At 47.7% G+C, this 57,671-nt stretch carries 51 protein-coding genes and 10 tRNA genes (1 of these 61 running past the window's edge); 30 read left to right on the top strand and 31 right to left on the bottom strand.

Features of this window, described 5'->3' with window-relative positions; genetic code table 11:
• The 3 genes from QQ055_RS00650 to QQ055_RS00640 form a co-directional block, all read right to left on the bottom strand.
• A protein-coding gene (locus tag QQ055_RS00650) for a DEAD/DEAH box helicase (protein WP_284476823.1) crosses the window boundary here: on the bottom strand, positions 1-1,555 show its 5' portion. 938 nt of this gene lie to the left of the window's left edge; only the first 1,555 of its 2,493 coding nucleotides appear in the window; the start codon lies at positions 1,553-1,555; the stop codon falls past the left edge of the window.
• Positions 1,555-1,767 carry an HNH endonuclease gene (locus QQ055_RS00645; RefSeq protein ID WP_286004055.1) on the bottom strand — a complete coding sequence of 71 codons (213 nt, stop codon included), beginning with the start codon at positions 1,765-1,767 and terminating at the stop codon, positions 1,555-1,557. The genes QQ055_RS00650 and QQ055_RS00645 overlap by 1 nt, the downstream gene beginning before the upstream one ends.
• Before the next feature lie 859 nt (positions 1,768-2,626).
• Positions 2,627-3,448, bottom strand: a complete 822-nt coding sequence (locus tag QQ055_RS00640; RefSeq protein WP_284476824.1) for an SDR family oxidoreductase — start codon at positions 3,446-3,448, stop codon at positions 2,627-2,629.
• 198 nt (positions 3,449-3,646) lie between these two features.
• Between QQ055_RS00640 and QQ055_RS00635 the strand changes: the two genes are divergently transcribed.
• The 9 genes from QQ055_RS00635 to QQ055_RS00595 all read left to right on the top strand — a co-directional run bounded on the left by QQ055_RS00635 (position 3,647) and on the right by QQ055_RS00595 (position 10,849).
• A complete protein-coding gene (locus tag QQ055_RS00635; protein WP_284476825.1) occupies positions 3,647-5,284 on the top strand; it encodes an ABC transporter substrate-binding protein in 1,638 nt (545 codons plus the stop codon).
• A gap of 295 nt (positions 5,285-5,579) precedes the next feature.
• Positions 5,580-6,605, top strand: coding sequence for an ABC transporter permease (locus QQ055_RS00630; protein ID WP_069968907.1), 1,026 nt, complete (start codon positions 5,580-5,582; stop codon positions 6,603-6,605).
• A 20-nt stretch (positions 6,606-6,625) separates the two neighbouring features.
• Positions 6,626-6,793, top strand: coding sequence for a PCP reductase family protein (locus tag QQ055_RS00625; protein ID WP_069968906.1), 168 nt, complete (start codon positions 6,626-6,628; stop codon positions 6,791-6,793).
• 33 nt (positions 6,794-6,826) lie between these two features.
• Positions 6,827-8,002: an NAD(P)/FAD-dependent oxidoreductase gene (locus QQ055_RS00620; RefSeq protein ID WP_349775297.1), complete on the top strand. Its 1,176-nt coding sequence runs from the start codon at positions 6,827-6,829 to the stop codon at positions 8,000-8,002.
• 141 nt (positions 8,003-8,143) lie between these two features.
• On the top strand, positions 8,144-9,088 hold the full coding sequence (locus tag QQ055_RS00615; RefSeq protein WP_283359048.1) for a phosphoribulokinase: 945 nt from the start codon (positions 8,144-8,146) through the stop codon (positions 9,086-9,088).
• A 186-nt stretch (positions 9,089-9,274) separates the two neighbouring features.
• Positions 9,275-10,006: a RadC family protein gene (gene radC, locus QQ055_RS00610; RefSeq protein WP_283359049.1), complete on the top strand. Its 732-nt coding sequence runs from the start codon at positions 9,275-9,277 to the stop codon at positions 10,004-10,006.
• Between the two features lie 24 nt (positions 10,007-10,030).
• A tRNA-Val gene (locus tag QQ055_RS00605) sits at positions 10,031-10,102 on the top strand.
• A 62-nt stretch (positions 10,103-10,164) separates the two neighbouring features.
• Positions 10,165-10,440: a hypothetical protein gene (locus tag QQ055_RS00600; protein ID WP_284476826.1), complete on the top strand. Its 276-nt coding sequence runs from the start codon at positions 10,165-10,167 to the stop codon at positions 10,438-10,440.
• On the top strand, positions 10,433-10,849 hold the full coding sequence (locus QQ055_RS00595) for a type II toxin-antitoxin system VapC family toxin (protein ID WP_284476827.1): 417 nt from the start codon (positions 10,433-10,435) through the stop codon (positions 10,847-10,849). The genes QQ055_RS00600 and QQ055_RS00595 overlap by 8 nt, the downstream gene beginning before the upstream one ends.
• A 186-nt stretch (positions 10,850-11,035) precedes the next feature.
• On the opposite strand, the gene QQ055_RS00590 is transcribed toward QQ055_RS00595, so the two are convergent.
• Positions 11,036-11,884 (bottom strand): PRC-barrel domain-containing protein, encoded by an 849-nt coding sequence (locus tag QQ055_RS00590; protein ID WP_284476828.1) that lies wholly within the window; start codon positions 11,882-11,884, stop codon positions 11,036-11,038.
• Between the two features lie 119 nt (positions 11,885-12,003).
• Between QQ055_RS00590 and QQ055_RS00585 the strand changes: the two genes are divergently transcribed.
• From QQ055_RS00585 to QQ055_RS00570, 4 genes are all read left to right on the top strand, one after another.
• Entirely contained in the window at positions 12,004-12,774 is a 771-nt protein-coding gene (locus QQ055_RS00585) for a cysteine hydrolase family protein (protein ID WP_284476829.1), read from the top strand.
• Between the two features lie 31 nt (positions 12,775-12,805).
• A complete protein-coding gene (locus tag QQ055_RS00580) occupies positions 12,806-13,261 on the top strand; it encodes a cupin domain-containing protein (RefSeq protein WP_284476830.1) in 456 nt (151 codons plus the stop codon).
• Between the two features lie 23 nt (positions 13,262-13,284).
• Positions 13,285-14,901, top strand: a complete 1,617-nt coding sequence (locus QQ055_RS00575; protein ID WP_286004054.1) for a CocE/NonD family hydrolase — start codon at positions 13,285-13,287, stop codon at positions 14,899-14,901.
• A 316-nt stretch (positions 14,902-15,217) separates the two neighbouring features.
• Positions 15,218-16,678: a sodium/glutamate symporter gene (locus QQ055_RS00570; protein ID WP_349775298.1), complete on the top strand. Its 1,461-nt coding sequence runs from the start codon at positions 15,218-15,220 to the stop codon at positions 16,676-16,678.
• A 53-nt stretch (positions 16,679-16,731) separates the two neighbouring features.
• Here QQ055_RS00570 and QQ055_RS00565 read toward each other — a convergent pair whose 3' ends face one another.
• Both QQ055_RS00565 and QQ055_RS00560 read right to left on the bottom strand, forming a co-directional pair.
• Entirely contained in the window at positions 16,732-17,220 is a 489-nt protein-coding gene (locus QQ055_RS00565) for a YcxB family protein (protein ID WP_284476833.1), read from the bottom strand.
• Positions 17,221-17,280: 60 nt separating this feature from the next.
• Complete coding sequence (locus tag QQ055_RS00560) at positions 17,281-17,742, bottom strand: GNAT family N-acetyltransferase (protein WP_284476834.1); 462 nt, start codon at positions 17,740-17,742, stop codon at positions 17,281-17,283.
• Positions 17,743-18,118: 376 nt separating this feature from the next.
• On the opposite strand from QQ055_RS00560, the gene QQ055_RS00555 reads away from it, so the two are divergent.
• The gene (locus QQ055_RS00555) at positions 18,119-18,646 is read left to right on the top strand and encodes a Pycsar system effector family protein (RefSeq protein WP_283359058.1); all 528 of its coding nucleotides are present in this window, start codon (positions 18,119-18,121) and stop codon (positions 18,644-18,646) included.
• A 167-nt stretch (positions 18,647-18,813) separates the two neighbouring features.
• Here the strand turns inward: QQ055_RS00555 and QQ055_RS00550 are convergent.
• The 11 genes from QQ055_RS00550 to QQ055_RS00500 form a co-directional block, all read right to left on the bottom strand.
• Positions 18,814-18,900, bottom strand: a tRNA-OTHER gene (locus QQ055_RS00550).
• A gap of 4 nt (positions 18,901-18,904) precedes the next feature.
• Positions 18,905-18,979, bottom strand: a tRNA-His gene (locus tag QQ055_RS00545).
• Between the two features lie 5 nt (positions 18,980-18,984).
• A tRNA-Ala gene (locus QQ055_RS00540) sits at positions 18,985-19,058 on the bottom strand.
• Positions 19,059-19,066: 8 nt separating this feature from the next.
• The gene (ybiA, locus tag QQ055_RS00535; protein ID WP_284476835.1) at positions 19,067-19,519 is read right to left on the bottom strand and encodes a riboflavin biosynthesis intermediates N-glycosidase; all 453 of its coding nucleotides are present in this window, start codon (positions 19,517-19,519) and stop codon (positions 19,067-19,069) included.
• A 328-nt stretch (positions 19,520-19,847) separates the two neighbouring features.
• Positions 19,848-20,684: a TIGR02452 family protein gene (locus QQ055_RS00530; RefSeq protein WP_284476836.1), complete on the bottom strand. Its 837-nt coding sequence runs from the start codon at positions 20,682-20,684 to the stop codon at positions 19,848-19,850.
• Positions 20,685-20,885: 201 nt separating this feature from the next.
• Positions 20,886-20,960, bottom strand: a tRNA-Gly gene (locus QQ055_RS00525).
• Positions 20,961-21,003: 43 nt separating this feature from the next.
• On the bottom strand, positions 21,004-21,633 hold the full coding sequence (locus QQ055_RS00520) for a hypothetical protein (protein WP_283359061.1): 630 nt from the start codon (positions 21,631-21,633) through the stop codon (positions 21,004-21,006).
• 141 nt (positions 21,634-21,774) lie between these two features.
• Positions 21,775-21,848: transfer RNA gene (locus QQ055_RS00515), tRNA-Gln, on the bottom strand.
• 4 nt (positions 21,849-21,852) lie between these two features.
• A tRNA-Asn gene (locus tag QQ055_RS00510) sits at positions 21,853-21,924 on the bottom strand.
• 6 nt (positions 21,925-21,930) lie between these two features.
• Positions 21,931-22,004 (bottom strand) — tRNA-Phe (locus tag QQ055_RS00505).
• Between the two features lie 15 nt (positions 22,005-22,019).
• Positions 22,020-22,094, bottom strand: a tRNA-Arg gene (locus QQ055_RS00500).
• A 499-nt stretch (positions 22,095-22,593) separates the two neighbouring features.
• On the opposite strand from QQ055_RS00500, the gene QQ055_RS00495 reads away from it, so the two are divergent.
• From QQ055_RS00495 to QQ055_RS00485, 3 genes are all read left to right on the top strand, one after another.
• A complete protein-coding gene (locus tag QQ055_RS00495) occupies positions 22,594-24,024 on the top strand; it encodes a form I ribulose bisphosphate carboxylase large subunit (RefSeq protein WP_069968890.1) in 1,431 nt (476 codons plus the stop codon).
• Between the two features lie 83 nt (positions 24,025-24,107).
• Positions 24,108-24,503: a RuBisCO chaperone RbcX gene (rcbX, locus tag QQ055_RS00490; protein ID WP_284476837.1), complete on the top strand. Its 396-nt coding sequence runs from the start codon at positions 24,108-24,110 to the stop codon at positions 24,501-24,503.
• Positions 24,504-24,562: 59 nt separating this feature from the next.
• Positions 24,563-24,898 carry a ribulose bisphosphate carboxylase small subunit gene (locus QQ055_RS00485; protein ID WP_071958184.1) on the top strand — a complete coding sequence of 112 codons (336 nt, stop codon included), beginning with the start codon at positions 24,563-24,565 and terminating at the stop codon, positions 24,896-24,898.
• A 105-nt stretch (positions 24,899-25,003) separates the two neighbouring features.
• Here QQ055_RS00485 and QQ055_RS00480 read toward each other — a convergent pair whose 3' ends face one another.
• Together QQ055_RS00480 and QQ055_RS00475 are read right to left on the bottom strand one after the other, a co-directional pair.
• On the bottom strand, positions 25,004-25,528 hold the full coding sequence (locus QQ055_RS00480; protein WP_286004053.1) for a C39 family peptidase: 525 nt from the start codon (positions 25,526-25,528) through the stop codon (positions 25,004-25,006).
• A gap of 324 nt (positions 25,529-25,852) precedes the next feature.
• Positions 25,853-28,390, bottom strand: a complete 2,538-nt coding sequence (locus tag QQ055_RS00475) for a hypothetical protein (protein ID WP_284476839.1) — start codon at positions 28,388-28,390, stop codon at positions 25,853-25,855.
• 557 nt (positions 28,391-28,947) lie between these two features.
• Between QQ055_RS00475 and QQ055_RS00470 the strand changes: the two genes are divergently transcribed.
• The 3 genes from QQ055_RS00470 to QQ055_RS00460 all read left to right on the top strand — a co-directional run bounded on the left by QQ055_RS00470 (position 28,948) and on the right by QQ055_RS00460 (position 31,048).
• The gene (locus tag QQ055_RS00470) at positions 28,948-29,916 is read left to right on the top strand and encodes a sodium-dependent bicarbonate transport family permease (protein ID WP_284476840.1); all 969 of its coding nucleotides are present in this window, start codon (positions 28,948-28,950) and stop codon (positions 29,914-29,916) included.
• A gap of 4 nt (positions 29,917-29,920) precedes the next feature.
• Entirely contained in the window at positions 29,921-30,232 is a 312-nt protein-coding gene (locus QQ055_RS00465) for a P-II family nitrogen regulator (protein WP_283359069.1), read from the top strand.
• A gap of 105 nt (positions 30,233-30,337) precedes the next feature.
• A complete protein-coding gene (locus QQ055_RS00460; protein WP_284476841.1) occupies positions 30,338-31,048 on the top strand; it encodes a carbonic anhydrase in 711 nt (236 codons plus the stop codon).
• 19 nt (positions 31,049-31,067) lie between these two features.
• On the opposite strand, the gene QQ055_RS00455 is transcribed toward QQ055_RS00460, so the two are convergent.
• Together QQ055_RS00455 and QQ055_RS00450 are read right to left on the bottom strand one after the other, a co-directional pair.
• Entirely contained in the window at positions 31,068-31,607 is a 540-nt protein-coding gene (locus QQ055_RS00455; protein WP_284476842.1) for a cold shock domain-containing protein, read from the bottom strand.
• A gap of 30 nt (positions 31,608-31,637) precedes the next feature.
• Positions 31,638-32,291 carry a peptidase M15 gene (locus QQ055_RS00450; protein ID WP_284476843.1) on the bottom strand — a complete coding sequence of 218 codons (654 nt, stop codon included), beginning with the start codon at positions 32,289-32,291 and terminating at the stop codon, positions 31,638-31,640.
• A gap of 600 nt (positions 32,292-32,891) precedes the next feature.
• Here QQ055_RS00450 and QQ055_RS00445 point away from each other — a divergent pair.
• A complete protein-coding gene (locus QQ055_RS00445; RefSeq protein WP_284476844.1) occupies positions 32,892-33,644 on the top strand; it encodes a hypothetical protein in 753 nt (250 codons plus the stop codon).
• A 40-nt stretch (positions 33,645-33,684) separates the two neighbouring features.
• Here QQ055_RS00445 and QQ055_RS00440 read toward each other — a convergent pair whose 3' ends face one another.
• The 3 genes from QQ055_RS00440 to pds all read right to left on the bottom strand — a co-directional run bounded on the left by QQ055_RS00440 (position 33,685) and on the right by pds (position 36,549).
• Complete coding sequence (locus QQ055_RS00440; protein ID WP_069968880.1) at positions 33,685-34,077, bottom strand: hypothetical protein; 393 nt, start codon at positions 34,075-34,077, stop codon at positions 33,685-33,687.
• A 42-nt stretch (positions 34,078-34,119) separates the two neighbouring features.
• The gene (gene crtB, locus QQ055_RS00435) at positions 34,120-35,049 is read right to left on the bottom strand and encodes a 15-cis-phytoene synthase CrtB (RefSeq protein ID WP_283359074.1); all 930 of its coding nucleotides are present in this window, start codon (positions 35,047-35,049) and stop codon (positions 34,120-34,122) included.
• 84 nt (positions 35,050-35,133) lie between these two features.
• Complete coding sequence (gene pds, locus QQ055_RS00430) at positions 35,134-36,549, bottom strand: 15-cis-phytoene desaturase (protein WP_283359075.1); 1,416 nt, start codon at positions 36,547-36,549, stop codon at positions 35,134-35,136.
• Between the two features lie 606 nt (positions 36,550-37,155).
• Here pds and QQ055_RS00425 point away from each other — a divergent pair.
• From QQ055_RS00425 to QQ055_RS00415, 3 genes are all read left to right on the top strand, one after another.
• Positions 37,156-37,908 carry a PEP-CTERM sorting domain-containing protein gene (locus QQ055_RS00425; RefSeq protein WP_284476845.1) on the top strand — a complete coding sequence of 251 codons (753 nt, stop codon included), beginning with the start codon at positions 37,156-37,158 and terminating at the stop codon, positions 37,906-37,908.
• A gap of 388 nt (positions 37,909-38,296) precedes the next feature.
• Entirely contained in the window at positions 38,297-38,998 is a 702-nt protein-coding gene (locus tag QQ055_RS00420) for a PEP-CTERM sorting domain-containing protein (protein WP_284476846.1), read from the top strand.
• Between the two features lie 157 nt (positions 38,999-39,155).
• Positions 39,156-40,628, top strand: coding sequence for a CIA30 family protein (locus tag QQ055_RS00415; RefSeq protein WP_286004051.1), 1,473 nt, complete (start codon positions 39,156-39,158; stop codon positions 40,626-40,628).
• Positions 40,629-40,765: 137 nt separating this feature from the next.
• Here the strand turns inward: QQ055_RS00415 and QQ055_RS00410 are convergent, their stop codons facing one another.
• On the bottom strand, positions 40,766-41,266 hold the full coding sequence (locus QQ055_RS00410; protein ID WP_286004050.1) for a hypothetical protein: 501 nt from the start codon (positions 41,264-41,266) through the stop codon (positions 40,766-40,768).
• A complete protein-coding gene (locus QQ055_RS00405) occupies positions 41,259-42,497 on the bottom strand; it encodes a hypothetical protein (protein WP_286004049.1) in 1,239 nt (412 codons plus the stop codon). Before QQ055_RS00405 ends, QQ055_RS00410 begins: the two co-directional genes overlap by 8 nt.
• A gap of 579 nt (positions 42,498-43,076) precedes the next feature.
• On the opposite strand from QQ055_RS00405, the gene psaA reads away from it, so the two are divergent.
• The 3 genes from psaA (at position 43,077) to QQ055_RS00390 (ending at position 50,870) form a co-directional block, all read left to right on the top strand.
• Positions 43,077-45,344, top strand: a complete 2,268-nt coding sequence (psaA, locus tag QQ055_RS00400; RefSeq protein WP_069968873.1) for a photosystem I core protein PsaA — start codon at positions 43,077-43,079, stop codon at positions 45,342-45,344.
• A 19-nt stretch (positions 45,345-45,363) separates the two neighbouring features.
• The gene (psaB, locus tag QQ055_RS00395; protein ID WP_069968872.1) at positions 45,364-47,592 is read left to right on the top strand and encodes a photosystem I core protein PsaB; all 2,229 of its coding nucleotides are present in this window, start codon (positions 45,364-45,366) and stop codon (positions 47,590-47,592) included.
• Between the two features lie 398 nt (positions 47,593-47,990).
• The gene (locus QQ055_RS00390) at positions 47,991-50,870 is read left to right on the top strand and encodes an ATP-binding protein (protein WP_286004048.1); all 2,880 of its coding nucleotides are present in this window, start codon (positions 47,991-47,993) and stop codon (positions 50,868-50,870) included.
• A 94-nt stretch (positions 50,871-50,964) separates the two neighbouring features.
• Here the strand turns inward: QQ055_RS00390 and QQ055_RS00385 are convergent, their stop codons facing one another.
• Positions 50,965-51,081 carry a photosystem I reaction center subunit VIII gene (locus QQ055_RS00385; RefSeq protein WP_071958183.1) on the bottom strand — a complete coding sequence of 39 codons (117 nt, stop codon included), beginning with the start codon at positions 51,079-51,081 and terminating at the stop codon, positions 50,965-50,967.
• 194 nt (positions 51,082-51,275) lie between these two features.
• Positions 51,276-51,782 carry a photosystem I reaction center protein subunit XI gene (locus QQ055_RS00380; protein WP_069968870.1) on the bottom strand — a complete coding sequence of 169 codons (507 nt, stop codon included), beginning with the start codon at positions 51,780-51,782 and terminating at the stop codon, positions 51,276-51,278.
• A gap of 283 nt (positions 51,783-52,065) precedes the next feature.
• On the opposite strand from QQ055_RS00380, the gene QQ055_RS00375 reads away from it, so the two are divergent.
• Positions 52,066-53,313: a HEAT repeat domain-containing protein gene (locus QQ055_RS00375; protein WP_284476851.1), complete on the top strand. Its 1,248-nt coding sequence runs from the start codon at positions 52,066-52,068 to the stop codon at positions 53,311-53,313.
• On the opposite strand, the gene QQ055_RS00370 is transcribed toward QQ055_RS00375, so the two are convergent.
• On the bottom strand, positions 53,310-54,005 hold the full coding sequence (locus QQ055_RS00370; RefSeq protein WP_284476852.1) for a C40 family peptidase: 696 nt from the start codon (positions 54,003-54,005) through the stop codon (positions 53,310-53,312). The two genes, QQ055_RS00375 and QQ055_RS00370, sit on opposite strands and share 4 nt — an antisense overlap.
• 23 nt (positions 54,006-54,028) lie before the next feature.
• Between QQ055_RS00370 and QQ055_RS00365 the strand changes: the two genes are divergently transcribed.
• Both QQ055_RS00365 and QQ055_RS00360 read left to right on the top strand, forming a co-directional pair.
• Positions 54,029-54,970 carry a serine hydrolase gene (locus tag QQ055_RS00365; RefSeq protein ID WP_284476853.1) on the top strand — a complete coding sequence of 314 codons (942 nt, stop codon included), beginning with the start codon at positions 54,029-54,031 and terminating at the stop codon, positions 54,968-54,970.
• Between the two features lie 59 nt (positions 54,971-55,029).
• On the top strand, positions 55,030-55,731 hold the full coding sequence (locus tag QQ055_RS00360) for a hypothetical protein (protein ID WP_284476854.1): 702 nt from the start codon (positions 55,030-55,032) through the stop codon (positions 55,729-55,731).
• 237 nt (positions 55,732-55,968) lie between these two features.
• On the opposite strand, the gene QQ055_RS00355 is transcribed toward QQ055_RS00360, so the two are convergent.
• Together QQ055_RS00355 and QQ055_RS00350 are read right to left on the bottom strand one after the other, a co-directional pair.
• A tRNA-Ser gene (locus QQ055_RS00355) sits at positions 55,969-56,057 on the bottom strand.
• Positions 56,058-56,124: 67 nt separating this feature from the next.
• The gene (locus QQ055_RS00350) at positions 56,125-57,291 is read right to left on the bottom strand and encodes a patatin-like phospholipase family protein (protein ID WP_286004047.1); all 1,167 of its coding nucleotides are present in this window, start codon (positions 57,289-57,291) and stop codon (positions 56,125-56,127) included.
• Positions 57,292-57,671: the final 380 nt, after the last annotated feature.

Below are 57,671 nucleotides of genomic sequence, written 5' to 3'. Positions count from 1 at the left end.
TTGGGTTAACCGGAACTGTAACTTGCAGAACATCGCCCGGTTTTAAGTTAGCCGTATCGGATAAATGAATAACAGTTTCTCCGGCTTCGTATTCTGTCGTTAAAACGGGGGTGAGGTGAGGATTTTTATCCCTTTCTCGAATCGTATCGCTTTCCACCCCTCGAATAAATTGTTCAAACAGGGGACGAATTTCTAAACTTTCATGGGTGACGACAACTCCCCAGTTAGGATGGTCAAATTTTGGGAAATATCCGGGTAACTCTCCGGGAACTCGGCGAATAATTCGCCCCCATTCCTGTTCGGCGGGTGACAAGCTTTTAAGGATACCCAAACAACAGGAAACGCTGGCCCAAGCATGATCGAAACCGACACCCACCATGCCACAATGGACGAGAACCCACAATTCGCCATTATAGAATTTTTGGATAACATCGCTGGGTCTTCCTGCCAAGTCATAACTTTCAGTTTCGGAGTGGATTAAGCCAACTTTGGCTTGTAAAATAGGGAAATTCTCTTGCAGCAACTTGGCGACGCGATGAACGTGAGCAATATTTAAAGCTCGAACAATCATCGCATGAGGTTGACCTGTTTTTTGGCGCTTGGCGAGTAGGATATCTACTGCCATTTGTAGCACGGGTAAGGTAAAGCGATCGCCAAATAGGATTTGTCTGAACCAGGCGCGATCGCTCTGTGCTTTAATAAAGAATTGTTCGGGTGTATAAGTCACCTCTACCCCGTTCTCTTCAATTAAAAAAGCTGCCGATGTCGCTTCAGAAAGGGTTAGCTTTTTAATCGGCGGCGGATTGAGTTTCCAAGCCTGCTGTAAGGTAAACTCATAATCGGCAATGGGGGCATACTGAAGGGTAGGATTTCCCCATTCATCGAGTTCTACAACTTCGGTATATTCAACCTGGGGTAACGGCTGGCTATCGGAGCGAAACTTCGATCCGGTAAAGTAAGTCAGTAAGGCATCTTGGCAATAATTGACGATAGTTCGATAGCTGGCTGCTGCGGAAAAATGCGCCTCATCCACCACTAATGCGCCTATCGCCTCCGGTTCAATATCGCCACGGTTAACTAAATTTAAAACAAACTGACGATTCCCCACTAGCATATCAGCCTGTTGCAGAGCATAGGCATAACTATTAAAATTGCTGGCATCCAACTCCACAATGCGCGGTGGGGGAACGCCTGGGGGTAATACTTCTAGGGAATATAGCAACCACTGGTGGTAGCGGGGATAGCCGCGAGAGTCGGTGGGGAAGTCTCGCAGAAAGCGCGATCGCAAGGTACAGTTATCAGAAAGAAATAGCGCCTTTTCCCCCGTCATATACGGCGCAAGCACAAACGGCGTTAGCGCTTGAATTAAGGTTTTTCCAGTTCCCACCCCCGCTAAAATTAAAGCTGCTTGGCGGGGGATAGTCGTCATTTCCCCATTCGCCGCCTTATGATAGATTGCCAGTAAAGCCTCTCGCTGATGGGGATAAAGTTTCGTCACCCCACCCACCAGGCGAGATAAGACTAATTCGTGATACGCGAGGAAGTAGTTCGCCATTACTCTTCCTCAAATGCGTCAGACTTGAGTAAGTTACACTCCCTACACAACGCCTGACCGTTCCAAACCTGGGTTGCGCCACCTTTAGAATAGGGAATGCGATGATCTGCTGCAAAGTTATCGGGAGTTAGGATAACCCCGCAATGCTGACAGCGATATCCCGCCTTTCGCAACAACAGCAACCTCTGACTCGCAGTAAAGCATCTTCCCATCGGTTCGCCCCAATGATGATGTTTTTTTCAACATTCTAGCTTGTCTAAGGGCTGAGTGCCGATTTCTCTTTTGTTACTTTGGGGAAAAAGTAATGCTGATATCCAGCAGTGTCATTAAAAGTGCGATCGCATTGACTCTCTTCTATTAAGATTATTTTCTAGGTATTGACAGACATCTTGGTGTCTATAATAGCGAGCTAAAGGTAAGGCAGCATATTTAGTTCGCTGAAAACATGATGTAGAAAGATCGCAACATATTAAAGGCAGAGTAAAGGAAAAATATCCAGAAGATGCTAATCGTAACGAGATTGAAATTCCGCATCCGCTGAAACCGTTTAGAAATTGGTATCCCAACGATGTAAGTAACTAGAAAAAAAACGCATCCAACGACATAGTGAAAAAGCGTGTATAGTCCTAGTTCCCAACCCCGTGCATACTCATTTCGAGTTCCGGGAAGACCAAAAACCCAGATAACAAGGAGACCTAAAGAACAGGCTGCGGATATACAGATAAATATGAATGTTATTCTTTTAATGATAGTCCGAAGATCGAGGCGATCGCGTTTACCCATCTTTGCTACTCACTCCTGGAAAATATTCTAGATTTATGTAGCTTAAAACCCTACCACAGCATTTTGGGATTGGAGGAAACCCGCCGAGATTCCCCTAAATCATCTTTAGTAAAGGGGACTTTGAAGCAAGTGTACTGCACGGATCTAAAAAAGGCTATATACAGGTCTAATCGGGTACCGTTCCCACCGATAGAACTGAATTAGGAAAACCTGGCAGGGTTTCTATCTGCGAAAAGGTCTAAGAAAAATAGAACCCAACCGTTTCTCAACCCTTGAGCCAATTCTTTATTAAAACTGCATTTGGGGATAACGTAACCGATACCCAGCATCCTTAATTTTCTGGTTGGAGACTTTGGCGTTGTAGGGACGAGAACTTTTTTGGGACGCATCCCATTGGACGGGGGGGAGGTTATGGGTTTGGTAGACTTGCGAAAGCAGTTCAGCTTGGGGGAGATGCGCGTCATCAACTAGATTGTAGATCCCATTAAGGCGATTAGCTCTAGCGAATTCAATTGCGCCGACAATATCGTCTAGATGCACCCAGTTGGTAATATCAGAACCATCACCCGGTCTAGTCGTGCCTGCCACTCTACCCCAAATTTTAACCAGTTCTCGTCCGGGGCCATAAATTCCACCGAGTCTGAGAATACAGATATTTAAAGTATCGGTCGCAGCGTTGAGTAAAGTCTGTTCGGTTTGAACCAGTATTTCGCCATTGGAGTTGACTGGCGCAACGGGGGTGGTTTCGGTGACTTCTGCGCCTTGGCGATCGCCATAAACGGCATAACTTCCGGTATAAATAACTTGGCGGACTGTCGGCACTTGCGGCAGCACATCAGCGAGGGTTTGCGCCGTCTGCAAGTAGGTTTCAGCATAACTGTTGGCGTTTTTTGCCCCCACAGAGAGTAACACCACTTCCTGACCCTGTAAGGTCGCTTTCAACGATTCTGCATCATCACCCCGAACTAATTTTACCGTTTGAGCCATACTGGTTAGGGACTCTAACTTATCGGGGGTTGTCGTCGTTGCAGTCAGATTAAATCCTTGGGTTTGCCAGAAACGCGCCATCGCCGAACCCACGTAACCGCAACCGATAATCGCAATATTCATAAAAAGCAAAGCAAAAGCAGAACAATTTCTGATTTTCCCACTAGCCGTTATTCAATTCTCACCCTAAAATTGCAACTTGTCGGATTATCCCGCGTCAACCCCGAATAAACCCAAGGAATTCTGCTCGACTCCGTTGCTTGCACGCTAACCTTTGTACAATATCTCGGTTATTAGGCCTGATTTCTCCTCATGCAGCGAATGAACTACCCCAAGCTTCTCTCAAAACGGTGGCAACGCCTTAGCCAATTTTTCGGTTTATTTTCCCTGTGTTTCTTGCTAGTGGTTAGTTGTGCTAGCCAAACCACCACCCAAAACTCCACCTTGGGAGGTGCAAGTAACCCCCGCGTTAATATTGGCACGACCTTAAAAGTCCGCACCCTCGACCCGGCGGACTCCTACGAGATTGCTTCGGGTAACTTGCTCTATAATTTAGGCGATCGCCTTTACACCTATCGTTCGGGTACAACAGAACTTACCCCGCAACTCGCCACAGCACTCCCAACTATCAGCGACGATAAATTAACCTACACCATCCCCCTCCGCCAAGGCGTCCTCTTCCACGATGGCACCTCTTTTAACGCCGAAGCGATGGCTTTTTCCCTCAACCGCTTTATGGAAAATGAGGGGACTCCTGCCTTTTTGCTGAAAGATATTGTCGAGTCTGTCAACGCAACGGGGGAATACGAGTTAACGATTAAACTGCAACAACCCTTCGCCGCCTTTCCCGAACTTCTCACCTTTCCGGGAACTGCTGCCATTTCTCCCCAAGCTTACCAAATCGGTACCGGACAGTTTAAACCCGATACGTTTGTAGGAACTGGCCCCTATAAACTGGCACAATTTGGGACAGATGTGATTCGCCTCGATGTCTTTGAAGATTACTGGGGAGACAAGCCGAAAAACCAAGGGGTAGATATTCAACTGTTTACCTCCTCGTCTAACCTATTCAACGCCTTTCGCACTAGAGCCATCGATGTCGCCTCTGGTACGCTAGACTCCGAGCAGATTAAAAGCTTAGAAAAAGAAACCCAAAGACAAGGCTGGCAAGAAATTACCGCCGATGGGAATAGCGTCAACTACATGGTGCTGAACGTCAACTCCGAACCCCTCAACCGAGTTGAAGTGCGTCAAGCCTTAGCCGCCATTGTAGACCGCAATATCTTGAACCAACGGGTTTTACAAGATTTAGCCGAACCCCTGTATAGCCTCATTCCCGATACCTTCCCCTCTCATAAACCCGTGTTTGAACAATACGGCGACGGGAACGCCGAGAAAGCCAAGCAACTGCTGACACAAGCGGGTTTTTCTCAAGCTAACCCCGCTGTTGTAGAAATTTGGTATTCCTCCAACTCCACCAAACGCAGTTTAGTCGCCAGTACCCTGAAAGCGATCGCCGATCAAAAAATGGACGGTATCCTACAACTAGAACTCAAAAGTGTAGAATCGACCACCGCCTTCCAAAACCTCGACAAAGGTATCTACCCCACCTTTCTCCTCGACTGGTACGCCGACTACTTCGACCCCGACAACTACATCCAACCCTTCCTCGACTGTAACGAAGGTTCCGCCACCGAAGGCTGCAAAGTTGGGGCCAGCCAAAACCACGGCTCTTTCTACTACAATACCGAAGTGGTGAACCTCATTCGCCAACAACGCCAGGAAACCGACCGCGACAAACGCTACGCAATCTTAGGTCAAATTCAAGATATCCTTGCCAGAGATGTCCCCTTTATTCCCATGTGGCTAGACAGAGATTACGCCTTCGCCCAAAAAGGCATCAACGGCGTCCGTCTAGAACCCACCCAGAAGTTGCTGTTCTCTAGCATCTCTAAGTAAGAAGAGGGGAGTTGGGAATTGGGAGTTAGGGGTTGGGGAAGAAGGGAGTTGGGAGTTAGGGGTTAGGGAAGAAGAGATAGAAAAACTTGCTAACTATCAACTCAGCACTCCTTCCCCACTCAGCACACCGCTACGCGGAAGCTAACACAACAGCACACCCAAGCGAAGCACTAACTTCCCCCACCCTCTTCCCCACTCAGCACACTGCTACGCAGAAGCTAAAGCAACAGCACTTTCCACTCAGCACTCACAAACCCACTCAGCACTCAGCACTTTCCACTCAGCACTTAGAAAGATGTCTCGTTCTAAAGCCCTTCAATACTACATTCTCTCTCGGCTACTGCTAGCGCCGATTATGTTGTGGTTTATTACCACATTAGTCTTTCTATTACTGAGGGCAACTCCTGGCGACCCGGTAGACGCAATTTATGGGGCCCGCGCCTCAGCCGCCGCTAAAGAGGAGTTAAGGCGACAATTGGGGTTAGATTTGCCCCTGGGGTTGCAATATCTCAACTATATGGGAGACTTGCTGAGATTAGATTTAGGCACGTCTTTAACCAGTCGCGGACAAACGGTTTGGCAGATTATTGGGCAATATTTCCCGGCTACGGTGGAGTTAACCGTTTTTAGTATGCTGGTGGCCCTAGGAATTGGAATTACAATAGGAACCCTGGCGGCTTCGCGTCCTAATAGTCCTTTGGATGCGGGGGGGCGCTTATTTGGTATTCTGACTTATTCAATTCCGGCATTTTGGGCGGGGATGCTGATGCAGTTAGTTTTCGCAGTACAACTGGGATGGTTTCCCTTGGGGACGCGCTTTTCAATTTCTGCTATTCCTCCTAACGGACCGACGGGGTTATATATCCTTGATAGTTTGCTGAATGGGAATATCAATCAATTTCTGATTTCGCTGCATCACCTGGCGTTACCCTGTTTTACGCTAGGAATTCTCCTCAGCGGGATTTTTGAACGCATTGTGCGGGTGAACCTCAAACAAACCCTTAAAGCTGATTATGTGGAAGCGGCGAGGGCTAGGGGAATTCCCGAAAGACGGATTTTAATTGCCCATGCGTTGAAAAATGCTTTAATTCCGGTGATTACGATTTTGGGCTTAACCTTTGCGGCGTTGTTGGGTGGCGCGGTGTTAACAGAGGTGACGTTTTCTTGGCCGGGTTTGGGAAACCGCTTGTATGAAGCGATTACGCTCCGAGACTATCCCACAGTGCAGGGGGTTGTGGTATTCTTTGCGGCAATTGTGGCGATCGCCAGTATAGCAATTGATATCCTCAATGCTTATGTCGATCCGCGCATTCGCTACTAAAATTTGAGCAGAGGTATAGCATGGCTAATGTAGAGTGGACGCCTGAAGCAGAAGCAAAGTTAAAGGAAATTCCCTTTTTTGTTCGTCCCGCCGCCCGCAAGAAGATTGAAAAGTTCGCCCAGGATGAGGGAATTGCTCAAATTACGGTGGATGTTTACGAACGGGCCAAGCAACGGTTTAATCAGTAGTGGCAAGCCGTTCAGAACGCTTATTTCAAAATTATGACTTACGACTGGATTGTCATCGGTGCTGGAATTACGGGTGCAGCCGCCGCCTATGAGTTAGCAAAAGTTGGATTTTCGGTGCTTCTCCTCGAACAAGATGCGATCGCGAATAATGCGACGCGCTACAGTTATGGGGGATTAGCCTATTGGGCGGGTGTTTCAGATGTCACCACTCAATTATGTACTGAAGGGAAACAGCGCTATCTGCAACTGGCTGAAGAGTTAGGAACCGATATTGAGTTTCGCGAACTCAACCTGGTTTTAACCATTGATAGGAATACGGACCCGCAAACCCTGCTGGCAAATTATGCTCAATTTGCTGTCACGCCGCAACTCCTGACGCCGCAAGAGGCGGGCGGACTCGAACCGCTACTGAATCAAAACGCAATTTCTGGGGCGCTGACGGTTAAACACGGTCACATGAACCCGATTTTGACGACTCAGGCTTATATTCAGGCGATGCAACGCTATAACGGGGTATGGGCGATCGCTAAAGTAGTAGACTTTATCAAAGAGCGCGATCGCATTCTTGGTGTCAAAACCCCAGATACTGCTTACGCTGCGGAAAATACGCTAGTCTGCACCGGAGGTTGGACGCGCCAATTTTTGCGGGAAGCGGGAATGCCCGTGCGGGTTTATCATACCCATGCCGAACTGATTGAGATTACAGGCACAACCCCTCAGTTACAAACGCTGGTGATGCCTGCCAACCAAATGCGGTTTGCTCTTGAGGCGGCTGCAAGTACCGACGAACTCGACCCGCTTTGGAATGAGGGCGATCGCGAAATCCTCAGCCCCATCTTCGATCCAGGTGGCGTACAATTCTTAGATGGGCGAATCTTGCTCGGACAGATTAGCCGTACCCTCAGCACCACTTCCCTTCAAAGTAACGCCCAAGCTAGCGAATCTCAAATCCGCGCAGGTCTTCGCCAAATCTTACCAAGTCTTGCAGACTTACCCGGAACCTGGCATAGTTGCCTAGTCGCCTTCAGCGGTACGCGCCTACCCATTGTCGGGTCAGTTCCCAATCTTAGCGGCGTTCATGTCTTTTCGGGATTTACCAACCCCCTCGTTTATGCGCCTCCCCTCGCCCAACGGTTCGCCCAAGCCGCAGCCGGAAATAACGACCCAATCTTAAGTCAACTCGCGCCTCAATCTCCTATTCCCAACTAGCCACCAGAGCGATCCCCAAGTGCGAGGGCTTTGATGGTAAGATTGTAAAACCTTACTAGGGGCTGATTTCAGGTCGGGTTGTTGGCATCGGTCATTAACTGAGTGAAGCCTCCGGTTATTGCACAAAAACCATTCAAAACTATGCCTAATCGCCCTATTCTCCTCGGTATTGTTGGTGACAGCGCTGCGGGAAAAACCACGCTATCGCGAGGGATTGCTCAAATTTTAGGTGAAGATAACGTTACCATTATCTGTACAGACGATTACCATCGCTACGATCGCACTCAACGTGCAGAACTTGGTATCTCTGCCCTTCATCCGGACTGCAACTATCTCGACATCATCCAACAACATCTCAACTTACTGCGAACGGGTCAACCCATTCTCAAACCCATTTATAACCACTCCACCGGGAAATTTGACCCCCCCGAATATATCAAACCCCGGCAATTTGTCATTATTGAAGGCTTACTCGGTTATTCCACGCGAGGCGCTAGAGATACTTACGATATTAAAGTCTACCTCGCCCCTCCAGAAACCTTACGCGCCCAATGGAAAATTAAACGCGATACCCGCAAGCGCGGCTACACCGAAGAACAAGTCATTAAACAACTTCAAGGCCGCGAACCCGACTCAGAACAATTCATCCGACCGCAGCGCCAATGGTCTGATATTGTTGTCAGCTTCTACCCTCCCCAAGACCATCCCGAACAAAGCGACCTTTTACTCAACGTCAGCTTAGTCTTGCGGCCCACCATTCCCCACCCCGACTTTACCCGCATTATTAATAGCGAAAATACTCACCTCAGCAGCGCCATCCGCCTAGAACTCGACCGCGACATGGGTAAACCCGTCGATGTTCTAGAAGTCGATGGACACGCGACTAAAGAGCAAGTCCGCGAACTCGAACGTCTCCTCTGTAATGAAGTCCCTTATCTCGGTCAATTTTGTAGCCTAGAAGCCGAACACGATGTTATTGGAAAAGTGGTCGGAACAACTGGCGAAACCTTGCAAAGCTATCCTCTTGCAATGACCCAGTTGCTGATTACCTACCACATGCTCAAAGAGGCTCGCATTCAGCAGTAAGTAATTCTAACGAACGATTAGTATTAAAAAGATCGGCAAAATTTTCCCTTAACCATTCCCGAACCTCAGTCAAAACTGTTAGAATCTGGGGAATTTAGATCGCAGGTTGAGGGTAGAGGCTAGTGCAAACTCCTCAATCTTCTATCGGTTGCGGTAGCTTTATCTGCGCGTCAGTGGGTAGCATCAATGACTTATAGCCTCAGAATTGCCGACCTTCCTTTTAGCGAGCGACCCCGCGAACGTCTATTAGAACAAGGAGCAAAAAACCTATCTACTGCCGAATTAATTGCGATTCTCCTAGGGACAGGTCAAGGCCCCGGTAAACTTTCCGCTGTAGGTTTAGGGCAATTCATTCTCCAAGAATTAGGTCAACATCAGCGCGACCCTCTAGAAGTCTTGCGCGAAGTCAGTCCCCAGGAATTAATTACTATTCACGGCGTTGGCCCTGCCAAAGCAACCACTATCCTTGCAGCAATAGAGTTAGGCAAGCGGGTCTTTCAAGTTCGTCCGACTGAACGGACTCTTATTGATAGTCCCGGTGCAGCAGCAGCCGCCTTGAGTCACGAGTTAATGTGGCAAGTTCAAGAACGATTTGCCGTAGTGCTACTCGATGTTAAAAATCGGTTGCTGGGGACAAAAGTGATTACTATTGGTACGGCGACAGAAACCTTAGCGCATCCCCGCGATATCTTCCGGGAGGTCATTCGCCAAGGGGCAACCCGCGCTATCATTGCTCACAATCACCCTTCAGGAAGTGTGGAACCTAGCTCAGAAGATATTAGCCTGACTCAACAGTTGCTCTGTGGGGCACAAATTCTAAGTATTCCCCTCCTCGACCATTTGATTTTAGGCAACGGCGACTATCGCAGCCTGCGACAAACCACGCAATTGTGGGAAGAGTATCCTCAAGGCGATTGATCTATGCTATAATGGTATATCTACGGGCGATTGGCACAGGGGTAGCGCATTCCCTTCACACGGGAGAGGTCACTGGTTCAAATCCAGTATCGCCCATATTTTTTCTCTCAAGTTTGTCAGCGGGGCAAAGCTCGGTAACGCTTACAAAAGAACACAATATGACTAGAACATTTACAATTGATATCCCAGACGATTTAGAGCAGGTACTCACTGCCCAAGCAGAACGCTTGAATAAAACTTTAGAGGAAGTTGTGCTACAAGTTTTGTCGCAGCAGTTTGCGATTTTAACGGAAGAACACTCAGAACAAATTGTAGAATCAGATCCTCTTATACGACTATTTGGATCTCTGAATACTGATGTTCCTGACTTGGCAGAAAACCATGATTCCTATATTGGAGAAGCGCTTTATCGAGAGCTAAAGGGGGATGAGTAGTCTGTTTGTGGATACGTCAGGTTGGGCAAGTCTCTTCATTGCCAATGAACCTTTCTACTTACAAGCAGAGCAAAATTTTCGTTTAGCCATTCAACAGCGAAAAAGAATTTATACAACCAATTATGTTATTACTGAGTTAGTTGCATTATTAAATAGTCCGCTTCGAGTCCCCCGCTTCCGCATCTTTGAAATTATTGATGCTATTAAAACTGTAGATTATATTGAGATTATTCACATCGATCGTCAGATTGACACATTAGCGTGGGAATTGTGTAAAAGTCGATTAGACAAAGCGTGGTCATTGGTCGATTGCACATCTTTTGTAGTCATGCAACAACTTAGAATTCAGGAAGCGCTAACCACTGACCAACATTTTGAGCAAGCGGGATTTGTCCGCTTACTCAAGTAGCTGCAATGCCTTTAAAATTGAGTTGCCTTCACCAGGCTAAGACTGGAAAACAGAGGGGAATAATTACACCAGTCAGAATTAATGGGGTTAGCATAGCTAACTTATTCTGCATAATCTTAATCGCCTACAAACCGGGTTTCTAACGAGCGATCGCAGTCTGTGTTATGAGAAACCCGGCTGCTTTGTTTATTCAGCTTTTTCTGGGAAAGGTGTCGTTTGAGTTTCGATAATTTCGACCTCTGGGGGAGTGAGGGGGAGGACTTCTACTGAGTCTTCATCAATATCGATAATGACTGGGGGATGGGTGGGGGTTTCGGTTTGTTCGGCGGCTTCTAATTCCGCCCGAAGTTGGATGTATTGTTCTTTAGCCTTTTCGGTGACACCTTCGGCGGTTTCCTTGGCGCGTTTGGCGACTTGATCGGCGATCGCTTTTCCTCGATCGAAAAATGATTGTACATCCCCTTCTAGAGCAGCGATCTCTTCTTGTTCGCGCTGTTCGTCGGGGAGTAGCTTCACTTGAATCAGATTTTGCTGAATTGCATCCCGATGGGAAATACTATTTTGAATCGCTGCATTCTGAGCAATCAGGCGCTTGCTACCCAAACTAGTAATTTCGGTTGGGGCTAAGATATACTTGCTGCCCATAACCCCCGCCCAGCCGCTAGAAGTATACATATAATAAAGAATTTCGCCAGTTTGGGGATTAAACAGGTAGTCTACCACCCCACCGGCTTTATTTCCGGTATCTGTCCAGATTTCATGGCCGATGAGGCTTTCTTGGGGAAGGGGTTGATTGGGATCGAGTTCGCGATCGCGATCCACAATGACGCTATCGCCAATTGCACTAATCTGCGTCCAGCCAAATGTATATTTTTTACCGCCAAATAAACCGGACTTGCAGACAACCCCGACAATTTGATGCAGAGTGGGATCGATCCACAGCCGTTCTACCTGTCCTAACTCTTCAGCCGTTTTGAGATCCAAGACGAGACGATTTAATAACTGCGTTTGGCGAAGTACGGTTGCTGTAGTCACGCTAACTTTTCCTCTCTAGATTCTCAACGAAAATTTAAGCTTTATCCACCCTTTCATGATGGCGATAAATTTAGGATTAATCCTGGCCCTCTAGGTGAGAACCCAACTAACCGAACTCTATGATCGACCGAACTTTACACCCCCTCGGAACCCCTCCTAATGCTTGGGGAGTTGATGAAAAAATCGCAGATATCACCCGTCCCCCGCTGACGCCTAAAACCGTAGAGTTGCAGGCCGAAACCAAAACCCTGCGCCTCGACTTAGCTAAAGCCGCCTTAATTATTATTGATATGCAAAACGACTTCTGTCATCCTGATGGCTGGCTGGCGCATATTGGCGTAGATGTTACTCCAGCAAGGAAACCCATTGCCCCTTTACAAAAAGCCTTACCCCTGTTTCGGGCGGCGGGCGTTCCCATTATTTGGATTAACTGGGGCAACCGTCCTGACTTGCTCAATATTAGCGCGGGTTTGCGCCATGTTTATAACCCCACGGGTACAGGCATTGGTTTGGGCGATCCGTTACCCAAGAATAACGCCCCTGTGCTGATGGCGGGAAGTTGGGCGGCGGCGGTAGTCGATGAACTCGAACAACTCCCGGAGGATATTCGCGTTGATAAGTACAGAATGAGCGGTTTTTGGGATACGGCGCTTGATAGTATTTTGCGGAATCTAGGCAAAACGACGCTATTTTTTGGGGGCGTTAATGCGGATCAATGCGTGATGGCGACTTTGCAAGATGCGAACTTTCTGGGGTATGACTGCATTTTGGTTAGAGAGTTTACCGCAACTACCTCACCGGAGTTTTGCTGGCAGGCTACTTTATATAACGTCAACCAGTGTTTTGGTTTTGTCTGCGATTTCCAGGCTATTGTGGAAGCGATCGCCTAAATTCCCTAATCCCTCGCTAACGGATGAACCTATGGAAGAAACTCGCTGCGTGATTCCGGTGATCAAGTCGCCTACAGACTATCAAGCCTATCGTATTAGCCCCAACGATACCAACCGCTTGGCGATTGTCTTCGATCCGAGTACCACAGATTTTTCTTTAACCTACTGCGTGGAAATCTTTGATATTGGTGGAAAAACACCCCCCAACCGCCACCAGCTAGCGGTGGAAATGTTTTTTGTCCTCAAAGGTGAGGGGTTAGCCACCTGCGATGGTAAAAGCGTTCGCATCCAAGCCGGAGATAGCCTGTTGGTTCCGCCGACGGGAACCCATGTGATTGAAAATACAGGTCAAGACCGCCTTTATGCCTTGTGTATTATGATTCCCAATGAAGATTTTGCAGAATTGATCCGCAGCGGAACGCCTGTGGAATTGGATGAAGAAGATCTGCGCGTGTTAAGGCGGTCGGACGTTCTGGTACCGTATTAGATGTTCGAGTTGACCGCAATTCCATGCTGAATGTTCTCCCGCCCGAAACTGCATCGATGACGACTCGCGATGGTATTCGTCTAGATGCGGATATCTATCGCCCAGAGGCGGAAGGCGAGTTTCCGGTTCTGTTGATGCGCCAACCCTACGGGCGCAAAATTGCCTCGACGGTGGTTTATGCCCATCCAAGCTGGTATGCAGCCCACGGTTATATTGTGGTGATTCAGGATGTGCGGGGGCGGGGAACCTCTCAGGGGGAGTTTAGGCTATTCGCCCATGAGGTAGAAGATGGCGTCGATACGGTGAATTGGGCGGCGAAGTTGCCAGGAAGTACGGGTGAAGTGGGAATGTATGGGTTTTCCTATCAGGGAATGACGCAACTCTACGCGGCGTCGGGGAAACCTGCGGCTTTGAAAACGGTCTGTCCGGCGATGGTCGGTTACGATTTATATGCAGATTGGGCCTATGAAGGGGGGGCTTTCTGTTTATACGCTAATTATGGCTGGGCGATCCAATTGGCGGCGGAAACGGCGCGGTTGCGACAAGATGCGATCGCCTTTCGCCTCCTCTACAATGCCTCGCGCAATCTTCCATTCTACGAGAACGATCCGCGCCTAGATGAAACTCTGCGAAAATATGCGCCCCATTATTATGAATGGATAGAACATCACCAACCGGATGAGTATTGGCAAAAGCTGTCTCCCAATTTGCAGGGGGTGGATTTGCCAATGTTGCATATTGGCGGTTGGTTCGATACGTTTATGCGGGGAACGCTGCGCCTGTATCGAGAAATGGCGGCCCGGAGTGCGTATCTACAGCATTTGGTGGTTGGTCCTTGGGGGCATTTACCGTGGGGCCGCAAGGTGGGAATGATGGATTTTGGGGCAGATGCGGCGAGTCCGGTGGATCAAATTCAGATGAATTGGTTCAATCGATTTTTGAAGCAATGGGATCGGCCGGAGTTGGAAATGCCCAAGGTGGCGTTGTTTGAGATGGGATCGAATCAATGGCGATCGCACTCTCGCTTTCCTTCACCTCAACCCCAATCCTATTATCTCTCTAGTACGGGTTTAGCGGGCATTGATGAGCGGGAGGGCTTGTTAGGAACGGCGTCTTCTTCTCAGGAGGTTATTGACACGTTGGTTCACGATCCTTGGCGTCCGGTTCCGGCGATGGGGGGTCATGCTAGCGCCCCTTCTGGGCCTGGCGATCGCGCCAGTATTGACTGTCGTTCGGATGTGCTAACTTATACGACCGTGCAGTTAACGGAACCCTTAACGTTAATTGGGGAAATGGTCGTTGAGGTCTATTGTCAAGCCGATACCCCCAGTTACGATTTGTGCGCCGTTCTTTCGGAAGTCCGCCCGGATGGTCGGGTGTTTAACTTCACCCAAGGGTATATCCGAGTTGATAATTCTCAGTCTCCGGTTCGCATTTCCCTGCAACCGACTTATATGCAGATTGCCAAAGGTCATGCTCTGCGTTTAAGCTTAAGTGCGGCTTGTTTTCCGGCTTATCCTGTTAATCCGGGAACGGGGGCAACTTTTAGAGAAACTCGTTTTATTGATGCTCAAATTATGACCCTGAGTGTGGGTTCGGGGGGGAATTCTCCCTCGCGTCTGTTGTTACGCGATCTGTAAAGAATTGTTTGGATTAAAAATTGCTAGCCTTGCATCTATCAATAGATAGATGTTGAGAAACTCGCTCAGGTGTTATTACCCTATAGTAACGATCGCTACGCCTTTATTAACAAACTTGGTTCAAGATAAAACTGGCTTAGATTCTATTAAACCGATAAAAGAGCCGGAATTATTTAAGCGCAGAACAACCCTATAGTATGAGTTAAACCGTCGATGAATTCATCGGCTAGATTTTCCATTCTCATCTCTCATACACAATAGGCAAAAACGAACCCTGACTTTGGTTAAATACTGGGGATAAGAACCGATGCTTGAATTGCTTGAATTGATTGATGTTTTATTTGCCTTTATTTTAGTCGCCCTATTATTGCTGTTGGGTCGGCTAGTGAAACAAAAAGTCCCGCTGTTTCAAAAACTGTACTTACCCGAATCGATTATTGCAGGCTTCATTGCTCTCATTTTAGGGCCTGGGGTTGTGGGTGCGATCGCCCGAACGGTTGGCGGCGATGAAACCTTCCTCGCAACAGGTCTTTTCCCGGAAGCCACGCGCACCGTTTGGTCGCAATCTCCGGGCGTCTTTATTAACATTGTATTTGCCGCCCTGTTCATTGGCGAAACCATCCCCCATCCCCGCGATATTTGGCGCAAAGCCGCCCCCCAAGTTGCCTTTGGTCAAAGCCTAGCCTGGGGTCAATATGTGGTGGGTTTACTCCTGGCCCTTCTCGTCTTAGTTCCCCTATTTCAAGTAGACCCCATCGCTGGGGCTTTAATTGAAATTGCCTTTGAAGGCGGACATGGAACCGCCGCCGGAATGGGCGATACTTTTCGGGAATTGGGTTTTGAAGCCGGCCCAGATTTAGCATTAGGGTTAGCTACCGTGGGGATTGTTTCCGGCGTGGTTTCCGGGATTATTTTGGCAGACTGGGGACGCCGAAAAGGTTACGTTCAGACAGTTAGCGTAGAACCTACAGACCCCGCCCTCTACGAAGAACGGCACGTTGAAGACCGGGATACGCGGTTGGCGAGAATGCGATTAATGGAAAATCTGTTAATCGATCCGCTATCGTTAAACTTCGGATTTGTGGGCGCTGCTATTGTCATTGGTTGGCTGATTCTCCAAGTCCTAAGATTCATTGAATCGGTAACTTGGGGGGCCGCAGGCTTTGAATTAATTCGCTACGTTCCCTTATTCCCAATGGCGTTAATTGGGGGCTTGGTTGTACAACTGGTGATGGAACGTTTAGGACTTGCCCCGCTAATTATTCGGCGATTGCAAGAACGGATTGCTGGAGTTGCTTTAGATGTGGTCGTTGTTACTGCTTTAGCTTCTATTAACCTGACCATTCTAGGGGCGAATCTAGGTGTTTTCCTGACTCTATCCCTTGCTGGAATTATCTGGAATGTCTGGGCATTCCTTTATCTGGGCCCGCGTTTATTACCCACCTATTGGTTTGAACGGGGAATTGGCGATTTAGGTCAATCAATGGGTGTAACGGCTACGGGGATTTTGCTAATTCGCATGGTCGATCCCGATAACCGTACAGGCGCTTTTGAAAGTTTTGCTTACAAGCAACTCTTCTTTGAACCCATTGTGGGAGGTGGGTTATTTACGGCCGCCGCGCCACCTCTGATTCGTCAGTTTGGCCCCATCCCTATTCTGATTTTAACAACGCTGTTACTCGCGTTCTGGATTGGTTTTGGCTTATTGAATTATAAGCGAATTGCTCTCCGCAGCGAACAGCAAGCTGTTGAGCAAGAAAATACGCTCAGTCGTTGATTTTGGGAGAGCGATCGCACTTTCTAAGAACTAGCAAAAAGAGTGCGATCGCTTTACTTATTCAAATTCGTTTTAAGATAAGCAATAAACGTCTTAAACTCTGCATCTGAGGCAAAGAAGCGACGCGGAAATAGATTAAACATTGCTTGAGAATGATACAGCAAAATCATATCTTTACTAACTTTATATTTATGAAAATCAGCTAACTGCATCCTTAAATTTCCTTGTACAGAAGTAACTTCAATCCTTTCGGGAAAAATAATAATTTCAAATTCCCCTTGAAGGGACTTCTGTTGAGAAAAAATCCGCCGCGCTTGCCAAGGAAATATAAAAAACAAAACCGCAGCATAAATTAAGAATAAAATAATTAGAGTAACAATCCAACTAAAGACAATTTCTAAGGGATACAGGAGGAAAGAGATAAAAAGAAAGAACGCTGCGATCGCACCACCAATCTTCATCAGACGAGGACTCGGCCGTAAATGTAAATACTGCGCCTTAATATAATCCTCTGGTTTCAACTGACCTCGCAAAGTAATCATGAGAGTAATCCTGATTATTAACTAGGGTATATTTATCTTATTAGAAAGGGGGCGATCGCATTAATCAAAACCACTTGGCTCAGTCAAGTTACCTAGTCGTAGATGTAACAGGGGAAACGGCTTTCCCATCCCGTCACCTTCCGAACGTCCTTCGACTTCAAACCCCATGCGTAGATAAAACCCAAGCGCCTGTTCATTCTGTGCGTTGACATCCACTTTTGTAGCACCTAGAGTTTCAATGGCATACTCTAGCAGCCGTCGCCCAACACCCTGTTTCCTATAAAGAGGATGCACAAACAGCATTTCTACTTTATTTTCTACCACACCAACAAAGCCAACTACCTGATTTTCGCGATCGCGCACGCAAACTAGATCTTTGACATGGGGAAGCGCATCGCGCACCAGTGGCTTAAAGAACTCAATATCAGATTCCTTCAAAAAAAGATGAGTTGCCCGAACAGAAGCTTCCCACACTTCCACTACACGCGGGAAATCTTCTACACACACTGGAGAAATATCCATTTGCCCTGGCATACAATCATTAGCGAGATTCTATCAGAGTATCCGATCGAACTCGCACCTGTATCGTCAAGGCTCTATTGTGAAGCGGATAGAAAAGGGTGAGTGCGATCGCATAATTAGTAAGAATACTTAGTAAATCTCTCAAAATTTTATTAGTACAAGTGGATGTACGATCGCAAGTTCTCCCAAAGCTAATTACTCCGCTCTCTTTTTTGCTTGCGATCGGCACCATCTTGCCTGTAATTTATAGTCTTAGAAGGATCGATCTTAGGTAATTTTTTTTCCGGAGTTGAAGAAACTGAGGGTTTCTCTTGACTTTCATTATTAACCAGATTTGGATTTTGGGATTTGTTCGTCATTTTGAGTAACTTCACCAATGTCTAACATTAGACTTACCTATGAGTATACCTTAAGCTCCATTAAAGTTGTAAATGAAAGCATTGATAAAATCAACACAAAGCTTGCTGTAGTTTTAACCCTTAGTGGAGTCTTGGTCAATTTTGGTAAAGATTTACCTGGATACTCCGTGACAATTAAATGTATCAATTCTGAATCTCTTTGTCCTACTTGTTATCTCCTCAAGCTATTTGCATATACTCTCATTATTGTTGCTATTGCTACCGGGCTTTGGGGTCTATCACCTGCAAGTGGTGGAAAGATCGTTCTCCCTCAGCAATTGCTTGCTGATGAGTGGAATCAAGCAAGCGAGGAAGACTATATGACTGCATTAATACAGTATCTAGAAAAAGAAACGCTGCTAGTTTTAAACGATATTCGAGATAAAAAAGCCACTAGATTAGATTGGGCAATTCGTGCAATAGGGACTTCAGTATTACTATTCGGTCTAGACGAGATATTAGGAATTTCAATTGCAGTATTAGGTAATCTTTGCCCCTATGCCTAATGTCGTTTAACTCCTAGTATGATGCGCCTACAGTAGTCTCTCACTGATGCAAAGCTCAAAATTCTAACTGCTATGTCAAGATGGCTGAAAAATCCACCAGGGAGGTACTGCCCCTCCTGTCGCCGCGTTATCAGCACGGTGCCTCACTTTTCGGCCTCTGGTGGTTAAAGGAAGATGGAGGGATCGAACCCCTGCGACTGCTGCCGCACCACGGTTTTCAAGACCGTTTGCCGTCCACTCGGCGGCATCTTCCTTAAGGGTGTCTGACGGGGCTTGAACCCGCTAATAACCAGCTTCACAGGCTAGCGTCTCGACCGCTTCGACTTCAGACACCATAATGGAGTTAATGGGACTTGAACCCATGTCCTCTAGTTTGCAAGACTAGCGCTCTAGCCATCTGAGCTATAACCCCATATTTAACTAAGCGGACTCTTGGCGCAAAATATCGCGCACCGCCATTAAAATTTCTCCTAATTTATTCTTGCCGCTGCCATCTTTCCCGCAGCCCCAGTAATAATCTCCTGGAGCATTTTCTACAATGGGTTCGTTACCTGTGGATAGCAAAATGGCGCGGATATCGGTATGGGTTTCAAATTTCTTTAAAACTGCTTTTTGCATTAACTCATCTTTCACCTGTTCCCAGTCTGAACGAATGGGATGTTCTCGGCTGCGTCCCATTGTTGCGGCTTGCTTTGGGGTTTTGGCTTCGCGAATTGCCTGGTACCAAGCGGGGTCAGTTTCAATAAACTTCTGAGCTTGAAAATAATGCTCGCTGGTTGACCACCACTGTCCGTCTAGCTGTAAACCATGTTGAGAAAAATTAGAAAAGCAACCATAGGGTTCTTCGCGAGTAGTGTAAAAATATATTGTCATGTTTTAAGATATAGAATTTACAGATTTATTCAAAGAAGATTCGAGCTTGCGTGCAAGTTTTCTAGAGCTTGTTGCGCTTTCTCAGTTACTTTGGGGACTCCGCCGATGAGTTGTTACACACTCTTTAAAGGATGGCTACCTCTAAGCCCACCTATCGGGTTCTTCGCACTCCCATTTCTCAAGCGCCCGCTGCATTTGAACAGCGTTACTTTTCCTCTCGTACTCAAGTATGTATGCTCTAACGGTTAGGTCACGCAAGCTGCGAATCTTCGAGAAAGAGTTAAGAAAAAACCAGAAAAAACTTCATTTTTAATCGCCTCCTTAAGAATTAAGAAAATCTAGCTTGAAATTCTGTAATGATTTTTAGATTTGAGCGGGTGTCCAGTACAGAAAAGAGAATGCTTTTGAACTTTCCCCAAAATTGACCCTTTGGTAAGAGATAATCTTCAAACATTTGAGCAACTAAGGCTGGATCGTTTCTAAAAACCCCGCATCCCCAAGCACCCAAAACCAGAGCATCGCATTGATGATAAGCGGCTAAACTGAGAACCTTGGCTCCACGCTGATAAAGAGTTTCAGGAATTTTGGGGACTTCTTGGGGTTGACTTTTGCGAATAGCACCTGCATTGGGGGCAGGGCTGGTAATAAAATCAACTTGATAGGGTCGCTCTAGCAATGTTCCGTCATCTTTGCGAAAAACGGGACAGTTGGGCGAGTAGATGATGCGATCACTATATAGGAGCGATCGCGCTTGCCGATGAAACTCATAATAAGCAGGACATTTCAGTAAACTAGGGTACAATGCTGAAGTCCGAGCTAAACTCTCTTCTTGAGCTTGAGCGCCATTGAGGAAGCCACCCCCTGCATTTTTCGCCGAGGCGAAGTTGAGAACGCCTATTCTTTTAAACTGTCGTAATTTAGCAAGTCGTTCGGCTCCTTCTAAGGTTGTTTCATTTTTGACTTCAAACTTAGGCTTAGAGAATTCACCCGGTTCAGCAAGCACTTGATTTTGGATCGTTGAGAGTTGCTCAGGTTCGTAATATTGCGTTCCCTCCAGACACCCCCTCAACGCTGAGGTAATCTCCACTCGTTCGCCACTCGAAGATTGGTAGTATCCTGCTTTGAGGATGTTTAATGTATCTTGCGCGATCGCAATTCGCTTCATTCTGTTTAGTGAAAAAAGATACAAAGAAGTAATGAGAATGCTGACCGCTCAGCCAGGTGGAAACCTCAAGGTTTTATGGAACCTATAACCAACGCCCTGGATTTAATCGACCTTTAAAGTTTAAGGTTTGAGAGTTGATGGTCTAATCTTTGAGGCTTGAGATTTGAGCGTTAAGCGTTGAGCGTTAAGCTTTGAGGTGTATGGCTGATGGAGTTGGAATCGAACCAACAACTCATGATTGGAGATCATGCGCTCTACCCCTTGAGCTATCCATCAAAACCATAAATTTAGAGATTTTCGAGCGACCAGCAAGCCTATTTTAATCTGGGATTTCAATCATCGTGCGAGCATTGCTAATCGAGAGAATGCGATCGCACGTTGATTTAAACTCTTCAATAAACGCTTGCCGTCTTTCGATTTCCTCAGCTAGGTGGGTAGGGTCTAACAGTTCAACCCCCTCACGCGCCAAGAAGCTATCCGCCAAAGACTGATACTTCTCAGAAGCCGCATTCTTACCCAAGACTTCCATTGCTAACTTGTCAAGGCGTTCTTTCACCTTCGCTTGAGCTATGTCATAATCGCGACGAGCGCGAGTATAAGCCGATTGCATGGTGTTCAAAACGCTCTCGTAGTACGCGATGAAGTTCTTCATTTCAATCGCTTCAGCAACCGTCAGTTCTTGACCTGCAATGGAAACTCTTGTCGCTGCGTTCGATAAAACAATCGCCCGTTTAATCGTGCGTCGCCGAGCAATTAGAGCATCAACCCGTTGTAATGCCGCTCTGGCTTGAGTTTGATACTCGTCTCTAGAGCGAAAGCCGGTGGGAACCTTACCCACTTCAATCACAGTAATTAAGCCATTGTTATCTAAAGCTGTTCTGGCTGAGTTAATTCGCTTTTCCAATAAGGTTAATTCTGCCAAAGCATCCGTCACTGTCATTTGAGTCATCGACCTCACCTCCTCGATAAGTTTCTCTAAATTATTCGGGTAAAACAATACTCCTAGTGGGGGTCGTAGCTTGCTTGGTGCGAAGCGGTACCCACACAAAAACAGATTTTAAGTCTGCCAATTCCGCCACAGGAGCATTAACTGGGAAGGAAGGACTTGAACCCTCAAACACTCGATCCAAATTCGAGTCGCTTTGCCAATTTGCGTACTTCCCATTAACTGCCCCAGTAGGACTTGAACCTACAACCTCGCGGTTAACAGCCGCTTGCTCTGCCATTGAGCTATGAGGCAACGCAGCCCCCCAGGTCAGTATTGAACTGACGACCTCTTGATTTTCAATCAAGCGCTCTGACCCACTGAGCTACCGGGGGATAACGATGTTCTGACGAGAGCGGAGGGACTTGAACCCCCAAGTCTCCAGTTTCGTAGACTGGCGTGTTGTCCGGTTACACCACGCTCTCAAGAGCGATCGCCTCTCCTCTAGAAGCTGGACTGCGAAAAACAACCAATAATCAGCGATTCAGTTGTCAAGGTTCAATCTTGGGCGTTAAGGCGCTTGCCTGCGTGCCACATTTATATACTACATACATACTACACAATCGTCAAGGGATTAGCTCAGGAATTTTGGCAGACCAAACCAAGTCGCCTCAGATCTTGCCCCATCCTGAGTAAGACCTTAGAAACCGGGTTTCTCGACTCAAAATTAAGGGTTTTGAGCAATTGGCAAGAAACCTGGTTTCTGGCAGCGGTGCAAGATCTGAGTTAGATTATCTCGTCTTTAAGAAGAGCAAAAGGGGACTTTTGTCAATGTTGTTGCGAAACATACAAAACCCCGTAAACATAAGTAATGTTTATTATCAAAAGAAGTAGATTTAAAGTTTATCTTATCGAAATCTTGATATATTCTTAAGCAGCTTGCCAGTTGGCATTAATAAATAGTAGGTCCTAGGAAGGGATTTCATGTCTTACGCTCAAACCCAAACTCAGAGTAAAAGTGGGTATCAGGCCGGGGTAAAAGATTATAAGCTAACGTACTACACTCCGGATTACACACCCAAAGATACTGATATTTTGGCCGCTTTCCGGGTATCGCCCCAACCCGGCGTCCCTCCAGAAGAAGCAGGCGCAGCAGTAGCCGCTGAATCTTCTACAGGTACCTGGACCACCGTGTGGACCGACCTACTCACCGACCTTGACCGCTACAAAGGTCGTTGCTACGATATCGAACCCGTTCCTGGGGAAGACAACCAGTACATCTGCTACGTTGCTTACCCCTTGGATCTGTTTGAAGAAGGTTCTGTTACCAACATGTTAACCTCCATCGTAGGTAACGTGTTTGGTTTCAAAGCCCTGAAAGCACTGCGCTTGGAAGATTTGCGGATTCCGGTTGCTTACCTGAAGACCTTCCAAGGGCCTCCCCACGGGATTCAAGTTGAGCGCGACAAACTGAACAAGTACGGTCGTCCTCTGCTGGGTTGTACCATTAAGCCCAAACTCGGTCTGTCTGCGAAGAACTACGGTCGTGCCGTTTACGAATGTCTGCGCGGCGGTTTGGACTTCACCAAAGACGACGAAAACATTAACTCTCAGCCGTTCCAACGCTGGCGCGATCGCTTCCTGTTCGTAGCAGAAGCCATCCACAAAGCCCAAGCTGAAACCGGCGAAATCAAAGGTCACTACCTCAACGTGACTGCTCCGACCTGCGAAGAAATGATGAAACGCGCTGAGTTCGCTAAAGAACTCGGAATGCCGATCATCATGCATGACTACCTGACTGGTGGTTTCACTGCAAACACCACCCTCGCTCGTTGGTGCCGCGACAACGGTATCCTGTTGCACATCCACCGCGCAATGCACGCCGTTATCGACCGTCAAAAGAACCACGGGATTCACTTCCGCGTATTAGCCAAAACCCTGCGGATGTCTGGTGGCGACCACCTGCACTCCGGTACCGTTGTGGGTAAACTCGAAGGCGAACGCGAAATCACGATGGGCTTCGTCGATCTAATGCGCGAAGACTACATCGAACTCGATCGTTCTCGCGGTATTTACTTCACCCAAGACTGGGCTTCCATGCCTGGTGTAATGCCTGTCGCATCCGGCGGTATCCACGTATGGCACATGCCTGCGTTGGTTGACATCTTCGGCGACGACTCTGTTCTGCAATTCGGTGGCGGTACCCTCGGACACCCCTGGGGTAATGCTCCCGGTGCAACCGCTAACCGCGTTGCTCTGGAAGCTTGCGTTCAAGCGCGTAACGAAGGCCGCGACCTCATGCGTGAAGGTGGCGATGTCATTCGCGAAGCTTGTAAGTGGAGTCCTGAACTAGCTGTTGCTTGCGAACTCTGGAAAGAAATCAAGTTCGAGTTCAAAGCAATGGATACTCTCTAACATTCCGAGCAGAGTTTTGAGTGTAGAGTCTTGGATAAACAAAACTTGACCGCTCAAAACTCTTACTCCCGCTTGGTCAGGACATGGATATCAAAAAAGTTGCGAAAAACACGACCCGTGTACTGGCAAGTTATATAACTTACCAGGCTGTGCAAATCATCTTCTCTCAGCTTAGTGAAACCAATCCGCCTTTAGCCTATTGGTTCAACAGCTTTTCGGGCGCTGACAAAATCCAAGATGGAGAAGCGTACCTCCAAGCCTTGCTGAAGGAGAATCAAGAGCTTGCTTTTCGGGTCATGACCGTCCGCGACCATTTAGCGCAAGAAGTTGCAGACTACTTACCAGAGATGGTACGGACGGAGATTCAACAAGCCAATATTTCGCACCGCCGTCAGTATTTGGAGCGGGTGACGCAACTGAATGTCCCTGACTTTGATGCTCATTCAGAGCCGCAAGCTGAACCCGACCCCAATGATTAGGGAAAGGTTAAGCCAATGCACCGAATTGATGTCACCTATTTACCCCCATTATTTTCGCTATGAAAACTCTGCCCAAAGAACGTCGCTACGAAACTCTTTCTTATTTGCCCCCTCTGTCTGACTCTCAAATGGCCCGTCAAATCCAGTACATCCTGGATCAAGGCTTCTTCCCAGCAGTAGAGTTCAGCGAATCCTCTGAGCCGGAAATGCACTACTGGACGATGTGGAAGCTGCCGATGTTTGCTGCTAAGTCTGTGAAAGAAGTGATGAACGAAGTCGATGCTTGCCGTTCTGAATACCGCGACTGCTATGTTCGCGTTGTCGGTTTCGACAATATTAAGCAATGCCAAGTTCTGAGCTTCATCATCCACAAGCCCAACAGCAGCAGATTCTAATTTCAAGATTGCTAGGCTGACTTTAGTGTAGAGTCGGTTAAAACTCAGAAGAGAGGCGCTTTGCCTCTCTTTTTATTAGCTTATTCGTTCAACTCGCTTATTCGTTCAACTCAAGGGTAACTGTAATGATTCTATTACTTCTTCTGTTGTGAAATAAAAATGCTTGATCTTTTGGAGAAAATGGATACATTGACTTCTTGATTGGGGTGTAGCTATACAAAATAAACTTAATGGATTTCCAATACCTATATTCTGAAAAAGTTCATAAGTAAATGGGATCTTTGCACCATTGTAATCTGAGTAATCAGTATGATAATTACCCAGTGGATCGTGAACAAACAAGAGGCATTCAGACTGATCGAATCCAACTATAACAACAGTATGTTTTGATTCGTTTTGAAGTCGAATTATTGAAATTACTGGAATACCTGCTGTTATGAAGGTAGTATACAAATCGATGTTAGCTTCGTAAGTCCAAAAGAAGTCTAATCCTTTTAAACAGCCTAACAATCCTGTTAGTTCTGTAACAATATGTCCTTGTTCAGACAAAGCGTATTTCTCTATCCAACCTAACTCTGGATACTTTTTATAAAGTACACTATATTTTTTTAGATCTTTATTATAAACCAATATTTCAGAACAGCTAAACTTGGAGATCAAGCGATACCTAAGAAATAGACTACATAAAGAGTTAGGAGCTAATCTCTTAAGTCGTTGAATCCCCTTTCTGGCAAGGCTTTCATAAAAAACCTAACGAAAAGCCCCAGAATCTAAAACTATTGTCACACAAGGAATACAGGTATCTTAAAACTTACTTGGCGAATCAGCTCTTACAGTCGTTTTCGAGTTAATGCCATAAACAAGGGCGCACAGCCGCGCGCCCCTACAAACAATCTGTACTTTACTGAGCGGCTTCCTTCCACAGAAGGTGGAAAGATGCGATCGCCAAAATAATTAAGCGTTTGGCAGTTGCTGAGATTGCATAGACTCAAGTTGTGCTTGCGAAGTTCTTCTTACCCAAGGGGTGAACCGAGTAGGACTAACGCATTCAGCACCATTCAGTTGGTCTTTAAGGTTACTCGCAAAGAACTCAAACATCTCAACCAGAGCTTGGCGATCGGTTAAGCAACCTTGAAGGGCGATCAGTTGTTCGAGCGTCCAATTATACAGTTGGGTATCACCCTGTTCAATCCGGAAGTATAACTGACTCTCAAACTGTCCTAAGCGGGCGTAGAAGTTCTCCACCTCAGCTTTGATTGATTGCATATCAACGTAGAACTGCTGTTTTTTGATGTCTGATAGAATCGTGGTTTTGAGAGATTCTGTGAAGTTTTGGTTCACCTCATTCTTGACGAGCGTAGAGACTTCATTGCGGAAGTTGACAATTTTATTGTCTAAGCTGACATTGATGCGATTATCAAGCTCGTTCGTGACATTGTTAACCACTAACTGAACGCTGTTACCTGTAGATTGGTTAACGACAGACTTGATGCGTTGATCGAAATCCGCTTCAATCTGTTGAACAACCTGGCTCTTAATGTTCGGAGTGTGATTCGCAATTTTGAGATTAACTACTGCCTCAATACGCTGATCGATGCTACTTTGGATCTGGTGAACTACAGATGTGTTAATCTCTTGGGCTTGATTCGCAATTTTGAGGTTAACTACATTGTCAATCCGTTGATCGATGTAGGTTTGCATTTGCTGAATCACCAGATTTTTAACATTCTGGGTTTGATCGGAAATTTTTAGGGTTACGACATTATCAACGCGCTGATCGATGTCGTTTTGGATCTGCTGAATGACTTGATTGACGATCTGTTGAGATTGATTGTCAATTTTGAGTTGAACGGCATTATCAATACGCTGGTCAATGTCAGTTGAGATCTGGCTAATGACAGATGTGTTAATCTCTTGAGCTTGATTCGCAATTTTGACATTGACGACATTTTCAATGCGCTGCTCCAGTTCTGTTTGCATTTGCTGAATGACTGAAGCCTTAATTTCTTGAGCTTGATTAGTGATTTTCAGATTAACCACAGACTCAACCCGCTCATTGAGTTCTGTTTGGATCTGTTGAATCACCAAGCTTTTAATTTCTTGGGTTTGCTCGGTAATTGCTAGATGCACCTGGTCATTAACGATTCGGGGAATTCGAGTAATAAACAGGTCATTGAGATTTTTATTAAAGTAACCAGACCAACCTTGGAAGCTTTGGTTAAAATTCACCTCCGTCTGTTGGATGAGCGTCTTCATCATGAACTCAAGTCGTGCTACTTGCATGGCAAGTTGTTTAGCTTGACTTTGATAGCCTTTGAGGATCGATTTTTCAAGACCTTCCCAGTAGGCTTGTTTATTTTCGTCTTTTTGATCGGTTATGGTGATTGAGCTTTCAAACCTGGGTGCTAGCTCTTGCCACATCCGTTCCATCTGTTCTTGATTGAAAGTGAAGCTAACATCATTCTCGCTGCTGAAGCTAGCGCCGCCACTGCTACTTCCACTGAAGCTAGCACCGCCACCACTGGTAGCAAAACCTGTTCCGCCACTGCTACTTCCACTGAAGCTAGCACCGCCACCACTGGTAGCAAAACCTGTCCCTCCACTGCTACTTCCACTACCCGTGCTTACAACAGTAACATTGCCTTCATTCACGCCTGACGTTACTGGCTGTTCTGGCAGTTTTTCGTAGCCTTCCTCTACTACAGCCTTACTCACTGAGTTAATTTCTAGAACGACCTGTCCTTGGTTATCTTCTTTGTAGGTATCAAAGAAAAATCCTAAAATAGTGATTTTTTCTTTGACTTCTAAAATGAATTCGTCTTGTAAACCGTTGAGCGAACACCAAGTTTCTTCAACTTCAAGACCTGTAAAATTAGAGACGAATTTTCCATCTTTAATCCATAGCAAAGCCCAAGGTTCTAATTGAAACTTCTCCTCAGAAGACCAATAAGTAGCATTACTTTCACGAATTTTTATCTTGTAGTTTCCTGGTTTTAGTTCAACAAAATTGGAATTTAATTGTTTCAGACTAGATATATTTTGTTGATCGAGGACATAACAATTTTTCTTGCTGTCAACTGTTAGGGTTTGAGGATTGAAGAATGGCTTGTTGCTGGTAATTAAAAGGTCAACAGATCCTTGATTATCAGTATTATTTACATCAAAGAATAAAGCACAAAGAACCGCTTTTTCTTTGACCTCTAGCTGTAATTTTTCGTTATATCCGTTTAAGGTTGCCCAAGTTGCTCCTGTTTCAAAACCTGTGTTTTTGTTGATAAAGGTTATACCATCAACCCCATATATCCAAAGCACAACCAAGGGTTCGCCTTCAGTTTTGCTTTCAGCAAAACCATAGCGACCGCTGGCTATTTTGATATCAAAAGTGCCTTTTTCTAAAGTAAAAGAACTAGCAACATTTTGTTGCAGGTGGTTCATTTCGTTGGAGTCAATAACGTAGCAGTTGCTTTTGGTGTCAATGGTTAAAAGTTTCATGTCGTCTCCTTAAGAGGTCTTAACTTGGACTGTGGACTATTAAGCAGAACATTCCAGCAGAGATGCTTTCTTGGAAGGGTTTTTGGAGAGTTTCTTTGCCTCCAAACATGAGCAATCTTCCTACGCTAGGAGCGTTATTTCTCCTCGTCCTCCTTGCGTTCTGAGTTTTGACTGATAACTTTAACTGATAGCTTTAGCACAATGAACCGACGTTACTTTGGTCATTGGATGATTATCTCACATCTGAATAAAACCCCCCCCTAGCATGATCTTTATGTCTGGGTTTTATGATGAAATTTAATGATATCTTAAAGTCCTTCGCACCTTAAACTGTAATACACGTTGCTGAAGGTTCGTAGAAGCAAACAATTAATTGCCCTGACTACTCATTCACAATTGTTGACCCAACTCATATTGAACGATTCTTGGGATACTACACTATCTGATTGACAGAGGGTGACAGAACGCGATACATCATGATTCAACCGTTACATCAGTATCTACACAATGCAAAGTTTTTTTAACTTTCAGCTTTGTCAGTCTCAGGAGGGATGGACATGGATGCCAGCTTGATTGTGTCCAATATCCTAAACCCACCCATTCTGTTTTTCTTTTTGGGGATGACGGCGGTTCTTGTCAAATCTGACTTAGAAATTCCCGCGCCGATTCCCAAACTCTTCTCGCTGTATCTGCTACTTGCGATTGGGTTTAAAGGAGGGGTAGAACTGACTAAAAGTGGTGTCACCCAGGAAGTGGTTCTAACGCTCCTGGCGGCGACGATTATGGCTTGTGTCGTCCCGCTGTACACTTTCTTTATTCTTAAACTGAAGCTCGATACCTACGATGCTGCCGCGATCGCAGCTACCTATGGCTCGATCAGCGCCGTCACCTTCATTACCGCAAGCGCATTTCTGACGGAACTGAACATTGATTTTGATGGCTACATGGTTGCAGCACTGGCGCTAATGGAATCTCCTGCCATCATTGTCGGTCTAATACTGGTCAATCTATTTACCGTCGATGAAAAGCGAGAATTTGCGTGGTCTGAAGTGCTGCAAGAAGCATTTCTTAACAGTTCCGTCTTCCTACTGGTTGGCAGCCTGCTGATCGGGATGTTGACGGGAGAGCATGGTTGGCAAGTCTTAGAACCCTTTACCCAGGGGATGTTCTATGGCGTTCTCACCTTCTTTTTGTTGGATATGGGACTGGTTGCGGCCAGAAGAATTAAAGACTTGCAAAAAACAGGACTTTTTCTGATCTCGTTTGCCATACTGATTCCTATAGTCAACGCAGGCATTGGATTAGCGATCGCTAGATTCATCAATATGCCTCAAGGAGATGCACTCTTATTCTCCGTTCTCTGTGCCAGCGCTTCCTACATTGCAGTTCCGGCTGCGATGCGGATGACGGTACCTGAAGCAAACCCCAGCCTTTACGTTTCAACAGCCCTAGCAGTCACATTCCCGTTCAACATCATTGTGGGAATCCCGCTTTATATGTACGGAATCAACCTGTTGTGGAGGTAATCCCATGCATCTTGTCAAAAGAATCGAAATCATTGCCAACTCGTTTGAACTCAGCAAGATTTTGGATAGTTTAAATAAATCGGGCGTCCACGGTCATGCGGTGATTCGCAATGTTGCCGGACAAGGATTGCGAGAAGGCACTGAAGATTTAGATATGACCATGCTGGATAACGTTTATATCATCGCCTTCTGTATGCCCGATCAACTCAAAAGCGTGGTAGAGAACGTTCGTCCTTTGTTGAATAAGTTTGGAGGAACCTGTTACATCTCAGATGTAATGGAAATCCGCTCTGTTAAATGTATCGCATCGCTATGAGGTGAGGAGAATTAAAAATTAGGAATTAGAAAGTTAAGCTTAACGTTTTGCTTTGATTTTTTAATTTTGCATTTTTAATTCTCCATTTTTTCTGGAGAATCGAGTATGGGTTATAGAACAGGTTTTATTGGTCGTCGCGATTTTTTTAGATTTGGCTCGATGGGTGCCTTTGGTATTGCAGCAAGCAGCCTTTTGTGGCAAGTGGAACAGGCGCAAGCGGCCGATCTGTCCGGTGCTTCCTCTCTCAGTCCAGATGAGGCTTTACAAAAGTTACTAGAGGGAAATCAGCGGTTTGTGCAGCATCATCCAGAATATCCCGATCAATCGGAGGCGCGGCTGTTGGAAGTAGCACAGGCACAACATCCCTTTGCCACAGTTTTAAGCTGTGCAGATTCGCGAGTTCCGGCGGAGATTGTTTTCGATCAAGGGATTGGCGATATTTTTGATGTGCGGATTGCTGGAAATATTGCGACGCCTGAAGCACTGGGGAGTATTGAATATGCTGTCGTGTTGTTAGGCACTCCAGTTTTAATGGTACTCGGTCACGAGCGCTGCGGTGCCGTGACTGCGGCGGTGCAAAATGAGCCTCTTCCTGGGGCGATTGGTGCGTTTGTGAAGCCGATTCTGCCTGCGGTGGAACAGGTTAAGGGTTTGTCAGGGGATCTTGTGGATAATGCGGTAACTGCGAATGTCCGCTATCAGATGGAACAGTTAAAGCGATCGCAACTGCTTACCGAGCGCGTACAATCGGGTCAGTTAAGGATTGTAGGCGGTCGCTACGATCTTGATAGTGGAACTGTGACGCTTGTTGCTTAGGGGATAGTTAAGGCGATCGCTATCTGGGTGCTTTGCGCCAACCGCTTGCGATCGCCTCCGACTCTGAACAAAACCATTTCTCTCCTTTCGATAGATTGATAAGAGTTGATTCGTAATCTTCCATTCCCGGAAGATGATAAATTTTATTGCCTAAATTAATGGAGATATTACCTTTGATAATACATCCGGGTTTTGTAATAGATGTAATTAGAGGAGGAGAATCCCTATTGCTAAACTCAGTCATCACAAATACAATAACAGTCACAATCCCAATCCCAATAAAAGTTTCGGATAGATTGCGCTTTTTACGTTTTCGTTGAGTTGGCAAAGGCTGAGGTGAAACGCCTTGAATTGAGGCTCCAACGGCACGCACTTTCCCATTGGGTTCAGCAACTTGTTCATACAAAATGGTATCCCCAACTTTTGGGCGGCGTGCTGCTCCTTTCAAAGCACTGATATGTAGGAAAACTTCTTTTCCACCCTTATCCGGTTTGATGAAGCCAAAACCTCTATCATCTTTCCAGGTCGTTAATTGCCCTTTATGAATAATAGGTTTCATCTATTCCTCCTCATATTGCCGTCACAGCACTTAAATATTTATTGATTCAATAAATTCTCGATAAAACTGTTCGTGTGAACCTGTAAAGTTATCCATTCCTTCTTTAGTCAAATATCCCTTATTCTTACGCGTATGTGGATTCTCAGCATAACTATAGATTGTTTTTGAAAGCTTCGGGTTCTCGCTCCAACGAATATTAAACGCGGCATATTTGGGGAAAAAAGTCATCTTAGTATAGGCATCAATGCGATCGTGTATCCACCAAGCCAGCGCCGTCCAGTCTTTAGTGCGATCGTAATAGGGGATAAATGAGGTCACAATAATACAGGTGGTTGCTCCCATGTATCCTGCGGCATCTTTCATATCCCAAATATGTGCTGCGTAGTTTGACTCGTTGCTGGCACAGTTATATTGGTTCTGATCCTCTGCTCCTTTGGCGTTGACTGCACAAGAACGATAAGCAGAACGGATGGTAATACGTCCGAGTGCGTCTTGGATCGGTTCTAGTACCTTCTCGCAGAGATTTTTTCCGGCGGCGATCGCCAATTCAGGATCGTCTGGGATATTGGGAATACCTTCAATTTGCGAGATTTCGGAATACAGAAACTCGCGCATAAAAAAACTTTTGGAGAGTTGCACCCGTCCTAACTCTTCCAAGGCTTTGACGGACTGTGGCTTTCTCATCGTCGATCTCAAGGGGCTTGAAATGCTTGCCAGGTATCTTTTGAACAGTTCAGTCTATCCTATTTGTTCTGGGGACAGCGATAGACGTTACATTATTTTGCTTTGTTTTCGGTTCGGGACGGGGATTTTCAAGCTTAAATGGATACGGAAGCTGTTTTTGTCGCATCTAGATTTGATTGCGATCGCGCTTTTTTATTTTGATTTTGAATATGAAAATCCTATATCGCTAATCTTACGGTAAATGTTTTTTGCAACACACAACTTTCGCTACTGATATCTTAGGAATGACAGGGGCGTAGGGGATACCGCAGGTTTGTTAAAGTTTTGAATTCAGAATTTACAGAACGGATGAATTGGGGCAGTATCAAGGCATTGGGATAAGATTTTACTTTCAATTTCCAGTATAAAAAAGATCTGGATTTTTATAAGATCTGGGTAATTTGAACGAAAGCGCCAAAAAATCTCAGGTTTTATTTTTTACAAGAATGACCTTGATGTCATCAAAAAATAACTAAATTCTCTTTCAAATAGAGGATGAAAAACTTAAAAAGCTTTGACATAATGGCGCTTGTTGTTTCGAGTCAATAGGAGTTAACTTCCTTGAATCTCAAACAGACTGCCCTTTGGTTTGGTCTCTTGACGGGGGGATGGTTAGCAACGACTGCCCCGAATGCGATCGCAGCGTCTTTCACGGCTGCTGATGCAGAATTTTGCGTGGGCCAGAACACCTGTTTAGTCAATGACTTCTTTACGCTAACGGCCCAACCCGACAACAAAGAAATTACCACCAAAACCATTGGTGGCGTTCAAGGTTTGGGCGTTGCTGACGATGCTCAAAATTTAGGTCGCGACCCTTCTCGCGGTGAAATTGACATCGGGGAAATTCTGCGCGTTGACTTTGCGCGTTCTTCGGTTTTAGAGTTTCTCGACTTAAGCTTTATGTATCAACCTGGGGTTTACGAAGATGAAGTCTTTGAAATCGCCCAGGTGACATCGGATGCAGGCGTGGGGACGCTGACCATTACGGGCGATACTTCTGCGGTATGGAGTCTGGGGGGAAGCGTTGTCAACCTCTCGCCTTCTCTGGTGGGTCGCGGGGGTTCCTATCGCATTCTCAATCCTTTCAGCGATTCATCGATCTCCGGATTTAGTCTAACTCCTGTTTTAAATACCGATGCCGATGGGAATATCCCCACAGGATTTGAAAATAGCGATTTTGCCCTCAGTGCTGTGGGCACCACAGAAGCAGAGGTCAAAATCCCGGAATCTAGTTCAACGGGTGCCTTACTGGGCTTAGGTGCTTTATTTGGACTCAGTTGGTATCGTCGGCGGTGGTCTGCGAAAAACGCTTAACGCCGCTTGCAGGAGTTACTCTCCATTCCAGAGTAGCTCCTTACTGAATTAGGGGAATTTGCCACCAATCTTGTAAATGCGATCGCAAAACCTGAGCAAAATCCGCACGCTGTTCAAACAAAAGGGTGCGCGTTGGCTTGCGTTCGGCATCTAAAGCCCAGCCATAATCGCTACTGATGCGAAGTTTATCGTGCCAATCCAAAACTGAGACAATTAACCGGGGGGCGGGGGTATTTTCCACATCCGGGACGCGAAACACATAATTAAACGTATTATGAGCCGCTGCTGCCACTGTAGAAGGCTGTCCGAGTTCGGCGTGCAGGCGCGATCGCACTTGCTCGACTAAACCCGGACGATCGATTTCTTCCAGCGGCTTTACCGCCAGCGTCAAGGCAAAATAAAACTCTTCAACCGGAACGAATTCAAGCTGCATGGTGCTATGTCGGGAAAAGGAAGAAAGGGGAGCCAACCCCCACTACAAGACTTGCGATCGCAAATAGGCAACGGGCAAACTCACTAACTTCCGAGAGGTTGAGACGTAAGCGCGTTGGGTAAATACATCGTATTGGTTGCGCTCAATGGCATCCAAAATTTGCGCGTACAGCATCAACGCCGACCAAACCGGCCAGCGCGCGTCGGGAATTAGCCAGCGGACGCCCTTTTCCGCTTGGGTAAAGAACTTACGAGCGCGTTGAATCTGAAACTTCATAAACTCGCGCCAGCGTTCGTCTACCACCCCATTCATCAAATCCTGCTCGGTATAGTTAAACAGCGCTAACTCAGCTTGGGGTAAATAGATGCGGCCTCGTCGCGCATCTTCCCCCACATCGCGCAGGATATTAGTGAGTTGGTTGGCAATTCCCAGGGCGATCGCTTCCTCTATCGGTAAGTAGGGTTCGCACGCCTGATTCCACGGAGCCGTATTCCGGGAGCAATCCACCCCCATCACGGCCGTAGACATCAAACCGACCGTACCCGCCACTCGATAGCAATAGAGGTAAAGTTCCTCAAACGTCTCATAGCGACTGCGGTACAGATCCATACGCTGACCTGCCACCATATCGCGAAAGGGTTGAATATCCAACGGAAAACTAGAAAGCGTATCGACTAACGCCACATCGGTATCATCAACCGGATCGCCGCGAAATACAGATTCTAGCTGTTGTTCCCAACGATCGAGCGTTTCGGGGGTCGTTCCGGCCGCTTCCTTTCCGTCTACTAACTCGTCCGTACGCCGACACCACGCATAAATCGCCCAAATTGCGCGACGTTTTTCTTCTGGCATCAATAAAGTTCCCAGATAAAACGTCTTCGCGTACTGGGCGGTGATCTTACGACAGAGTTCGTAGGAGTCCTCTACTGAGGTCAGGCTTCTCATGCAAGGGGACTTAGAGATTTGTAGCATTCGTATATGAGCAAAAGCGCGATCTGCTTAAGGTCAGTAATCGGTAAGAGTGGAAATATCCAATCGCAGACAGAAGGACAAAAGCTAACTGCCAACGCCAATCGGTTGAGTATTTGTCACCGAAGGTCGATTACTGTTCGCGATCGCCTGCGCTGTCAGCTTACCAGAAAGTACGGCCCCTTCCATACTGGCCAGGTAACGTTGCATGGTGTAATCGCCTGTTAAAAAGAAATTAGTAATCGGCGTAGTCTGGGAAGGACGGTGCTGTTGGCGGCCGGGAGTGGCTTTATAAACCGAACGCGGTGTTTTCACCACATGATATTTCAGCAATTTGGCCCGGTCGTCGCCGCTAAAATGTTGGGGAAACAGTTGTTCGAGTTCTGCTAAAGTCGCCTCAACAATCTCGCTATCGGATTTGCTAATCCAATCTTTTGCTGGCGCGAGTACCAGTTCTAGCATTGAGCGATCGGGGTTAGCGTAGGCTTTGCAGGTATTGCTCATATCTGCGTAAACGCTGAGTAAGGGCGATCGCGAAAACAGCAGATGATCGATATCAGTCAGTTTTCGGTCAAACCACAGGTGGAGATTAATCACCGGAACGCCTTCTAAGCCATCCAACTGCTTAAAGTAATCCAGTTGTCGCCAAGGTTCTGGAAGCATCACCTTCAGCGGATCGACAGGCATCGCCGAAACGTAGAGATCGGCCGTCAGCACTTCATCGGGCTGTCCGTCCAAACCGCGCATTAGGAAACCGCGAACCTTGCCATCTTCATCAAGCAGAAACTCTTTAACCGGCGCATTCAGGCGGACTTCCCCGCCGCGTTCGGTAATGTAATCTACGATGGGTTGGCACAAGCGTTCCGTTGGCGAACCGTCCAGGAAGGCCATTTTTGAGCCATTCTTCTCTTGGAGAAAGCGGTTGAGAGCCGTCAGGATGACCGTAGAAGAAATTTCATCCGGATCGATGAAGTTCAGCGCCTTTGACATGGCGATGAAGACTTCTTTTTCCACTCTCGGCGGCACATTTTGCAGCTTCAGCCACTCGGAGAAGGAATATCGATCCATTTGTTCGACGTAGTTCTGACCTTGGATCATCGCTGGAATCAGACCTAGACCAAATTTAATTTTTTCGGGCCAGGTCAGCATATCGTTATTCCGCAAAATCGCTACAATCCCATTCCAGGGTGCAGGGATATCGGGAAAATCGAAGCGAGAGTAGGTTCCAGGTACTTCGGGCTGATTGAAGATCATGGTGTGTTCTTTCCATTGCAGCCGATCTTCAATGTCTAGCTCTTTGAAGAGCTGCAATATATTCGGATAGGCTCCGAAAAAGATGTGTAACCCGGTTTCGTACCAGTCCCCGTCTTCGTCCTGCCAAGCAGCCACTTTGCCACCGAGGACATCTCGACGTTCGAGAACGATAGGGGTATAACCTGCGTCCGTTAGGTACTTCGCGCAGGCAAGTCCAGCTAATCCCGCTCCGGCGATCGCAACTCGCATGTGTGTGTTGATTTTGCTCTGTAATATTTCTGAGATTTAGTCGCCTTTAATTATAGCGTTGCAATCCGTTACATTTTGAACCCTGCCGATCTTCTTCCTCAAATTGAGTCTCCCTCAGAGCAGCCATCGCGATCGCCGATCCGAGGCCTGTTTGCGTGAAATCACCAGGAATGCTCCGCAACTTCCCCCAATCTCGGATCGGTCAAGGAGGTAAGTTTGTGGAAAGTACGGTTTTGATTTGCTTAGAAAAAGAATAATATTTTTCCAGAGAAATACTTAAAGAAATTCAGTGGTTAGCTATTTTTAAGCTTAAGAGTATTCACTGAAACTGTGATATGAGTCACGCGAAAACCCTTTCCAAATCATCGCTTCATCCTATTTTTGGCAGCACAATAGAAAACAGGACAGGTCAACTCTTTATAGATGTTTCGAGTCTGTAAAGAGTTGAATAAGAACGCAGAGAACGGTAGACAATTACTCGTTAATTCATGAATACTGGCTTATTAGCATAACCCTATAGCTTCAGCCTATTTCTTATTTCGTCATCTTTTAGTCTTCCTTGACCTGCTGACTCTCACACACTCTGGCTCTATTGGAGGTTTTCAAATGAAGCGTCACTTCTTTAACGGTTTACTCGGTACAGCAGCAACCCTTGCTGGAGTTTTAGCTGCTAGTGCTGCTCAAGCTTTTTCCCCCACTGCAAGTCCTCTTCCTTCGGATTTATGGAGCTTCTTTAATCAGGAGTTTGTTCAACCCGAAAGACTTGAGTTTCAAAACACCAGTGCATTTAAACTCGATCCCATGTCGTTGGTATTCGCCAATGGTGCCGACCCGGTAGAAGTCTTTTTCATTAACGAAGGCGCTGGCATGAGAGGCTCGCTATTTACCAAAATTAATGGCGGCCCCGAACAAACAGTGATTCAAGAAATTTCTTCTCGCGATAGCGTTCTGTCGGAAGACGATGGCGTACTCCAACTCGGCCAAGGCTGGAATTTAGGCAAACAAGCCGCAGGCACCAAGGTAGAATTTCTCCTCTCTCCCTGGCAAGGTTCTGACTGGCGCTATGGTGCTGACCCCAGCAAGAACCCCGATGGTTTACAACACATCATTGCTTACCAATACCAAGATTGGGTCATCCTCGGTTTTGAAGACCTGTTCGGCGAACTGGGTGCAACAGGTGGTAACAACCAAAATTCTGACCGCGACTTTAATGACGTAGTGATTGCGATTCGAGGTCTTGCAGGAACCCGAATCGATCAACCCCCGGCTGACGTTCCCGAACCCTCGACCATGCTGGCATTGTTCGGTGTAGGCGCATTCGGTGCTTTAACCCGTCGCCGTCGCAGCCAAGAAGGTTAGTGCATTTTTGGGTAACTTTAACGTTTTTGTCTTATCCAAGCTGAAGTGGTATTGACTGAAAGCGACTGTTTTTAGGACTCTCCTAGAAGCAGCGCTTTTTTTATGGGACGATGTGCCCTATCGACTCAGACCTTTCCAGAAAATACGGATTCAATAGGCTATCTTCGCTACAATCTGGCCAAAAATTTAGGGTAATTACGGACAACGGTGATGAGTATCACAACGCATAAGTGATTTAACGGTTGGATATTCCGATTAAGCAAGCATAGGATAGTGTCTGGAGAAGCCGAGAGTGCTACGATATAAAGCTTCTCTAAAAATAAAGAATAGCCCCTAGCTTCTTTAGCCTTACTTTTCTTAATGCCACATCACCTGAATGGGTTAATTTATGAACGCTAAACTTTTCGCTGGTTTAACCACAACTGCCGCTGCGCTTACACTGATGAGCATGGCTGCACCTGCTGAGGCGCTTTCTTTAACGTCGAGCAACTTCGGCAATTCTGGCATTATTTTTGACCAAGATACGGAAGTTGAGTTTACTTTCTGGGAATCCCACGGGAAATATAAATCTATCTTTGGGATTATTGACACTTTAAGCGGACAAAAATTCGACCTATTTTCCGAAACGCGGGGATACAACCCAGGTTCTGGGGAAGCTAACGATTGGAAACTGACGCCTGAGTATATTGCAGTTAACCCTGAGTTTCTCAGCGAACCGTTCAAAGCCGTCTTTAAGTTTACGGCGGGCATTACCTATCAACTGGCCTATTGGGGAAGCAATCACACTGTTGATGCGAGTGCGGCTAAGTTTCAATACGATGGAACTCACACTTACTTAACCACTGGACCTAATTGGAAGGGGCCTCAAGAGTTTAATACGCTGACGGTTGATGGCAGCGTGATTATCGGTATGGAAGATGGCTGGGAACGCGCGAATAAACGGGGAGAAGGCGACTTCAACGACTTTATCGTCTCTGCACGGCTCGTTTCAGCCGCCGATGTTCCCGAACCCACCGCGACTTTAGCGCTTCTGGGTGTGGGTAGTGCGGGTTTATTTGGCTTGCGTCGTCGCGCTCAATCCTCCATCTAGCACGATTTTAAGCATTGCTGTCGGTATTATTTAGGGGTTACTTAGGGCGGGGAAAACTCGCTCTTTTTTATTTTAAAGTCTGACTTGGGAGTTAGTGCTTCGGGCGATCGCTCTGGGACACTAGAAAGGTAGCAGCCTACCCATTCAGTGTAAAGATATGTCTAGTAATCCGCGAGAAACATGGGACTTTGGCAGATTTGTCCAAACCTTAGTTGACTTTGAGGCACTGCCGTTCATGGGTTGCCTCAAGCGCATTCTGCAAGGTCAAACTCGCCAGCCTACTTCTTCATCCGGAGGTCAAAACATGGGCGTTATCGTGGTTGCAGGAGCCACGGGGGGAGTCGGAAAACGCGTGGTTGAGCGTTTATTGGCTCAAAACTATGCCGTTCGCGCTCTCGTCAGGGATGCTAACCGCGCCCGCACTATTTTAGGCGATCGCGTTGAACTATTTGAAGCCGATCTGACCATTCCGGAAACCTTAACGCCTGCTTTGATGCGAGATGCGATCGCCATTATTTGCTGTACGGGTACTCGCGTGCAACCCGTAGAAGGGGATACCCCCACTCGCGAAAAATATTATCAAGGCATCAAATTCTATTTACCCGAAGTTGCCGATAGTCCTGAAGCCGTTGAATATCAGGGGATTCAGAATTTAGTCAATTTAGCCATTCGCTGTCTGCCTCCCGCAGACCAGCAAATGATTTTTGATTTTAAATCCCCTAATGCCCAAATTGCCGAACTGTGGGGAGCCGTTGACGATGTGGTGATGGGGGGAGTTAGCGAAAGTGAAATTCGCTTAATTGAAGGCAGTGCGTTGTTTAGCGGTATCGTTTCCACCGCGAACTCTGGGGGTTTTGCTTCAGTCAGAACGAAAAATTTAACCCCTCCCCTCGATTTAAGCCAGTTTAGCGGTATTGAATTGCGATTGAAAGGGGATGGACAGCGTTATAAGTGCATTCTGCGCGGCGAAAATAAATGGGATGGAATTGGTTATAGTTATTCCTTTGATACCGTTGCCAATCAATGGATAACGGTTCGCATTCCCTTTACAGACTTGGTTCCGGTATTTCGCGCCAAGGTTGTCCGAGATACACCAAGGCTGGATACCCAACGGGTTTATGCCTTTCAGTTAATGCTCAGTAAGTTTGAATATGATGGCGCGCTTAACCCCCACTTCAATCCGGGTGGATTCGCCCTTTATGTTGAATCTATCAAAGCTTATGGGGGCAATACTACACCTCGGTTTATCCACATTAGCTCGGCCGGAGTCACCCGACCGGGAAAACCCGGATTGAACCTAGAAGAAGAACCCCCGGCGGTTCGGATGAACGACCAATTAGGCGGACTGCTGACTTGGAAGTTACGGGGGGAAGAGGTGATTCGCCAAAGCAGCCTTCCCTACACCATTATTCGACCTTGCGCGCTGACCGAAGAAACGGGAGGACAAACGTTACGGTTTGAACAAGGGGATACCATACGCGGTCAGGTGAGCCGTGAGGATATCGCGCAATTGTGCGTTGAGGCGTTAAAGTTACCCGAAGCTTGTCAGAGGACCTTTGAGGTTAAATCTCAACCCGGTTTGGCTGAAATAACTGGAAAGCTGTTATTTCAAGAGTTAGACCGAGATTGAGCGAACAAAAAATTGGGTAAAGCTAATTCTATCTTTACCCAAGGAAATAGGGCGATCGCTCATTCTGAGCAACTTAACTTAAACTCAAACCCGGCTTAGTTAAAGATGGGATAGATTTTGCGATCGCTTCACCTATCCTACAAGTTATCGGGTTGAGGTTCCTCAGCCTCCAATTCTGGCATTGGAGAGGCTTCTGGTGAGGCGGGGAAATAGCGACTGGGAATATTAGGCGACGCCGTTGGTTGAATCAACGGGAGGGGGGTTGAAGCCGCTTCTGGGGTTATCTCCGGTTGGGGAATGGGTAAAGATTCCTCAATGCTGGGTTCTGGGGAAGGTTCCGCTATTGGAGTTTCGACAATTTCCGGCAAAGTTGGAGCAGCACTAGGCGTCGGTAGAAGTCTATTTTGCTCGCGTTTTTGTCGCAGCCGGTTCAAAAAGTTTCCCGGTGGGTTAGGTTCTGAAGCTGGCGTCGCTTCAGGCTGAGGTGTCTCGCTAGGTTGAACTTCAGGTAAGGGGAGTTCTACTTCCGGTTCCGGTGAAGGGGTTTCTAACACTTCTGGCAGGCTAGGCGCAACTTCGGGTTGGCTAGGCAAAACCGTAGGTGCGGTTGATTTGGGTTGGCGGAAACGGTTAAACAAACCCGTCGGCTGAGGTGTCTCGCTGGTTGAACTTCGGTAAGGGGAGTTCTACTTCCGGTTCCGGTGAAGGGGTTTCTAGCACTTCTGGCAGGCTAGGTGCAACTTCGGGTTGGCTAGGCAAAACCGTGGGTGCAGTTGATTTGGGTTGGCGGAAACGGTTGAAGAAACTTGTAGGCTGAGGTGTCTCGCTGGGTTGAACTTCAGGTTCTGGAGACTCAACAATCTCCGGTAGGGTTGGGAAGGCTTCGGGAGTGGGAACTGGGGTGGGAACGACGGGAGAAGGAGGTGCGGTGTAGCTGCGGTCTACGATACTGCGAACTTCGCTGGCTGATAGTTCGCCGCGCGTGAGTTTGGCTAGGGTGTCTTTGCCTCTGGGTTCGTAGGTGATGAGGCGGACGGTGTTGTTGAATTCGTTTTCGATGGGGTTGCCAAATTCGTCGAGCAGTTCGAGTTCTACCCAGTTTTTACCCGGTTTGAAGCCTTTGAGGTAAAGGGGTTGCCACTGGTCGATGATGAAGCTTTCGCCGTTGACGGTGGCGCGAATTTTCCAGTCGAGGATGTCGTCGTTGGGTTTTTCTTGAGCAACGAGGTGTAATGGGGCATTGGTGAGATAGTAGTCGAGCAGGATGGGTTCTGCGCCATAGGTACCGACTGGACGGCTATAGGTGAGTAGCGGTTTTTTGAGTTCTGGGTCGTTATCTTGAGTTCTGGCAAAAATGTGGAAGGTGGTTTGAGCGTAAGCGCCTTCGTTTTTGAAGCTTTCGTGCCACGGACGCGAGGCAAAGGCTCGGATAGTGTGGGTTCCGGGTGATAAGTCTTCAAAAACTAGGGGTTGGCTGGTGTCGTAAACCGCTTTGTAGGGTTGATTGTCCAGAATGACGTGCAGGTGCGGCCCTAGACCCCATTTTTCATCTTTGAATAAGGGTAAATCTTGGACTTGCAAGCGGACGCTGACGCTGGTGTCGGTGAGGACTTCGTTGAGTTGGGGACTGAGGATTTTGACTTGGGGTTGGTAAACCTCTAGGGTTTGTCGCAATTGCTGGATGACTTCCGGTGGGGAAACCTCGGCAATGTTTTTTGCGGTTTGGGAGGTTGAATTGCTGGTCAGGGGAAGTCCTGGGGGAGCCTCGGCGCGATCGCCACAACTGACTGTCCCCAAGATTAACATCGCACTCAACAGGGATAACCCCAGTCGTCGAATCGTCCGCGATCGCCAATTGATACCAAACACGTCGATATACTCCTCAATGCTGCCTGTATCTTATCCAATGCTCTCAAGAATCATCATCCCAGACCTTTGAACCAGAGAAAACTCTATCTGCTCCCTGTAACGATCTACGCCGTCGATTTTGCCGACAATTTCCCTTCAAATGGCAGTGTTTACATTGGCTTGTTATGTCGATTTGTAAACTTTATCAATAAATACTTGACTTTTGTCTTAACTCCTTCAGGTTCCTAAACCGTGCTATGGCTTGGCTTGGCAAATTTGAATTATTGTTAACCCCTTTCATTGCAAGGGAGACAAGTCCTATAATTCACAAACAGAACACCACTGCAACGGAATTCATCCCAAAACCTTAATTTCGCGATTAAGGGACTCAAGATGAACCTTGTTCGGAGGTTCTAAAGCCAGCGGTCGCACCCGTTATTTAAGTTACAAAACTAAATCTGGGTCTCATCAACTGAGTTTTACTAGACCGACTTGCCAAGAACCTCAACCCAAGAACACGGGCCGTCAGGCAACTGTGAAGTGGATTTAACCTTGTTCTTTCTCCAAAGACGATGCTTGTCTAATGAGAGGAGAGTCTCAATGACAACTACCCCACAGGGACAAGAGGGAAAAGCTAGGGTTGTTGTGGATAAGGACCCGGTTCCCACTTCTTTTGAAAGATGGGCAAAACCCGGACACTTTGACCGCACCCTGGCCAGAGGGCCCAAAACCACAACTTGGATTTGGAACCTTCACGCCACTGTCCACGATTTTGACAGTCACACCAGTGACTTAGAAGACGTTTCCCGCAAGATATTCAGCGCTCACTTCGGTCACTTAGCCGTGATCTTTATCTGGCTGAGTGGCGCATACTTCCACGGCGCTAAATTTTCCAATTACGAAGCTTGGCTGACCGATCCCACTCACATTAAGCCAAGCGCTCAGGTCGTCTGGCCAATTTTTGGTCAAGAAATTCTCAACGGTGACGTTGGAGGCGGCTTCCACGGTATTCAAATCACCTCTGGTTTGTTCCAACTGTGGCGTGCTTCCGGCATCACGAACAGCTTCCAACTGTACTGCACTGCTATTGGCGGCCTCGTCATGGCAGCATTGATGCTGTTCGCTGGCTGGTTCCACTATCACAAGCGCGCTCCCAAGCTGGAATGGTTCCAGAATGTGGAGTCGATGCTGAACCACCACCTCGCCGGACTTTTAGGTCTAGGTTGCTTGGGCTGGGCCGGACACCAAATTCACGTGTCTTTACCCATCAACAAGCTGCTCGACGCAGGTGTTGCCCCCAAAGACATCCCCCTGCCTCAAGAATTTATCCTCAATCCCAGCTTGATGAGCGAGCTGTATCCCAAAGTCAATTGGGGATTTTTCCAAGGCGTTATTCCCTTCTTTACCGGGAACTGGGGCGCTTATACCGACTTCCTGACCTTCAAAGGCGGTTTGAATCCGGTTACAGGTGGACTGTGGTTGTCTGACACCGCTCACCACCACTTAGCATTAGCCGTGCTATTCATCGTTGCGGGTCATATGTACCGCACGAACTGGGGCATCGGCCATAGCATCAAAACCATCTTAGAAAACCACAAAGGTCCCTTTACGGGCGAAGGCCATAAGGGTCTATATGAAATCCTGACCACTTCTTGGCACGCACAACTCGCGATTAACTTAGCGATGTTGGGTTCGCTCTCGATCATTGTGGCTCACCACATGTACGCCATGCCTCCCTATCCGTACATCGCGACGGATTATGCCACTCAGCTTTCGCTGTTCACCCACCACGTGTGGATCGGTGGCTTCCTAATCGTTGGAGCAGGCGCTCATGGGGCAATCTTCATGGTGCGCGATTACGACCCAGCCAAGAATGTTAACAACTTGCTGGATCGCGTGATTCGTCACCGGGATGCCATCATCTCCCATTTGAACTGGGTTTGCATGTTCTTAGGCTTCCACAGCTTCGGTCTGTACGTGCATAACGACACGATGCGAGCTTTCGGTCGTCCGATGGACATGTTCTCCGACACCGCAATTCAACTTCAACCTGTATTTGCCCAGTGGGTACAAAATATCCACGCGATCGCTCCCGGTAACACGGCTCCCAACGCGCTAGAACCTGCTAGCTATGCGTTTGGCGGCGGCGCTGTAGCGATTGGCGGCAAAGTGGCGATGATGCCGATCGCGCTGGGTACGGCGGACTTCATGATCCACCACATCCACGCCTTCACCATTCACGTCACCGTTCTGATTCTGCTCAAGGGCGTTCTGTTTGCCCGTAACTCTCGCTTAATTCCCGATAAAGCTAGCTTAGGCTTCCGCTTCCCCTGCGACGGTCCAGGTCGGGGCGGCACTTGCCAAGTCTCTGGTTGGGACCATGTTTTCTTGGGTCTGTTCTGGATGTACAACAGCTTATCGATTGTAATTTTCCACTTCAGTTGGAAGATGCAGTCAGATGTCTGGGGAACAGTATCGCCCGATGGCACGGTATCCCATATCACGGCGGGTAATTTTGCCCAAAGCGCAATTACCATTAACGGCTGGCTGCGCGACTTCCTGTGGGCGCAAGCTTCTCAGGTCATCACTTCCTACGGTTCGGCATTGTCTGCTTATGGCTTGCTGTTCCTGGGCGCTCACTTTGTTTGGGCATTTAGCTTGATGTTCCTGTTCAGCGGTCGCGGCTACTGGCAAGAACTGATCGAGTCCATTGTTTGGGCCCATAATAAATTAAAGGTTGCTCCATCAATTCAGCCTCGTGCATTGAGCATTATTCAAGGCCGGGCTGTTGGGGTGGCTCACTACCTCCTAGGAGGAATTGCCACAACCTGGGCATTCTTCCTGGCTCGAATCATTTCTGTAGGATGAGAGCGAGAAGGACTTAAAGATGGCAACAAAATTTCCCAAGTTTAGCCAAGACCTCGCTCAGGACCCGACGACACGTCGGCTATGGTACGGGATTGCCACAGCTCACGACTTTGAGAGCCACGATGGCATGACGGAAGAAAATCTTTACCAAAAGATTTTTGCTTCGCACTTCGGTCATCTAGCAATCATTTTCCTGTGGACTTCTGGCAACCTGTTCCATGTAGCCTGGCAAGGTAACTTTGAACAGTGGATTAAAGATCCGCTCAACGTCCGTCCCATTGCTCACGCGATTTGGGACCCCCAATTTGGGGCACCGGCGGTAGAAGCGTTTACCCAAGGCGGTGCTTCTAACCCGGTTAACATTACCTACTCTGGTATCTACCACTGGTGGTATACCATCGGGATGCGGACGAACGGCGACCTCTATCAAGGCGCTGTGTTCCTCCTGCTCCTGTCGGCAGTCTTCCTGTTCGCAGGTTGGTTGCACCTCCAGCCCAAGTTCCGTCCGAGCTTGTCCTGGTTCAAAAATGCTGAGTCTCGTCTGAACCACCACTTAGCTGGATTGTTCGGCGTCAGCTCTTTAGCGTGGACTGGACACTTAGTTCACGTGGCCATTCCTGAGTCTCGCGGACAGCACGTTGGCTGGGATAACTTCCTGTCTACGCTGCCTCACCCCGCAGGTCTGGCTCCTTTCTTTACCGGAAATTGGGGCGCTTATGCTCAAAACCCGGATTCTGCTAGCCATGTATTTGGTACGGCAGAAGGCGCAGGTACCGCGATTCTGACCTTCTTGGGCGGTTTCCATCCTCAAACCCAGTCTCTGTGGTTGACGGATATGGCTCACCACCATTTGGCGATCGCAGTCATCTTCATCATTGCGGGCCACATGTACCGGACAAACTTCGGTATCGGTCACAGCATCAAGGAGATGGTGAACTCGAAACAGCCTTTGTTTGGAATCAAAAACGAAGGTCAGTTCAACCTGCCTCACCAGGGGTTGTATGACACCATGAACAACTCCCTGCACTTCCAACTGGCGTTTGCGCTAGCAGCATTAGGGGTTATTACCTCTCTGGTTGCCCAGCACATGTACTCGCTGCCTCCTTACGCTTTCATGGCGAAGGACTTCACCACCCAAGCAGCGCTGTACACTCACCACCAGTACATTGCAGGCTTCATCATGGTGGGCGCGTTTGCTCACGGTGCGATTTTCCTCGTCCGCGACTACGATCCCGAACAAAACAAGGGCAACGTGTTAGACCGCGTTCTCCAGCATAAAGAAGCGATCATCTCGCACTTAAGCTGGGTGTCCTTATTCCTAGGCTTCCATACCCTAGGTCTGTACGTCCATAACGATGTTGTGGTTGCCTTCGGCACCCCTGAGAAGCAAATCTTGATTGAGCCTGTGTTTGCTCAATTCATCCAAGCGGCTCATGGTAAAGCCCTCTACGGTATGGATGTGCTGCTGTCCAACCCGGATAGCATTGCGACCACTGCTTGGCCCAACTACGGTAACGTTTGGTTGCCCGGTTGGTTGGATGCCATCAACAGCGGTACCAACTCCTTATTCCTAACCATTGGTCCTGGCGATTTCTTGGTTCACCATGCGATCGCGCTCGGCCTGCACACCACCACCTTAATCTTGGTTAAAGGTGCGTTGGATGCTCGCGGCTCCAAGTTGATGCCCGACAAGAAAGACTTCGGCTATGCCTTCCCTTGCGATGGTCCTGGCCGTGGCGGTACTTGCGACATCTCCGCTTGGGACGCTTTCTACCTCGCCATGTTCTGGATGCTGAACACCATTGCTTGGTTAACCTTCTACTGGCACTGGAAGCACCTGGGCATTTGGCAAGGTAATGTGGCTCAGTTCAATGAGTCTTCGACCTACCTCATGGGTTGGTTCCGCGACTACCTGTGGCTGTATTCTTCGCAGCTCATCAACGGGTACAACCCGTACGGCATGAATAACCTGGCTGTTTGGTCCTGGATGTTCCTCTTTGGACACCTGGTTTGGGCAACCGGCTTCATGTTCCTGATTAGCTGGCGCGGTTACTGGCAAGAGTTGATTGAAACTCTCGTCTGGGCGCACGAGCGCACGCCTCTGGCGAACCTGATTCGCTGGAAAGACAAGCCGGTTGCGATGTCGATCATTCAAGGTCGCGTAGTAGGTTTAGCTCACTTCACCGTTGGCTTTGTCCTCACCTATGCCGCCTTCGTGATTGCTTCAACAGCAGGTAAGTTTGGTTAACCTAAACCCTTAGCTTTAGGTCATTAGAAAAATCCCCTACCTTCGGGTGGGGGATTTTTGCATGGAAAATTACCGATCGATTGGGGTAAAGATAGTCTGGTCTGGATTATTGCTATAACATTTTTTAATCTATTAATGTTACTTCTGGGGAATTATCGGGAATCTTAAAAATGGTATTTCTCACAACGATCGCACGCGCGCGATCGCAGATACATTAGTGATACTCGATCTAGCTGTGTTTCCGGGTTCATGAAGATCGAAATCTGCCCGCTTGAGGCGAGTGGAATAGCATCTCAGGGACGCATTCACTCATTAACCTTTGGGCGATGAATTCAGTCCGCTCTACCCATTGTTCAGGCTTATCTGTTCGCGTTCAGTAGATTTAGAGACAATCGCTTATGTCTATTCCTATAGCGTCAAAAGTTGTTAAAGCCAGACGCGACTATAACACTTGGGTAGCCACTGAAACCCTAGAAGACTATGCCTTACGCTTTACCCCAAAGTCTTTTAGAAAATGGTCGGAACTCTTGGTTGCCAATACTGCGATTGGGGGAATTTCCTTTTTAGCCCTAGAAGCCATTGGGGGTTCGCTTGCCATTAGCTACGGATTTGCGAATTCTTTTTGGGCGATTGTTATTGTTTCCATCATTATTTTTCTAGCCGGTTTACCCATCTGCTACTACGCCTCCGAATACAACATTGATATGGACTTGTTGACGCGAGGGGCGGGCTTTGGCTATCTCGGATCGACCATTACCTCCTTAATTTATGCCTCCTTTACCTTTATTTTCTTTGCCTTAGAAGCCGCAATTATGGCCCAGGCGCTAGAACTTTATTTTCACCTTCCCCTGTGGCTTGGCTATATTATTTGCTCCTTAATTATTATTCCCCTCGTCTTTTTTGGCGTCACCTTAATTAACCAGTTGCAATTTTGGACGCAGCCGATCTGGTTAATTTTGATGATTTCTCCCTATGTTTTTATTCTCTGTAAAGACCCTCAAGCCCTGCATCAATGGGTTAACTTTGCCGGAGAATCCCCTAGCGGCGCTAGCTTTAATCCCCTGCTGTTTGGTTCGGCGGCAACCGTTTCCTTTTCTTTAATTGCTCAGATTGGCGAACAAGTAGACTATCTGCGCTTTTTGCCCGATCGCCAGCCGGAAAACCGCCGTCAATGGTGGATAGCAGCCATTGCAGCCGGGCCGGGATGGATTGTGTTGGGGGCAGCTAAACAACTCGGAGGGGCATTTCTAGCCGCTTTAGCCGTCAGCCAGGGCGTGAGTTTTGCCAAAGCGCACGAACCCATTCAAATGTACCTTGTGGGGTTTGAGGCGATTTTCCATAACCCAGAAGTCGTTCTGGGCGTGGCTACCTTTTTTGTAATTGTTTCGCAAATTAAAATTAACGTCACCAACGCCTACGCCGGATCGCTGGCATGGTCTAACTTTTTTTCGCGCCTCACCCACTCTCACCCCGGAAGGGTGGTTTGGTTAGTCTTTAACGTGGCGATCGCACTTTTGTTGATGGAACTGGGCGTTTTTGCCACCCTAGACGCCGTTCTCGGTCTTTACTCGAATATTGCGATCGCCTGGGTGGGGGCCTTAGTCGCCGATCTCGTCATCAATAAACCCCTCGGCTTTAGCCCCTCCTATATTGAATTTAAACGCGCCTACCTTTACAACATTAACCCCGTGGGTTTCGGGTCAATGCTGGTGGCTTCTGCGATCGCGATCGCCGCTTTCTTGGGTGCATTTGGCAGCACCGCCCAAGCCTTCTCTTCCTTCATCGCCCTCGGCGTCGCCTTTATCCTCTCGCCTGCGATCGCTATTGTCACCCAAGGTAAATATTACATTGCCAGAGAAAACACCCACTTCCACGAAACCTCCGAAACTGCGATCGCGTGCGGTATTTGCTCAAACCTCTACGAACCGCAAGATATGGCCTATTGCCCAATCTACGATACCGCCATTTGTTCGCTGTGTTGCAGCCTAGATGCCCGCTGTCACGATAGCTGCAAGCCCAACCCACACCATCCTTGGATTGCCCAACTGCAAACCCTGTATACTCAAAAAATCTCGCCTCACATCGGTCAGCGGCTGCTATCGTTCCTATTAATTTTCAGCAGCATTTCTGGGTTTATCGCCCTGGTGTTGTGGCTGTTTTACACCCAACAAATCGCCCCAGTGGTTGAAGCAACAGCCCAAGTGCAACTCAGCTTTTTCCAACTCTACGCCGTTTTTCTGGTACTAGTTGCGATCGCCTCCTGGTGGTTAGTCCTCAGCGAAGAAAGCCGCCAACTCGCCCAAGAAGAACTCGACAAACAAAACGGACAACTCCAACAAGAAATAGCCGAACGCCTAGCCGCCGAAACCGCCCTCCAAGCCCTCACCCAAGAACTAGAAGCCCGCGTCATCGCCCGTACCGCCGAACTCACCCAAGCCTTGCATCAACTCCAGCAAGCCCAAATTCATCTCGTCCAAAGCGAAAAACTAGCAACCCTCGGTCAACTCCTCGCCGGGGTAGCGCACGAAATCAATAACCCCGTCGGCTTTATTTTTGGCAACCTTAAATACGCAGAAGACTATAACACCGACCTGCTCAATCATCTCAGGCTTTATCAAAAACACTATCCCAACCCCGTCCCCGAAATTAGCGATCATGCAGAAGAAATCGATCTAGCCTATCTGATCGAAGACTTCCCCCATATGCTTTCTTCGATGAAAGTTGGAATTGACCGCATCGCCGCCTTAAGCGTTTCTCTCCGCAACTTTTATCGCTGCGATACCACCAACAAAGTAGCCTGCAATATTCACGAAGGCTTAGAAAGCACGCTCCTAATTTTGCAGCATCGCTTAAAAGCGAACCAGAAGCGATCGGCCATTCAGATTCTCAAAAATTATGGCGATTTATCCCCAGTTGAATGCTATCCCGGTCAACTGAATCAAGTCTTTATGAACCTGCTAGCCAATGCGATTGACGCCTTAGAAGAAGAACGCTCGCCCCTAGATACTCAAGGATTCCAGCCGACCATTTCAATTTCTACAATCCTAGAACCGAACAAAGCTATTATTCAGATTGCCGATAATGGTAGCGGAATGCCTCCGGAGGTACAAGCGCGTTTATTTGAACCCTTATTTACCACAAAACCTGTCGGTAAAGGAACTGGGTTAGGCTTGTCCATCAGCCAGCAGATTATTTGCGAGAAACATGGTGGTTTCTTAAGCTGTCAATCGGTTTTGGGGGAAGGAACTGTGTTTAAAATTGAACTCCCAATTTGCTGATAGAAAACCCCAGGTATTCTTCAGCGATGCCATAAAAAATCCCTACTTTTATGTAGGGATTGGCAATCCATCTTAGGAAAGATTTTTCCGAGGATTAAGCGTCACTTTCGATATAGATAAATAACAGTCCCATGACGACTAAAGGCATGAGCCAGCATACAACAGGAATCAAAATCCAAGGCAAGAAAGAAGCAGCGTAATCGCCTGTCATAAATGTTTCTTCCTATGTAAAATGACAACGTTCCAAGTGGATTTTACTGTAGCCCGCGTCCTAATTTGTAAGTTCTTAAAAGACTTAACAAAAGTTAGGAAGGATCTGAAGCTGCGGAGGTTCAGACACTCCACACCGTCAGACCCTCAGACACGATTGGCACAAGGTTCTCAATTGAGCAATCTCGCTCAAGTCTAACGATTGACTAATCCACGGAAAATCGCGTCTACAGCTTCAAAGTTTTCCAACAGGAAGTAAGCTACAAACGCGCCACCCGTACCACCGAGGAAGAATCCGCCGGTGAATTCGCTCCAGCCTTCGTCAGTTTTCAGACGGTCGGAGACTTTGGGGGTTAACCCTTGGGGGTTATCTTGTTCTTTAAAGGTAACGAAGCCGTAAGCGGACATCCCTGCCGTTGCAATCAAAATCAGAGCTACGGCGGAGATTAAAGCACCCAGGTTAGCCGCGCCTGGATAGTCGCGCAGGGGGCCAAATACGACCCAAGGGCCTAGCAAGAAGTAACCGTGGGCTAGCCCAATCTCTAAGCCGCGCCGGAAGGGAGACAGTCCTTTGCGGTAAGCGGGAAGATTGCCAATAAAAGCTCGCGTAAAATCAGAATCCGAAATGGGGGTTGAAAGATGTCCAACAAACGGATCGCCGTCGTAGGGTTTTACGACTTCCATATTTCTTGGATCGGCCATAATTTATTATTCCTCGCGTTGTGAAACGATCGTGATGAACTTAAGCTCATATTTTACGCACGACCGGGGTATAACTTTACAGAATTCGGGGAGGGCTTTAGAAAAGTTCATTTTCAATCCCGCTGAACAGGGTAAAAGGGGATTTATATATTAATTTTTGTAAATAAACCATTAACAAATTGATGCAAATCTGCTGCTAATTTTTTAGCTCGCCTCCCGTATTTGCCAGCCAATAAATGATATGAATTGAGGAGTGATGTTGTCTGTTGAGGAAGGTTTACGGATGATTGTGTTTGTCTTGCTCGCTTTGCTTGTCGGCTTTTTGGCTGGCGTGGCGATCGCCTACCAACTCTTGGAAAGACGGCTTGGACAGCAACGCCGCGAGCATGTAGAACAGACTCGCCAAGCGATTGAAGAGTTGGAGAAAAAACACGAAACCCGGATGCGGCAAGCCATTGTCCCGATCCAGCAAGATTACGAAGCCCAACTCACCCAGTCCCAAAACGCGATCGCCGAATTGCAAAGCAACCAAGAAGCCCAGATTCAACAGGCAATCCAAGCCACGCGATCGCAATACGAGGCCGAACTTGCCCGCACCCAGCAAACTCTCGAACAAGTTAGAGCCGACTACGAACGGCAAATTCAAGAGCTACGCAGGGCGACAGATCGTCCGACTGATTTCCCAGAAGACAGCTATGAAGGACGAATGAGCGAGATTCAGCAACATCTGCGCGAGAAGCAGGAAACGCTTCCCGATCCGGATGCGCCCCCCATTCCAAGAGTCGAACGCAACCAAGCAGCCCTCGAAGCTATACTTCCTCAATCGCCCGTTGCTGAATCCGCCGATTTACTGAATCCTGAATGGGGTTCCATTTCCACCCCTCCAGAAGCTAGCTATGAAGGTCGAGTTGAGGAACTCGTGCAAAACCTGCGCCAGCAGTACGAAACCCTCCCCGATCCCGAAGAAACCGAAATTTCCAAAATTGAGAGCAACCAGGCCGCTTTAGTCGCCGTTCTCCCCCAAGCCCCCGTTGTGGAATCCGCCGCGCTGATGAATCCCACGATCGCGCCGCCACAAGTCCCCATCTCCGAATCTCCCATTCTGCTCGTTCCCGAACAAACCGCAAACCTGCATCCTTACGAACTGTGCCAGCAGGTTTTAGGGTGGGGAGAAACCGGACAAGTGGGTAAGCTCTCCCAATTAATCAATTATGCCCGTCACGCCAGCCCCGACGTGCGCCAGTCAGTGGCGATCGCCCTAGGCAACCTCATGAAGCGTAACCGACTGCGTAGCAACAGCGATATGCTGATCCCAATCTTGGGCAAACTCAGCCAAGACGCCAAGCCCAAAGTTCGCCAAGCTGCAATTATGGCCTTGGGTGGCATTCACTCCCCGCAAGCGGTTCCTTTTCTGCAACGCGCCTTAAGAGATCCCATCGGTTATGTTTCCCAGTCGGCTAGCATCGCCATTCGCCAACTAAAACTCGCACCCCTCAAGCCGCCAGTCCAGAATCCCCGGCCCAAACGCTAAGTCGGGCAATAGCTGCAAACCACTCGACCGGCCCCGCGCAACTGTTTAAAGTAGGCTTGCACGACGGCATCCCCGCGATCGCTCAACGGATCGATCGCGATTCCGTTGCGGCCTTGGGTTTTCCCGGAACTGTGAAGATAGCGGCTTTCCCCCAAATATAGGGCGACGTGGGTTGCTTTTTCAGGGGTGCCAAAGAAAATCAAGTCTCCGGGTTTCAACTCATCCAGCGAGACGGGTTCGGTAAAAGCTTCTTGCTGATAAGAATCTCTGGGTAGCCAGATCCCGACTGAGGCAAACGCCGCTTGCATTAACCCCGAACAATCATAATTCGGGCCAACCGTTCCGCCCCATAAATAGTAATTGGGCTGTTGCCTTGCAGTTTGAGCAAATGCGATCGCCTCTGGTAACTTAGCCTCAATCTCCGATCGCGATCGCGCCACCGCTTGATAGGGGGCTGTCGCTTCTGCCAACGTTTCGAGATCGGCTAAGGATAACCAACAGGGATAGTCATCTTCGCACAAGCGGACTTCAACCGCCGTTGCTTGGGGCGATCGCACTAGCTTGAGATGCCGTCCGGCGGCGGCTTGAGTTGCCAGCCTCTCGCACTCTGGAGAATCATAGAGATCGAGATTTCTTTGGCAAACATACTCCAGAGCGATCGCACTCTGAGACACTGAAGCAACAGACACCATAAGACCTTTTCTACCCAACAACGATGACCTTTTTCCGCAAAGACGAACAACTCCAACAATTGGGCGATCGCATTCTTGAAACCACCTGGGCTGAATTTCCCCAACTCGCCCGCAACCAAATTGCAATGACTTGGATTGTCTACGATCCGCCTGTCCCCGTCAACACGGGCGGGGCGCTATCCCCGGAAGAATTCTGGAAGCATCCCGTACGCGGTTATAGCTATCGCGGCGTTGAGCGAATTTACCCGGCGAGTATTGTGAAATTGTTTTATCTCGTGGCGGTGTACGAGTGGGTGGACAAAAAAATGATTCAGCCTTCACCAGAACTCGAACGCGCCATCCGCGACATGATTGTCGATTCTAGCAATGACGCTACTGCCCTCGTTGTTGATGTGCTAACGGGCACCACAGGCGGTCCGGAACTGCCCCCCGCCCCCTTTGAAACCTGGAAGTCGCAGCGCAATATTGTCAACCGCTATCTTAAAACCTTGGGATGGGCGGAATTAGAAAGCATTAACGTGAACCAAAAGACCTGGGGAGATGGGGCTTACGGGCGCGAACGGGCATTTTTGGGTGAAATGATGGAAAACCGCAATATGCTGACCACAGACGCAACAGCCCGCCTCTTACACAGCATTATTGGGGGGGTTGCAGTCTCTTCCCAGGCGTCGCAGAAGATGATGGCGTTGATGAAGCGATCGCTCGATCCAACTGTTCTGGAGAACGATCCAGAAAACCAAGTCACCGGATTTTTCGGTCAAGGCGTGCCCGAAAACGCTCAACTGTGGTCAAAAGCGGGGTTAACCTCACAAGTCCGCCACGATAGTGCCTATATTGAAATTCCCGGTTTGCAACCTTATTTACTGGTTGTATTTACAGAGGGAAAAACCCAGAGTAAAAATGAAGCTATCTTGCCTTTTGTTTCCCAACAGGTCGTTGGGGCAATGCAAGGTCTGCAAGGTTAAACCTATCGAGTCTGCGATCGATGGCGATCGCTATTAAATCCAATTGGTTGAGGAGTGATATGAGACACCTAACTTGGTTTTTACCCCTAAGCGCCGCGCTAGCTAGCCTTCTAGGGGGTAGCTTGTGTGCGATCGCGCAAGAGATTGAACCCTTAAGCCCAGAACTCAGTACAGTTGCAGAAACCGAGAGCGAACCTGCATCTCCAGAAACGGCCCAGATCCCCTTCCCCGGAACCAGCATCACAAACGCCGCCAGCCTCAGCGAACAACCCGCCTTTACCCCCGTTCCCGAACTGGCTCAACTTTCTGAAGTCAGGATCGCCCAAGGTGTCGAACCCAGACGCTTAGAAGGCGGCGTCAGCTATGTGGGGATCGGTGCCAATATTGGTGTAGGGGGCGATAGCGCCATCGGTCGTTTCGGCTTTGCAGCCGTAAGTAAAATTGGCTTTACCCAAAACCTTTCCGTCCGTCCTTCGCTAATTGTCAACAACCGCGTTAGCCTCCTAGTTCCCATCACCTATGACTTAATTGTGGGGCGGGAACCCTTCGATCCGGTTGCTTTTGCACCCTTTGTGGGGGGTGGCGTCGCCTTTGATTTTAGCGGTCGCGTCGGCCCCATGTTAACGGGTGGGGTAGATTTCCCCCTTACCCCCCAACTAACCGCTACCGGAAGCGCCAACGTTGCCTTCTTAGGCGATAGCACCAAGTTCGGTATCCTACTGGGTGTTGGCTACAACTTCGGCGGTCTATTTGAACGTTAAGCCCATTGGTCGCAAAATGCTTTTCAAGCGTGCTGAGTTGGAGTTGCTATTTAACCCACTCAGCACTCTCTGCGAAAGCTAAATCAATAGCACTTTTAACTCAGCACTGTGTTCCCACTCGGAACTCGGAACTCAGAACTTTGCACTGTATTTACCACTCAGCACTCAGCACTTTCTACTCAGCACTCAGAAACCCACTCAGCACTCAGCACTTTCTACTCAGCACTGTTTTTAGAACGGAGAGGGAGGGATTCGAACCCTCGGTACGGCCTAAACCGTACAACGGATTAGCAATCCGCCGCTTTCGACCACTCAGCCACCTCTCCTTGCGGCAGTAATCATAGATTATATCAGCCTTGAGTATGACCTGGCAACTGCCGACCGCACTTTTTTCTAAAGGCACTCTCCAGTTGGACTAAAGCCCCGTTTTTTCAGGTGTTCTGTCCAACTCCACTCTTCTAGGAAGAATTTTTTTGTCCAGTGATAGCCGAGACAATAAAGGTTGACTTTCTCGTCGGCCGTTAGGTTAAACTGGGTGGGGGTGACGCTCGCCTCTGTAATATCTAGATTAATCACCCGACCCTGATCGATTTCGCGCAGATGATAGCGATCGCGAGCATTCATCATCGTCCGAATCGTAGACGCAAACACATCTAAAGGGCCTTGAATCTCCGAAACCTGTCCGATTGTACTATCCACCAACCGAAAGCCAAAGGTCGGCCAGCGGGGCGCAGGAGCCACCGACTGTCCGGGGCGGGGTTGAACGTCGTAGATCCACAGGGGAAAATTGCTTAAAATTCCACCATCCACAATCCAAGAGTCGCCTAACCTTCCCGGTTCAAAGAAGAGCGGAATGCTCATCGAGAGGCGTACTGCTTCCGCCACGCTCATCTGTTCTGGGTATTGGAGTGCAGATTTGCTAAGGATTTGTTGGCGAAACTGCTTGTGGCGATCGCTCAAAGCAGGCGCATTCGGATCGAGCGCATCCGGTAAGACTAACATCTCCCCCCGACTAATATCAGAAACCACGACCTTGAGTTGGCGATCGCTTTTAATTTTTTGAATGTCTTGAAAGCTCTGAATCCGCTGTTGTGCCAGAATTTGTTGCAACCAATTGCGGAAGGGTTCGGCAGAATATTGACCTAACCGCCTCGCCACCACCAAGCAGAAAAGCATCCGAAATGGCGATCGCAAATCGTTCCGGGGATCGCCATTGAAAATCAACGGACTCGTCTTGCGAGACAAGAATTTCATGTAATCAAAATTGCCCAGAATTTCCTCTAACTCAGTAATGGGTAAATTGGCAGCCAGAAGAGCCGCAGTAATTGCACCCGCAGAAGTTCCTGCTAATTTTTTCCACTGCAAACCTAAATCCGCACAACAGCGTAATGCGCCCACAAATGCCAGCCCGCGCATCCCTCCCCCTTCAAAAATTGCATCCGCATACAAGTGTCCTTCCCCAGTTGGAGAATGCATCTTTGTGAGGATGAACTGCCTTTCCTCCGAGGAAACCCGGATTCCTCGTTCATCCAGAAACCGCGTCAGCGCTAAATGAGTCATCGTTAATATCAAGACTTATCAATGATGTAAAGCCCCCAGGATTAGAGGCTTTTCCTCACAATTATCGAGGAAACGATCCCCAATTTCAATCAGATTCACCCCTGATTCATTACCCCTGGTCTAACGAGTTTCCAACTTTTGATGGAGGGCAATCGATATAAATAAGATATAATGATTTTATTCAATAAGAAGGAGTGAGTGGTCGGTTATTCGCCCTTTAATCGGGCCCTGTTGTACGACCTACCAATTCAATCGCGAAACTATGGTTGCTCAAAATCAACAACGGATTGCACTTATCTCTGTTCATGGAGATCCGGCAATTGAAATTGGCAAAGAAGAAGCAGGCGGACAAAATGTTTACGTTCGCCAAGTTGGCGAAG

This window comes from Geitlerinema calcuttense NRMC-F 0142, assembly GCF_030285425.1.
The sequence above is the reverse complement of the archived record's forward strand: the minus strand, read 5'-3'. Positions and strand labels throughout refer to the sequence as shown.

Excerpts from the sequence above, each read along its gene's own strand:
- QQ055_RS00645 (WP_286004055.1), bottom strand. The coding sequence starts at position 1,767 with ATGGGAAGATGCTTTACTGCGAGTCAGAGGTTGCTGTTGTTGCGAAAG.
- QQ055_RS00640 (WP_284476824.1), bottom strand. The coding sequence starts at position 3,448 with ATGAATATTGCGATTATCGGTTGCGGTTACGTGGGTTCGGCGATGGCG.
- QQ055_RS00635 (WP_284476825.1), top strand. The coding sequence starts at position 3,647 with ATGAACTACCCCAAGCTTCTCTCAAAACGGTGGCAACGCCTTAGCCAA.
- QQ055_RS00630 (WP_069968907.1), top strand. The coding sequence starts at position 5,580 with ATGTCTCGTTCTAAAGCCCTTCAATACTACATTCTCTCTCGGCTACTG.
- QQ055_RS00625 (WP_069968906.1), top strand. The coding sequence starts at position 6,626 with ATGGCTAATGTAGAGTGGACGCCTGAAGCAGAAGCAAAGTTAAAGGAA.
- QQ055_RS00620 (WP_349775297.1), top strand. The coding sequence starts at position 6,827 with ATGACTTACGACTGGATTGTCATCGGTGCTGGAATTACGGGTGCAGCC.
- QQ055_RS00615 (WP_283359048.1), top strand. The coding sequence starts at position 8,144 with ATGCCTAATCGCCCTATTCTCCTCGGTATTGTTGGTGACAGCGCTGCG.
- radC (WP_283359049.1), top strand. The coding sequence starts at position 9,275 with ATGACTTATAGCCTCAGAATTGCCGACCTTCCTTTTAGCGAGCGACCC.
- QQ055_RS00600 (WP_284476826.1), top strand. The coding sequence starts at position 10,165 with ATGACTAGAACATTTACAATTGATATCCCAGACGATTTAGAGCAGGTA.
- QQ055_RS00595 (WP_284476827.1), top strand. The coding sequence starts at position 10,433 with ATGAGTAGTCTGTTTGTGGATACGTCAGGTTGGGCAAGTCTCTTCATT.
- QQ055_RS00585 (WP_284476829.1), top strand. The coding sequence starts at position 12,004 with ATGATCGACCGAACTTTACACCCCCTCGGAACCCCTCCTAATGCTTGG.
- QQ055_RS00580 (WP_284476830.1), top strand. The coding sequence starts at position 12,806 with ATGGAAGAAACTCGCTGCGTGATTCCGGTGATCAAGTCGCCTACAGAC.
- QQ055_RS00575 (WP_286004054.1), top strand. The coding sequence starts at position 13,285 with ATGCTGAATGTTCTCCCGCCCGAAACTGCATCGATGACGACTCGCGAT.
- QQ055_RS00565 (WP_284476833.1), bottom strand. The coding sequence starts at position 17,220 with ATGATTACTTTGCGAGGTCAGTTGAAACCAGAGGATTATATTAAGGCG.
- QQ055_RS00560 (WP_284476834.1), bottom strand. The coding sequence starts at position 17,742 with ATGGATATTTCTCCAGTGTGTGTAGAAGATTTCCCGCGTGTAGTGGAA.
- QQ055_RS00555 (WP_283359058.1), top strand. The coding sequence starts at position 18,119 with ATGTCTAACATTAGACTTACCTATGAGTATACCTTAAGCTCCATTAAA.
- ybiA (WP_284476835.1), bottom strand. The coding sequence starts at position 19,519 with ATGACAATATATTTTTACACTACTCGCGAAGAACCCTATGGTTGCTTT.
- QQ055_RS00530 (WP_284476836.1), bottom strand. The coding sequence starts at position 20,684 with ATGAAGCGAATTGCGATCGCGCAAGATACATTAAACATCCTCAAAGCA.
- QQ055_RS00520 (WP_283359061.1), bottom strand. The coding sequence starts at position 21,633 with ATGACTCAAATGACAGTGACGGATGCTTTGGCAGAATTAACCTTATTG.
- QQ055_RS00495 (WP_069968890.1), top strand. The coding sequence starts at position 22,594 with ATGTCTTACGCTCAAACCCAAACTCAGAGTAAAAGTGGGTATCAGGCC.
- rcbX (WP_284476837.1), top strand. The coding sequence starts at position 24,108 with ATGGATATCAAAAAAGTTGCGAAAAACACGACCCGTGTACTGGCAAGT.
- QQ055_RS00485 (WP_071958184.1), top strand. The coding sequence starts at position 24,563 with ATGAAAACTCTGCCCAAAGAACGTCGCTACGAAACTCTTTCTTATTTG.
- QQ055_RS00475 (WP_284476839.1), bottom strand. The coding sequence starts at position 28,390 with ATGAAACTTTTAACCATTGACACCAAAAGCAACTGCTACGTTATTGAC.
- QQ055_RS00470 (WP_284476840.1), top strand. The coding sequence starts at position 28,948 with ATGGATGCCAGCTTGATTGTGTCCAATATCCTAAACCCACCCATTCTG.
- QQ055_RS00465 (WP_283359069.1), top strand. The coding sequence starts at position 29,921 with ATGCATCTTGTCAAAAGAATCGAAATCATTGCCAACTCGTTTGAACTC.
- QQ055_RS00460 (WP_284476841.1), top strand. The coding sequence starts at position 30,338 with ATGGGTTATAGAACAGGTTTTATTGGTCGTCGCGATTTTTTTAGATTT.
- QQ055_RS00455 (WP_284476842.1), bottom strand. The coding sequence starts at position 31,607 with ATGAAACCTATTATTCATAAAGGGCAATTAACGACCTGGAAAGATGAT.
- QQ055_RS00450 (WP_284476843.1), bottom strand. The coding sequence starts at position 32,291 with ATGAGAAAGCCACAGTCCGTCAAAGCCTTGGAAGAGTTAGGACGGGTG.
- QQ055_RS00440 (WP_069968880.1), bottom strand. The coding sequence starts at position 34,077 with ATGCAGCTTGAATTCGTTCCGGTTGAAGAGTTTTATTTTGCCTTGACG.
- crtB (WP_283359074.1), bottom strand. The coding sequence starts at position 35,049 with ATGCTACAAATCTCTAAGTCCCCTTGCATGAGAAGCCTGACCTCAGTA.
- pds (WP_283359075.1), bottom strand. The coding sequence starts at position 36,549 with ATGCGAGTTGCGATCGCCGGAGCGGGATTAGCTGGACTTGCCTGCGCG.
- QQ055_RS00425 (WP_284476845.1), top strand. The coding sequence starts at position 37,156 with ATGAAGCGTCACTTCTTTAACGGTTTACTCGGTACAGCAGCAACCCTT.
- QQ055_RS00420 (WP_284476846.1), top strand. The coding sequence starts at position 38,297 with ATGAACGCTAAACTTTTCGCTGGTTTAACCACAACTGCCGCTGCGCTT.
- QQ055_RS00415 (WP_286004051.1), top strand. The coding sequence starts at position 39,156 with ATGTCTAGTAATCCGCGAGAAACATGGGACTTTGGCAGATTTGTCCAA.
- psaA (WP_069968873.1), top strand. The coding sequence starts at position 43,077 with ATGACAACTACCCCACAGGGACAAGAGGGAAAAGCTAGGGTTGTTGTG.
- psaB (WP_069968872.1), top strand. The coding sequence starts at position 45,364 with ATGGCAACAAAATTTCCCAAGTTTAGCCAAGACCTCGCTCAGGACCCG.
- QQ055_RS00390 (WP_286004048.1), top strand. The coding sequence starts at position 47,991 with ATGTCTATTCCTATAGCGTCAAAAGTTGTTAAAGCCAGACGCGACTAT.
- QQ055_RS00385 (WP_071958183.1), bottom strand. The coding sequence starts at position 51,081 with ATGACAGGCGATTACGCTGCTTCTTTCTTGCCTTGGATTTTGATTCCT.
- QQ055_RS00380 (WP_069968870.1), bottom strand. The coding sequence starts at position 51,782 with ATGGCCGATCCAAGAAATATGGAAGTCGTAAAACCCTACGACGGCGAT.
- QQ055_RS00375 (WP_284476851.1), top strand. The coding sequence starts at position 52,066 with ATGATTGTGTTTGTCTTGCTCGCTTTGCTTGTCGGCTTTTTGGCTGGC.
- QQ055_RS00370 (WP_284476852.1), bottom strand. The coding sequence starts at position 54,005 with ATGGTGTCTGTTGCTTCAGTGTCTCAGAGTGCGATCGCTCTGGAGTAT.
- QQ055_RS00365 (WP_284476853.1), top strand. The coding sequence starts at position 54,029 with ATGACCTTTTTCCGCAAAGACGAACAACTCCAACAATTGGGCGATCGC.
- QQ055_RS00360 (WP_284476854.1), top strand. The coding sequence starts at position 55,030 with ATGAGACACCTAACTTGGTTTTTACCCCTAAGCGCCGCGCTAGCTAGC.
- QQ055_RS00350 (WP_286004047.1), bottom strand. The coding sequence starts at position 57,291 with ATGACTCATTTAGCGCTGACGCGGTTTCTGGATGAACGAGGAATCCGG.